The sequence below is a fragment of the Sphingobium sufflavum genome, from assembly GCF_021403115.1.
GTDB lineage: Bacteria > Pseudomonadota > Alphaproteobacteria > Sphingomonadales > Sphingomonadaceae > Sphingobium > Sphingobium sufflavum.
Genome location: NZ_JAJSSH010000006.1, coordinates 171,637 through 229,307 on the forward strand (window position 1 = coordinate 171,637; position 57,671 = coordinate 229,307).

The window sequence follows — 57,671 nt, forward strand, 5'->3', positions numbered from 1 at the left end:
GCCTATGCCAGCGAGGGAGAAGACGGACCCAAGCGCCAATCCATCACGCCCATTCAAAGCCCCTTACCGTCACCTTCACGCCCCTATCGTCCGCCCAGCGCCTAAAAGGCTCCCGGCGCAACACCTTCGCCAGCCCCTCGCCTGTCTTGATGCCCACAGAGGCCCGCACAGCGCCTTTCGACACTTGCCGGACTCCAGGCACCGACAAGGCTGTCTCAATGGCCTGGGCGACTCTCAGCGGGCTTCCTCGCAAGGTATCGCCTGCCGGGTGCCAATCATCAATCACGGCACCGGGAAAGGTGTCAGCCAGCAATTCCGAAGCGTGCGGCAGCTTCCCAACAAGCCAGACTTCGCAGTCCCCACAGACACCATTAGCCCCGTTCCGACCCTGCCAGATGCGTCAAGGATCAGGGCGGGCGCGAAGTCGGCGGGTAGGGACATTATGCACCCTGCGAGGCAAAGGCCCTTGCTCCCGTCCTTGACCAGCACAGCATCCTTGCCCGCCAAACCACGAACGGCGGCCCAGCGTTCGGCGCGGATAGCTCCATAATGCCCGTAGAGTCCCGCGTAGGCCTGTTCAGCGCACGGGGGCACCTTGACTACCTCTCCGGCCCTGTCGTCGCTGAGGGAGTCTGCAATCGACTCCAGCGAGGTTGCGGCTGTCGGATTGATCGGGCGGAGTTCCTCCAGCGGAGAGACGATGGTGTCCTTTCGGATCACGACCGGGCTAGACGGCATGAACGCCTCGTCCCAGACGCGGAAGGCTCGGGGCTTTCCGCGATAATGGAGGCTGGCGACCTCAGCGAATGTGCGGTCGTCGCACAGCCTTGGTTCTAACAATGCGCGTGTCGATCAGCGGGCCGTTGCCTGCGCATTGACGTAGGACAACATTGTGTCCTTCAATTCGACTATAGCGTTGTTGAACGTCTCGTCAGCGATAGTATCGACTGCCTGTTGCCCGTAATGCTCTACCCCCTGAGCCTGCAAAACATGCTCGGCGACTGGCTCCAGCGCCTTGCGAAAATCACGGGCGATAGGATCACAAATCGTTAGCGCCGCATCGAACGCCTGATCTGCCGCGAGTCCGGACTTCTGGGAGGCAGCAGCATATTTCGCGATGCACCCTATCAAGATCGACCGCGTGCCATCGGAGCGCATAGTGGCCACGTCCTTCGTCATGAGAAGAGAAGCAAGAAGGATGGAAATCATACGGTGGGCGTGCCCTGCTGTCTCAGCGCGGCTAGTTCTGCCTGCAACGCGACTACGCGCTCGGCAGCCAAAGCCGCCTGTTCTTCGGCATCGCGGACAGCACGGACCCTGACGGCCTCTTGCGGCTCCATCTGCGCTGTCCTTCCTGTGCGGATGACGTGGCGCAAATGCCGGGCCTCAGCCTCCTGTGCGGCTATGCGGGCTTCCCGCTCATCCTCCGCATGGCGTAGCTGGGCGTCGACCTCATCGACCAATGCCTGATGGTCACGATCATGTGCCTCCCGCCCCCGCGTCTGCTCTGCTATACGCCGCTCAAGCGCAATTTGGGTCGAGTCTTTGGGCTGTGCCGCTTTCAAAGCATGCTCGGCCTGCAGCAACAGCCCGTCAGTGCGGACAGTTTCAATCGCTACCAGTCTCTTTGCCGCGTCTCGGTCTTTCACCTTGAGCGAAAACATCCACTCTCGCTGGCCGATGATAGGGCGGAGATGCTCGGGGATCGGTCTGCGGAAATAGTAGACGCCATTGCGATGCGGGGTCAGAAATCGGCAAATTACCAAGGCTTCCTCATGCTACGATTGTAGCACACGACCGTAGAAAACCCATATTTATCAACGTTTTCATAGCTTTGCTACGAATGGTGCCGGCTACAGGATTCGAACCCGTGGCCCCCTGATTACAAATCAGGTGCTCTACCAACTGAGCTAAGCCGGCGCTCCATTGCCGCCCTTTGCCTCAAACCACGCCGAAGGTCCAGCCTTCGGTGCGCGCGATTAGGTCGGTGAGGGCATCGGGCGACCACAGGGCGACGTCCCCCGCCCGATGACGCAGCCAGGCCGCGGTCAGGATCGCGTCGGTGGCATGGTCGGCATAGCGGGCGAGCGGGCTGTGGGGCCGGGAGCCGAACGCCGCCAGCGCCGCGTCCAGCGGCGCGCCATCACGGATCTTGCTGCGCCCCTTGGGCCGTCCGGCAGCGCGCGCGGCGAGGCTGGTGTAGATTTCGACGATCCGCGATCCACCGGCCGGAGGCCCCCGCCCGTCGAACGGCCACACCGGCACCCTGCCGCGCAGATGGTGCAGCATCCGCATCCCCGCAAAGCTAGCCTTGGCCACCTGCGCCGCGCCGATGGCGTCATAAACGGTCGAGGGCTTGCCCCCACCCCGCGCATTATAGAGCGCCTCGCATCGACGCAGGTGCATATAGCCGGCTTTCACCCCATCCGCCGCGCCGAAATAGAAATGACGGCGGTGATGCTGTTCGAGGAAGCTGGCCGCGCACAGGTCCGGCTCCTTCGTGCACAGGCGATCAACATAGGCCCAGAAGGCAGGCGCGCTGTCCGGAACGCCCGCCTCACCGGGGAGATAGGCCCCGCGTTCCACCAGCGGCGGGGCGAAACTGAAATCGAAACCGAGGAGCGTGGGTTCTTTCGCCGCCTGCCCCGCCAGCCAATCGGCGACGCCCTGACGCGACCATATCGTTCCCCCATCGGGCAAAATCAGGGTCGGCGCCGCCTCCCCCGTGCGGCAGAGAGCGACCGCGATCCCCGCGTGCCGCACGCCCTTCGCGCCCGACCAGTCGATGGCCGCGAAAGCCGTGAAAGGCGTCATCCGCCCCGCTCGCGCCGCATCTGGTCCCACCAGGCCATGCGTTCGGACACGCGCTTCTCATGGCCACGCTCGGTCGGCTGGTAGAAGGTCTGTGGGACCATCTCCTCCGGCCAGTAGTTCGCGCCGGAAAAGCCGTCCTGCGCATCATGGTCATAGGCATAGTTCGCGCCATAGCCGATCGCCTTCATCAGCTTCGTCGGCGCGTTCAATATGTTGGCGGGCGGCATTAGCGATCCCGTCTCCTTCGCGCTGCGCCACGCCGCCTTCATCGCGACATAGGCGGCATTGCTCTTGGGCGCGGTGGCGCAATAGAGGCAGGCCTGCACGATGGGCAGTTCTCCTTCCGGCGAGCCAAGAAAATCATAGGCTTCCTTGGCCGCCAGGCATTGCACCAGCGCCTGCGGATCGGCGAGGCCGATGTCCTCCGCCGCGAAGCGAACGAGGCGGCGCAGCACATAGAGCGGCTCTTCCCCCGCCACCAGCATCCGCGCCATATAGTAGAGCGCAGCCTGCGGATCGGAGCCGCGCAGCGCCTTGTGCAGGGCGGAGATGAGGTTGTAATGCCCCTCCCGATCCTTGTCATAGACGGCCATGCGGCGGTGAAGCAGCGCGGCGAGGCCCGCCGGGTCCAGCGGTTCCGGCAGGTCGATGGCATAGAGCGTCTCGATCTGGTTGAGCAGGAAGCGCCCGTCCCCGTCCGCGCTGGCGATCAGGGCGGCCCGCGCATCGGCGTTCATCGGCGCGGGGCGGCCGGTCAGTTCCTCCGCACGGCCGATCAGCCGGTCCAGCGCCGCCTCGTCCAGCCGCCGCAGGATCAGCACCTGCGTGCGCGAGAGCAGCGCGGAGTTTAGCTCGAAGCTCGGATTCTCCGTCGTTGCGCCAACCAGCGTGACCGTGCCATCCTCGACATAGGGCAGGAAACCATCCTGCTGCGCCCGGTTGAAGCGGTGGATCTCGTCCACGAACAACAGGGTGCGCTGGCCCAGTTTCGCATGTTCGCGCGCGGCGGCGAATACTTTCTTGAGGTCCGCCACGCCGGAGAAGACGGCGGAGATCGGTTCGAAGCACAGGCCGACGGCGGCGGCAAGCAGGCGCGCGATGCTGGTCTTGCCCGTGCCCGGTGGTCCCCACAGGATCATGGAGGACAGGCGTCCCGCCGCGACCATCCGCCCGATGGCCCCGTCCGGGCCGGTCAGATGCTCCTGCCCCACCACATCGTCGAGGGTCTGTGGGCGCAACCGGTCGGCCAGCGGCGCATCGCGGGGCGGCGGGGGTGCCTTGCTATCGGAAGGGGCAGTGCCGAACAGATCGTCCATCGCCCCGATTTGGGCGTGGCGAGGCCGGAAGGCAAGTCGCTCTTCTCAAAGGGCGCTCTTCCCAACGGCCCTGCGCGACCCATATCGGGGGGATGAAAAGGACCAGCGCACAATGGGACGCGGCGATCATCGTCTGCCGGAAATGCTCGAAGAAGCTGGGCGGCGGCTTTGGCGAGAAGGGCAAGACCTCTCTCGCCAAGGCCCTGCGCGCGCAGGCGGACGGCGGCAAGGGGCGCAAAGCCGGGATCGGCGTGGTGGAGACGGGATGCCTGAAAATCTGCCCTGAAAATGCCGTGGTGACGATCAACGGCGCGCGGCCCAAAGACTGGCTGATCGTGCCGAAGGGAAGCGACATCGACGTGGTGGCGCAACGGCTGGGACTGGGTAGCAAGCGGGACTGACGGAGTTACAAATCCGCCAGGCTCATCGCCAGCTCATCCTTGCGGAAGGGCTTGGTCAGGCGGGGCAGGTCCGCCGCTATCCCCTCTATCTCCGCATAGCCCGACACCAGCAACACGGGCAGTTCTGGCCGGGCGATACGCACCCGCTTCGCCAGTTCGGTCCCCGTCATGCCGGGCATCAAATGGTCGGTTAGCAATATATCGAACCGCGCGCCCTTTTCGACCAGCAGCATCGCCTCCTCCGCCGACGCCGCCTCGACCACGGCATAGCCCAAATCGCCCAGCATGTCCGCCGTGCTCATCCGCACATATTCCTCGTCATCGACCAGCAGCGCGGTGCCGCGCTTGAGCGCCCGTGGCTGCGGCATGACGGCGGGACCAGCGTCGATTTCGGATGCGCTCTGCGGCAGCCATAGTTCGATATTGGTGCCCACGCCCGGCCTGCTGCTGATGGTCAGCGCCCCGCCCAGTTGCGACGCCAGCCCATGGACCATCGACAGGCCCAGTCCCGTGCCCCGGCCAATGCCCTTGGTGGAGAAAAACGGCTCGATGGCGCGGGCCATGGTCGCATCGTCCATGCCGATGCCCGTGTCCGCAACGGACAGGCAGACATAGTCCCCCGCCTTCAGCGCGCCCCGGTCGGCGCCCAGATGCTCCGCGCGCGCGGTGATGCGCAACGTCCCGCCATCCGGCATGGCGTCGCGCGCGTTCACGCTGAGGTTGAGCAACGCCATTTCGAGCTGGTTCACATCGGCGCGCGCGTGCGGCAGGTCGTCCGCCGCGTCCACGCTCACCCGGATTTGCGGCCCGGTCGTGCTGGCGACGAGGTCGGCCATGCCCGCTACCAGCTTGCCCACCTCCACCGGCACCGCCTGCAACGGCTGGCGCCGCGCAAAGGCGAGCAGGCGCTGGACCAGCACTTTCGCCCGGTCCGCCGACTGGAACGCGCCCGCGATCAACCGTTGCTCCCGCTCCGTCCCCACGCCGCGCCTCTGGAGCATGTCCAGCGCGCCGAGGATCGGGGTCAGCAGATTGTTGAAATCATGCGCCACACCGCCGGTCAACTGGCCCATCGCTTCCATCTTCTGGCTCTGGCGCAATGCCTCCTGCGCGCTCTCCAGATCGCGCTGCGCCTGCACACGGGCCGACACGTCATAGGCGGTCAGGAAAGCGCCGATGATCCGTGCGGACGCATCGCGCATGGGGTGAAAATGCACCTCATAATGCGCCTGCACATAGGCCACGTCGCCGAATTCGTCGACGATGACGAATGTCTCACCGTCCAGCGCGCGCAGCCATTGGGCATGAATCTTGTTGCGGTGCCGGGGATCGGCGCTGAGCAGTTCGAGGAGATTTTCGCCGATCCGGCAGGGCCGCCCGTAAATCCGCTGGAATTCCTGCTGCTGCGTCCGGTTCAGCGCGACGATGTTCAGGTCGGGGTCGCACACCATCACGGATGCGGAGGTATTGTCGACCACCGCCGCCAGCACCTCCCGCTCCGCCACCGCCTCGCGCACCCGCTGCTCCAGCGTCTCGTTGAGCTGGCGCAGCTTCGTCTCCGCATCGGCGCGCGCGATGATCTGGCGGGTGCGTTCGGCGATTTCCTCCACGAACATCACCTCGTCACTGGTCCAGTGGCGAGGGTTGCGGCTGTTGAGGTAGAGGACGGATTGCAGTCGCCCGTCATGCACGAAGGGCACGATCAGGATCGCCTGCGTGTCGATACCGGAGAAATTGCGGGGCGGATGCAGGCCGTCGCTCATCGCGTCGGCCAGCAGGTCCGCCACCACCACGGTTTCGCCGCTGGTCAGCAAGGCGACGATCCTGCCTCCGAAATTGCTCAGCGGATAATGGCCCAGAACGATGGGCACACTGCCATCCGTCCAGCATATCCGATAGTCGAACTGTCCCTGCGTGGCGTCCAGTTCGCCATAGCCGACCCGTTCGACGCCGAAATGCTGTCCCAGCAACGCCGCCGTCTCGCGCAGGGCTTTCTCCGGCGTCGCATCGCGGATGGCTTCGGCAAGGCGCAGGCGCAGCGCGACCCGCGCCTCTCGCCGGGCCGCTGCCGCCAGCCGCCGGTCGATGGTCGCCGCGCCCAGCGCCAGCACGAGGATCAGCAGCGTCAGGGCGGATACCCAGGCGGCGAGGATGGACGGGCTGACGCTGCTCTGGGCCAACGCCGCATCGGCGTGATCGTGCATTATGAAGATGACGCCGCGCATCCCCACATAATGCATGCCGGAAATCGCCGCGCCCATCAGCAGCGCGGCGGTCAACTGCCTGCCGCTATATTGCTCGCGCGAGGTGAGCGACAGGGCCGCCACCGCCGCGCCGATGGCGATGGCGCCGGACAGGGCGACCCAGAGCGGATCGTAAAGAATATCGGCGTCCATCATCATCGCCGCCATGCCGACATGATGCATGGCCACCATGCCCAGACCCATCAGCAGGCCCGCGCCGCCCAGCCGGACTGCGCCGCCGCCGCGATTCATGATGCTGAAGCCGACGCCCGTGCACAGCACGGCGAGGAACAGCGACAACAGGGTGAGGCCGAGGTCGTAACTCATCGCCATGCCCGGCATGACAAAGGCCAGCATCGCGACGAAATGCATCGACCATATGCCGCCGCCCAGCGTGATCGCCGCCGCCGTCAGCCACAGGCGTCGCACCGGTCCCTTCGCCGCCCGCATCCGGCTGGCGAGATCGAGCGCGGCGAAGGACGCGAGCACGGCGATGACGATGGACAATCCGACGAGGATCGCATCATGGGAGCCGGTCATAATCATCAACGCCTCCCCCTTTGGTCCGACACGAGTGTAGGCGCGCCGCCGACACACGTCGAGAGGCTTGTCAGGGCAAAAGGTTCAGCAGGGAGAGGAACTTAGCGTAGAGACGCCATGGGCCGGGGATCAGCCGACGAGCGCCGGTGGGATAGTGCCGGAGGTCGGCTCAAGGCCGCGAAAGCCGCAAAGCCATGCCGATCGCCAGCTTCCGGGCTTCCTGCCCGTTCCCCGCGTCAGGCCGAGCGGGCGCTGGGCAAGGTCCGGGACTCGCCGCCATGGCTGGATGGCCAGCGGCGGATCAGGTCCGGGATTTGCGCGGCGGGGGTGGGCACGCCGAAATAATAGCCCTGCGCATATTCGCAGCCGAAGGAGCGCAGCACGTCCGCCTGCGCCAGCGTCTCGATCCCCTCCGCAATCACCTTGATGCCCAGGTTGCGGCCCAGGTTGACGATGGCGGACACGATCGCCGCGTCGCCATTCGCCTCGTCGATGTGGGAGACGAAGGAACGGTCGATCTTCAGCATGTCGACGGGCAGCGCACGCAGGTGCGAGAGCGAGGCAAAGCCGGTCCCGAAATCGTCCAGCACGATGGAGGTGCCGTTTTCCGACAAGCGATAAATGGCATCCTTGGCATGGTCTGCGCCCCGGCCCAGGAACACGCCTTCGGTGATCTCCACCTCTATATCGCGCGGATGCAGGCCCGCCTCGCGCATGCTTGCGATCAGGCGCGGGGCGAAATTATTCTGGCGGAACTCGGCCGGCGCGGCGTTGATCGCGACATGGCCATAGGCCAGCCCCATGCGCTTCCACTTCGCAATGTCGGCGATGACATGGGCCAGCATCGTCTGGCCCAGCAGGTCGGCGACTTCCGCCTCCTCGAACGCGGCCATGATCGACGCGGGCGCATGGATATTGCCCATGCTGTCGCGCCAACGCAGCAGCGCCTCGAACCCGGTCAGTTCACCCGTCACCAGCGAAACCTTGGGCTGGTAGAAGGCCAGTATGTCGCCGCTCTTGGCCGCCGTGCGCGCCCGCGCGACCATCGCCGCCCGCTCGCGCACCTCGTCCTGCATGCGGCTTTCGAAGATCAGCATCTTGCCCCGCCCGCCATCCTTGGCGGCGTAGAGCGCGATGTCGGCGTGGCGCAGCAGTTCGGACGATTGCTGGCCATGGTCGGGGAACAACGCCGCACCGATGCTGGCCCGGCAATCGACCGGCCCGCTGTCCAGCGAGAAGTCCTGCCGCCTGTTGAGGATCTCCTCGCCCCAGCGGACCAGTTCCTCGCGATTTTCCAGATGGGTGAACAGGATGGCGAACTCATCGCCGCCCAGCCGCGCGACCAGCACGTCCTGCGGCAGGATCGAGCGCAGTTCGTCCGCATAATGTTGCAGCAGCGCATCGCCGGCATGATGGCCCAGCAGGTCGTTCACTTCCTTGAAGTGATCGAGGTCGATCAGCAGCACGCCGACCCGGTGCAGGCATTGCACCGCCGCCGCCAGCGCCTTCTCCAGGCTGGTGTTGAACAGCAACCGGTTGGCGAGGCCGGTCAGCGGGTCATGCTCCGCGTTCCAGCGTATCTGGTTCTCGACCAGCACCTGCTCGTGAATATCCTCGGTATAGCCATACCAGCGGATGATTTCGCCCCGGTCGTCGCGGCGCGGATAGCCCTGCGCGCGCATCCAGCGATAATGGCCGTCAACGCACAGCCGCATGCGCACATCGAACGGATTGCCCGTGGTCAGCGCCAGCACGATCTGCTCGTTGACATGGGCCAGGTCGCCGGGGTGGGTGACGCTGCCCCATCCCTCGCCCAGCGCGGTTTCCCGCGTCATGCCCGTCGCCGCCAGCCAGCGATCGGTGACGTCGATGATCCGGCCCATCGGATCGGCGATCCACGGCAGTTGCGGATTATATTCGACGGTGTAGCGAAGATGCTCCTCGCTCTGGCGCAGGGCGTCGATGGCGTTGCGGTCGGCGGTGACGTCGATCAGCGTGACGATGCCGCAATCGCCCTCGCAATGCTCCGTCATCCGGCGGACGATGGCGCGAACCCAGTGCACCGCTCCGCCCGGCGTTTCGACCCGGAATTCGGTGGATCGCTGCTGCGGCAGGCCCCTGATGGCGCGGACCAGTTCCACGATGTCGCGGCGATGTTCCCGCCCGACATGCGCGATGACCTCTGCGAAATCGGCGGTATGCGGCAAGCCGAACTTGGCGGCGCTGGCATCGTCGAAGGAAAAGCGACCCGTCGAATCGACATTGCACAGCCCCACGCCCGCCGCCGCCAGAGCGTCGTCCACCAGGCCATGATTATGGCCGATGCCGCTATGGGCGGTCATCGGACAATGGCCCCTTTCCGGGCAAAAGGTCGATTGTGCGAATACATTCTTGGCGGCCTCGACGCCCCCCTTTTGCATCATGGGAAGCGAATTTGGATCGCTTTTAGAGGGGATTAGCGAACTATTCCTTAATGCTGCGAACGGAATGTAAGGCGGTCGGCCAAATTTCTCCGCCCCCTCTCAACCGGACATTAACCGCAAGGGTGCAAGGCTGGACGACGGTCGAGCAAGAGGAAGATATGTCGCAGGCACTGCACAGCGGGTTTGACCGTATCGCGCCCGATCCCGCGGGCACCTTCGTGCGTGTCGCGCCCCTGCTGCTGGACCTGCCCGCGCTGGTGGCCGCCTTTGACGCGGCGCTGGCGCTGGAGGATGCGCGCGGCCATCGCTGCTTCGTCCTCGACGGCGACGAGCGGCTGCCGCTCACCCAAAGCCCGGACAGGATTGTCGGGGAAGCGGCCAGCGACACGACATTCCGCATCGCCGCGCCGGATGGCGAGACTCTTCTCCTCATCATCGACTGCGCCGAATCACCCGACCGTTCGCGCCGCGCCCGGCTGCACCTGCTCGCGACCGTCTATGCCGCCCATGTCGTGCCGCTGATCGAGGTGGAGGAGACGGATGGCCCCACGCAGGACGATGCCCTTACCGCACGGGAACGCGAATGTCTGCGCCTGCTCCTGACCGGCCTGTCCCATCTCGACATCGGCGATGCGCTGGACCTGTCGGCCCCTGCGGTCGGCATCCACCTGCGCCGCGCCGCCGCCCGGCTGGGCGCGGGGTCGCCCCTCGACGCCTGCGCCATCGCCCTGGCGCGCGGTCTGCTGACCTGATCCGCAGCTTCCCTCGCAAGCCCCTTCGGTCCTTTCCCGACCGGACATATAATTAAGTTTTCATTAGACATTTTGCCGATTGGTGACGGGCCGGACCTGATGTAGTTTGCCGCCAAAAGGTCGCACACGTGCTACATCTGATAACGGGTCGAAATCGCCATCTCTATGAGCCGGAGCTGGATGCGCTGCATCGGGCGCGCAAGGCCGTGTTCGTGGACGAACTGGGCTGGCAACTGACCGTCCGTGACGGGATGGAGCGGGACGAATATGACGACGAGCGCGCCATGCACCTCGTCGGCTTCGACGCGGCGCAGGATGTCGCCATGTCCATCCGCGTCCGTCCCGCCGACGACCGGTCGATGCTGGTCGATCATTTCTCCCACCATCTGCCGTGCGGCATGCGCGCCGTGGACGACGGGCGGACATGGGAGGTCAGCCGGGGCTTCAGCCGCGAGCGCGGCCTGAAACGCGCCGTCCTGCGGCGCAAGGCCGCCTGCATGATCGCACCGCTGGAAATGGCGCTGGAGGCGGGCATCGACCGCTATGTCGGCTTCACCGACGTCCGCCTGCTCGGCATCTATTATCATATCGGCTGGAAGCTGGACCTGCTCGGCGATCCCCAGCCCTATGGCGAGGGGGACGGCGTGGCCTATGAGGCGCAGGTGTCCAGCGCCATCGTCCGCGACATTCGCCAGACATGGGGACTGCCCGCGCCCGCCTACAGGGAACTGGACGGGTTGGGCGATGCGCCGAGCGTCCATGCCGCCGCCGCCGCGCTGGTGGGTGACGACCCCGCCCGCGCCGAACTGATGGCGCCTGCCCCCGCCCCCCTGCTGGTTCCGCCCGGTCGGGGCAGGCTCGCCGCGCTGGCCCGCGCCCGCGCGCCGTCCCTGCCGGAAACCGGGCCTGACCCCGCGCCGGACGCCATCGTTTCACGACCGGAAAAACGTCGGACAGCCGTTACGAAATTGTAAATTTTCGGGGGATACGTCCTCCGCAAACCCATCCCCGGATTTTTGGAGAAGCAGAGTGACGGCAACGGATTCGCACCCCCATGGCGCGGGCGAGATAGAGACATGGTTCAGGGATTATATCGCGAAGTTGGTCGGCTTGCCCGTGGAGCAGGTCGCGGGCAGCGCCGATTTCGATAGTTTCGGCATCGATTCCGTGCAGGGCGTCGACATGGTGACGGCGCTGGAGACGTGGCTGGGCCTGACCGAAGACCTCCCGCTGGAATATGTGTTCGAGGCGGACAGCATTACCGAGGCGGCGCAGCGCATTTCCCTCGCCCTCCCCACCGGCCCGTCGCCCGCATGACGGAGGCTTTCCCCCTGCAACCGGGCGGCTCCGCCGATGCCATCCGCCACCATTATGACGTGGGCAATGATTTCTACGCGGCCTGGCTCGACCCCACCATGGTCTATTCCTGCGCGCTGTGGGACGGGCCGGAGGATCAGGCCCCGCTGGAGGAAGCCCAGCGGCGCAAGCTGATCCACCACGCCCGCGCCATCAAGGCCGCGCCAGGCATGAATATCCTCGACATCGGCTGCGGCTGGGGCGGCCAGTTGCGTATGCTGGTGGAGGAGTTCGGCGTCACCGCCTGCACCGGCCTGACGCTGAGCGAGGAGCAGGCCGCGCATGTCCGCGCACTGGGGCTGGACGGCGCGAGCGTCGAACTGGTCAACTGGCACGACTATGCGCCCGCGAAGCCGTTCGACGGCATCATCTCCGTCGGCGCGTTCGAGCATTTCGCCCATCCGACCCAGAGCGAGGACGAACGCCGCGCCACCTATCGCCGCTTCTTCCAGTCCTGCCATGACTGGACGGCGGGGCGCGGGCGGCTGTCGCTCCAGACCATCGCCTATGGCACCATGCAGGCGGCGCAGGCCAATCCCTTCATCACCGGCGACATCTTCCCCGCCGCCGAACTGCCGACGGTGGAGGACATCGTGGTCGCCAGCCGCGGGCTGTTCCGCATCCTGCTGCTGCGTGACGACGGGCTGGACTATGCCCGGACCTGCACCCTCTGGGCGCAGCGGCTGCGCACCGCGATGGCGGAGAGCCGGGCGGGCGACGATGCGGAGCTTGCCCAACGCTATCACCGCTATCTGCGCCTCTCGGCGGCGGGTTTTGCGATGGGGCGTATCGGGCTGCTGCGGATCGTCTTCGATCCCATCGCCCCGGCACGGGGAGCGGCATGACGCCTGACGCGGCCATGGTCCCACCCAACACGATCCTCGACGTGCTGCGCGCCCATGCGGCGGAGCGGCCCGGCCATCCCGCGCTGATCTTCGACGATGGCAACGGGCCGACCGCCCGGCTCAGCTATGGCGAACTGGCGGAGGCTGTGCGCGGCCTTGCGGGCACCCTCGCCGCGCAGGGACTGGGAAACAGGCCGGTCGGCCTGTTGTTCGGTCCGGGCATCGACTTCATCGTCACCTTCCTCGCCTGCCTCACCATCGGCAGCATCGCCGTGCCGCTGGCCCCCGTCGGGCGCCGGCGCGAGCGGGTGCCCAACCTGCTGCCCGTGGTGCGCGACTGTATGCCCGCCGCCATGATCCTGGATGCGGGTATGGCCGTGCAATATGGCGGGCTGGCGGAGGCGCTGGCGAAGATGGACGTGGCCTATCTGGAACATGAGGCGCTGGCCCCCGCGCCACCCTCCACCATCCTGCCTTCGCCGCCCGGTTCCGACGATGTGGCGGTCCTGCAATATACCTCCGGTTCGACCAGCGCGCCCAAGGGCGTGATGATCACCCATGGCAATATCATCGCCAACCAGCGGATGATCCGCCGCACCTTCGGCCATGACGACCGGTCGAACTTCGTGGGATGGGCACCGCATTTCCACGATCAGGGCCTGTTCGGGAACATCCTCCAGCCGCTCTACCTCGGCGCGACCTGCGTGCTGACCGCACCCGCCACCTTCGTTCGGCGACCGCTCGTCTGGCTGGAACTGATCGACCGTTACCGCGCCCACACAAGCGGCGGCCCCAATTTCGCGTTCGAGCTGTGCATTGAGCACGCCACGCTGCGCGGCCTGCCCGCCGTGAACCTGAGTTGCTGGAAGGTCGCCTTCAACGGCGCAGAGCCGATCCGTGCGCGCAGCGTGGAACGGTTCGCGGAGAGTTTCGCGCCCGTCGGCTTCGCGCCGGAGGCGTTCTTTCCCTGCTATGGGCTGGCGGAATCCACGGTGGTGACCGCCTGCGGCCCGCGCGACAAGGGACCGGTGCTGCGCCGGGTGGATGTCCAGACGCTGGGCGACGGCCATGTGCTGCCCGCCGACCCGCGCAAGCCCGTCCTCGCGGAAATATGCTGTGGCCCCGCGATGGAGGAAAGCGAGCTATGGGTCGTCGACCCTGAACGGCATGTCGTCGCCGCGCCCGGCGATGTCGGCGAAATCTGGGTCGCCGGGCCCCATATCGGCCGGGGCTACTGGAACCGGACGGAGGAAAGCCGGGCGACCTTCGGCGCGCTGATGCTCGACGGGCGCGGCCCCTATCTGCGCACTGGCGACGTGGGGTTCATGATGCCGGAGGGGCTGTATGTCGTCGGCCGGATCAAGGATCTGCTGATCGTGCGCGGTCGCAACTTCGCGCCCAATGACATAGAGCAGATCTGGACCGACGTGACCGGCCATGCGGGACAGGCGACCGCCGCCGCCTTTCAGGTGGCGCACGGTGAAACCTCCCATGTCGTGCTGGTCGCGGAGATTGAGCGTGGCCTGCGCACGGCGGAGGGGCTGGATGGCCTGATCGCCGATTATGGCGCGCAGGTGCGGCGGATGGGGCTGGACCGGCTGGACCTTGCCATCACCGATCTGATCGTCGTGTCACCCGGCGGCATTCCGCGCACGACCAGCGGCAAGGTGCGCCGCGCCGCGACCCGGACGATGCTGGAGAAGGACGAACTGCCCGTGATCGGCACGTCCGGCCCCCTGATGGCCCGGCGGACGGAGGAAGCCTAAACCCGGAAAGCCGTCAGAACTGCCGCGTCACCGTCACGCCATAGGTGCGCGGCGGGCCATAGGCGGTGGTCCGCAGCACACCCATAGCCGTGCGGTCATCGCGATAGGTTTCATAGCTCTGGTCGGTCAGATTCTCGACCCAGACGGCGGCGGTCCAGCCAGTCCAGCGGGCGCTGAGTCGCGCGTTCAGCAGGGTGCGCGCGCGGCCCCGGAACCGCTCCGAATTGGTCGGGTCGAAATAGACGGAGGACTGGTGATTGGCCTCCACCCGGCCTGTCACGCTGCCGAAACCGGTGCGATGGGCATATTCGGCGGCGCCATGGGCGGTAAAGCGCGGCGCCCCGGTCAGCGCCTTGCCCGCGCAGTCACTGGCCCCGCCTCCTTCCGAAAGCGGCACCGCGCACTGGGCGAAGCGATCATATTTCGCATCGGCATAGCCCGCCGCGCCTTCCAGCCGCACACCGTCCAGCGGACGCGCCGTCACCTCCACCTCGAATCCGTCGATCGACGCCCGCCCCGCATTGCTCAGTGCGGTGCCCGCCCCGGTGATCTGCGCGACCTGCAAATCGGCATAGTCGGTGTGGAATCTAGTCAGCGCCAGGGTCAGGCGACGATCCAGCAGGTCCGCCTTCACCCCGCCCTCATAGGTGGTGGCATGTTCCGGCCCGGCGGTCAGCCCGTTGGCGGACGCGGCCAGATCGACGTTGAACGCCGCACTCTTGAACCCGCGCGCGACCCGGCCATAGAGGCGCACGCCTGGCGCGGCGGCATAGGTCAGCGAAACCGTGGGCGACACGTCATGGTCGACGCTGCGCCCGGCAAAGGCAATGTCGGGCAGGTCCAGCATGGCGAAGATACCGGTCTCGTCATCCTGCACGAAACGGGCGCTCTTGCGCTCATAGGTATAGCGCAGCCCGGCGGACAGGGTCAGCCGCTCGGCGAGGCGCCAGTCGACGGAGCCGAACGCGGCATAGCTGCGCGTCGCCACCCGGCCGCGCGTGGTCAGCTGGGGTGCGCCGGGGATGCCCAGCCCCATGCCGATCGCCAGCGTTCGGTCGGTATGGGTAATCTGGTCGAGCAGATAGACTCCCGCCAACCAGTTCAGCCGATCCCCGGCCTTGCCATTCAGGCGCAATTCCTGGCTCCACAATTCACTGCGGTCGCCAAACAGGTCGGCGGTCAGCAGGTCGGCCTGCCGTTGGTCATCGTCGAGCGATGCGGCATAGCGCGACTGGCGATACGCGCTGATGCTGGTCAGCACCATCTCGCCCAGCGTGGCGACGGCGGTCAGCGAGACACCGGCAATGTCACGGCGCAAGGCGTTAGGCCGGTTATTGTCGATCTGGCGCGGCGGCAACGCGCCGGGCGCGCCCGGCAGGCCGATGTCGGTGGCGGAGAAGAAGCCCGGCGTACCCCGGTCGCGCAACCCATCCGTGCGCAGCGTGACAGTCAGGCGGTCGGACGGCGCGAAGGCCAGCGCTCCGCGCCACGAAAACAGGTCGAGACCGTCTGCATCCCGCCCCCCGGACACATGCCGGTAAAAACCGTCGCGGCTGGCATAGCCCAGCGCGATCCGCCCGGTCAGCGCATCGCCCGCCAGCGGCCCGGACAGGGTCGCCTGCGTGCGGACGAGGCCGAAATTGCCGGCCTCCACGCGCGCGCTGCCCGTCAGGTCGCGGGTCGGCGCGGCGCTGCTCAGCGTCAGCACGCCCGCAATCGTGTTCTTGCCGAAAATCGTGCCCTGCGGCCCGCGCAGCACCTCGACCTGGGCAATGTCGAGCAATTCCTGATTATAGGCTTCGGGCCGCCCCACATAGACGCCGTCGACATAGACGCCGACGCCGCTTTCCACACCGATGTTGCGGACCAGCGTGGCGATACCGCGGATCGCGATCTGCCCTTGTAACTGTCCGCCGATGCCGCCGCTGAACGCCACATTGGGCACGCTGCCGGTCACATCGGCAAAGCTGGTGATGCGCTCGTCCTCCAGTCCGCGCGCGGTGAGGATCGACAGGGAGGCCGGCACGTCGAGCGCCGACTCCGGCACCTTGCGCGCCGTCACGATGATGGCGTCGGGTTCCGCGATACGATCCGGCGCGGCGTCCGCCGCCAGTACCGGCGTGGCGAAGGCCCCGGACCAGACAGTCGCCAGGACAACCGCATGGAGGGCCGGGATGCGGGACAGCGCCTGAAATCGGGGCAGGGAAAGGGTCATGGTGCCGGACGCTAGGCCGATATGGTTAATATCTGGTTAAGGCCTTCGCCCGGCCATACAGCGGCGAAGCCTCGCCATGCCGCACCGGGCTTGCGCGCCATCGCGACCTGTGACCTACTGCGTCCCATGACCGACGAGTCCCCGCTCGACCCCATCAGCCAGATGGTGGCAAAGCTGCCCGACTGGCTCCGGCACGATCTGGCCGCCAAGGACAAGAAATCACGCGAACGCGCGGAGGAGGCGCTCAGCGCGATGATCGCGGCAACCATCGCGGGAACGTCCGGCTAAGTCGATCCGGGCGGCCGACTATACAGGGATAGCTCACGCAGGGAAAGCAACGCGGACAAGTCTCCTGCCTCGTCGCCCTTACCCACTATCGCAACGCTGAAGCATGAGGGTTCGAACCTCTGGCGGCACGCAATTGGCTTCGGGTCTTCGTGGAGATGACGAACAGCCCACCGACAAGTGCGAGACGAAAGAAGTCTCGCCACCCCGATCCGCCCCTCACGCCTTGAGGATCAGCAACGCCTCCACCTCGCTCACCATTTCCAGAAAGCGATAAGGCTTGGGCAGGAACGCCTCCCCTTCCGACAATATGTCCCTGTCGACATGCAGGTGGCCGGAGGTCAGCAGGAAGCGCGTCCGGGGCCAGCGGCGATGCACTTCCTCGCGCAGCGCCATGCCGTCCACCGCGCCGGGCATCCGCACGTCGCTGACGATCGCGGTCACGGCCAACCCGTCCTCCAGCATGGCCAGCGCCTGATCGCCGGTTTCTGCCTCGCTGACCGCAAAACCCGCCTCCTCGAACACATCGACGCACAGCGCGCGGATCAGCGCCTCGTCCTCCACGATCAAAACCGACTTTTCCACTGGCACCATCATCGACCCTCTCCGTCCGATATGGGCCAACGCGGTCAACGCCGCGCTGTTCCCGTCGCAGGCGCTGGACGGTGCGGGAAACGCCCCGACCTTCCCTTCCCGCCGTCTGGAGCCAGTTCCGATCCGATTGCATCGGCACCGCTGCTCCAGTCCCTTGATTTGCCGCATTTTCCGATTCGGCAGATGATGCCATCTGCCTCGAAAACGCTCCAGCCCCATTCCGCCTATGGCCGGGCTACGCAGGCGCCGGGCGCTATCCCGCCACGCCCATCGTCGCCCTCATCGCCCGCCCCCGATCAGCACCTCCAGTTCCGCCGACAATTGCTGGATCGTGTAGGGCTTGACCAGCAACGGTATCCCCTCGCTCGCCGCCGATGCCGCCGCCGCGCTATAGCCGGTCATCAGCATCGCGGGCAGGCGGGGCCAGCGTTCCGCGACCCGATGGACCAGATCGATGCCGTTCAGCGTACCGGGCATGACCATGTCGGACAGGAGCATCTCGAAATCCGCTTTCTCCTCCAGCCGGACCAGCGCCGCATCGGCGGTCTCCGCCCGCTCGCTTTCATAGCCCAGTTCGCCCAGCATCTCGCCCACCATCTCCGCGACGGTGTCGTCATCCTCGACCAGCAGGATGCGGCGGTTCGCCCCGGCCTTCAGCGGCACGGCGGGGTCGACCGCCAGCGGCACGGCCACGCCGGTCGCGCGCGGGATAACCAGCGAAATGGTCGTGCCCTCGCCCGGCGTGCTCTCCACCTCGATCTCGCCGCCCGACGACTTGGCGAAACCATAGACCTGGCTGAGGCCCAGCCCGGTTCCCCGGCCCACCCCCTTGGTGGTGAAGAATGGCTCGAAAATCTGGCTCAGCATTTCCGGCGCGATGCCGGTGCCATTGTCGGCGATAGAGAGGCGCACCTTCTCCCGCTCCGTCTTGGAGCCGGGCAGGCCCTTGGCGCGGATTCGGATGAAGCCGCCCTTGGGCATGGCGTCGCGGGCGTTGAGCGCGATGTTCAGCACTGCCACCTCCAACTGCGACGGATCGACCTCCACCCACAGTTCGGCGGGGATATGGACGTCGACCGTCACCCCCTCGCCCAGCGACCGTTCCAGCAGGGCGTCCATCCCCGTCAACCGCTCGCGCAGGTTGATGACCTCCGGGTGGAGCGGCGACCGACGTGCAAAGGTCAGCAATTGCTGGGTCAGCTTCGCCCCACGATCCACCGCCTGCCGTATGCCCGCCTTTAGCCGCTCGATCTTTTCCGGGTCGGTCGTGCGTTCCATCAGGTCCAGCCCGCTGGTCGCGACCATCAGCAGATTGTTGAAATCATGCGCGACGCCGCCGGTCAACTGGCCCATCGCCTCCAGCTTCTGCGACTGGCGCAGCGCCTCCTCCACCTTCTCCCGGCTGGCGATCTCCTCGCGCAGGCTGGTATGGGCGGTGCGCAGCGAGGCGTAGGATATGCCCAGCACCGCGACCAGCAGGCAGGCCATGATGATGAGCGCCGCCACGCCCAGATAGCGCGCCGCGCGCCGCGGCCAGCTTTCCAGCGAAACGCGCAGATAGACGATGCCGACGGCGGTGTCCCCCTGCGTCACCCGCGCCGTCACGGTCAGGTCGCGCCCCGCGATAACCGGCGCGAACGGGCGGACACGGTCGGGCAGGTTGGTGCCGACCAGCGTATAGCCCGCCACGAACCGACCCTGCGCATCATAGGCGCCCGCCGCCAGTATCTCCGGGTTGGCGCGCAGCGCGTTCAGATATTCCTGAAGGGCGACACTATCGTCAAAGGCCAGCGGCGCGACCACGCTGCTCGCCAGTATCTGCGCCTGCACGCTGGCCTGCCGCACCTTCTCCGCCTTGACCGTGCGATCATTGTGGAGCGCGAGGGCAAGGCCGGAGACGAGCAGGCACAGCGCGACCAGCACCATGGTCAGCGGCGTCGCGATACGCGCCAGCGCACCCGGCAACAGCGGCCCGGTCTCGCCGGATATGGGAGAAGGAGTGGACGGCGCGATCTTCATTGTCTGCCTACCGAAACGGCCAAGCCCAGCAGCTTGGAACTGATGACAAGTCCATTGGCGCGGGCGGCGCCGTCGTCGATCTGGAAACGAATCCGGCCCGCCTGCGTAACGAAACGGATCATCCCGCCCGGCGGCCCCGCCCCGGCGTCGGTGACGGTCAGCACCGGCTGCCCGTCAAGGTCGGCAAAGGGCGCATAGTCGCCCGCCTGCGGTCCGCGCCCGGCGAACAGCATCTGGCAACTGATCCGGCCCGCGCCCCCCGCCGCGATCCCGCCCGTCGCGGCTCCCAACCGCCGCACGACGATGGGCAGCCGGGCGATCCGCTGGCCGCGCACCACATCGTCCAGCACCGCGCCGAACGGGTCATCGCCCGACAGGCAGATAGTGAAGACTTTCGACCCCGCCAGCGCCCGGTCGGGCCAGGTGATGAAGGGCGCGAACTTGAACAGATAGCTCGCCTTGACCGCCTGTTCGAGCGACGGCGTGCTCGCGCTGGCAGGGGCGCCCACCAGAACCGTCGCCAGCGCCGCTCCGGCCCATACCAGCCCGCCGCCGCTCCATCGGAGCCGCCCGGGCTTGGGGGATCGTCGGGCTACATATGCCATTTGAGCGCCACGAAAACGGTGCGGGCGACCGCATTGGCCTGCGATGCGGGCAATTCCCGGTGTCGGTCGTGCAGCAGGTTGAACCCCGATACCGACAGTTCCGCCCGTTCGATGAACTGCCACCCCAGCCGCAATCCCATCTCCACATAGCTGGGCACATAGGGGTCGGGCAGCGGGCTGACATAGCGCAGGTCCGCATCCACGTTGATCCGCGCGCCAATGTCCATGGAGGAGCGCAACGTCGCCCGGTGACGCGGATCATTGCCCACCTGCGCCACGCCCAGCAGGCCGCTCGACCCCGGCTCGAACCGGAATTTCTGGATCAGCAGGCTATAGCCCGGCTTGAGCCGCCACCAGTCCGCCACCCGCACATCCGCCCATGCGTCGAGGCCATGGCTCTCGCCCCGGATGCCATTGCCCCAGCGCAGCGGCAGGATGCCGACCGGCGCGAACTCGATGCTGCGCAGGTCGTCATAGACATTGTAGAAGGCGGACACCGACAGCGACGCCTGCTTCGACAGGATCAGCCGGGTGCCCGCCTCATAGGCGATCAGCTTTTCCGACCGTATGTCCTGCGACCCGACGAGGAACAGCGACCCGCCCAGCGTCTCCGACACGTCATGGTCGAACGGCGCGGGCGCACGGATCGCGCGCGATACCGACGCCCACAGCAGCGATCCGCTCGACGGTTTCCACGCCAGCCGCGCATTGGGCAGCAACACTAGCCCCGAAAACGGATCCTGCTCCAGCTTCACGCCGACGATCCCGGTCAGCGACGGGGTCACCACGATGCTGTCCTGCGCAAAGATATTGCCGAGGAAGATCGTGCGCCTGTCGGGCACGAAGTCGAGGCCGTTCGCCCCGTCTATGTCGTATCGGCTGACCCGCGCCCCGCCGCCCCACACGATCCGATGCGCCGATCCCAGCGCAAAGCCCTGTTCGAAGGACAGGTCGAACGTGTCGATGCCGAACCGGCCCCCGCCCTGCTCCGTCTCCCGGCCGTTGCGGTCATAATAGCCCTGCAACTGGAACGTCGAACCGGACGCGCTGGTCCGGTTCCAGCGGGCCACCATATGCTGGCCATGGAAGGTCTCGTCCGGGGACAGGCGCTGCCCGCGCACCCCGTCATAGACATCCGCGAGCAGCATGACATCGTCGGAGGACGACGGACTCCAGTCGATGCGAAAGCCGCCCTGTATGCGGCGCGTGCCATCGTTCGCGCCCGCATTGCTTTCCAGCGTGCGCCGCGCCTTGCCATAGATACGATAGTTCAGATCGCCGCCCAGCCGCCCGCCATAGCGCAGCCCCGCATCATAGGTGCGATTGCCCGCGACGCCGGTCGCATACAGCCCCTGCGTCGTGCCGCTGCGGCGGGTGATGATGTTGATGACGCCGTTGACCGCATTGGCGCCCCACAGGGTCGCCCCCGGCCCGCTGACCACCTCGATCCGGTCGATATCTTCCGGCAGGACATCCTGCATGTCCCAATAGACACCGGAGAAGAGCGGCGAATAGACGCTGCGCCCGTCGATCAGGACCAGCAGCTTGTTGGCGAAATTCTGCGCGTCCGGGTTGCCGCTCTGGCCCCGGGCGGTGATGACGAAGCCATTGGCGGTGTTGCGCATGACCTGCAAATTGGGAGCCAGCCGCAATATGCCCGGCAGGGTGAGCGTGCCGGACCGGACGATGTCGTCATGGGTGATGACGTAAATGGCCCCCGGCGCATCCGCGAGAGCACCGGGCGACTTGGTGACGGACGACACGTCGAGATCGGACAAGGCCGTGATCGACATGTCGCGCAGTTCCTCGACGCTCTGCGCGTGCACCGGCGCAGACGCACCGGCGCTCAATAAAGCCATCCCCCACAACAGGGTGGACACTTCCGAAAGTCTTGTAATCGCCTGAGGCTTTGACCTCATGGACGCCCCCCCTGAACGCCGAAAAAAGCTGGCGCCAGAAGGCGTTACGCGCGACAACGGGAAATAGTTCCGCCCTCAGAACGGAAAATATCTCCAGAACCGGTCAAAGGCGTGGCGGGGGAGGCGTCAGCTCCGCACGGTCCGTGCATGGCGCGCCAGACCCACAGCGCCTGCGCCGACCGCCGCGAACAGCCCCAGCTTCAGCACAGACTTCACCGCGCCCGACGTCAGATAGCCCAGGATCGCGCCCTTGACGCCGCTGTCGCCATCCTTCCTGTCGATGGCCGCGCCGATCGCCGTACCCACCAGATTCTTCATGTCGTGTCTCCAACCAGTATGGACAGGGAGCGCGCGGCGGCAGCGAAGGTTCCCGGTCCCCCACTGTTGCGCCGGGGCCATGAGGTGGAGCGAGCACAAGCCCCGATAAAATGCGCTCAACCTCCAGACAGGCCCCTTCCGTCATCCCTGACCCGATCCCTGGCTTCCATCAGCCCACCTTATCCGTCCCGCCGCCGCATCAGATAGACATCCATGATCCACCCATGCCGCGCGCGCAGCGCGGCGCGGGTTTCCACGATAGCCGCCGCCACATCCCCCAGCGGCCCCTCGACCAGCGCCTCCTGCGCCATGCCCAGATAGGCGCCCCACCAGATATGCACGCCCTCCGCTGGCAACGACCCGAACGCGCAGCCGCCATCCAGCATCACGACCACTGTATCCGCACCCTCTGGCCAGCCTCCTTCCCGCAAGCGCCGCCCGGTAGTGATGACGACCGGCGCAGCGAGGCTGTTGAGCGGGATGGCATGGGCCGCCGTCAGCGCCTGTACGCTGGTGATGCCCGGCACGACATGCAGGCGCAGCGCCATGCCGTCCGCGCGCAGCCGTTCCGCGATCCGCAACGTGCTGTCGTAGAGCGACGGGTCGCCCCACACCAGCAACGCCAGCGCGCCGCCGCCCGGCAGGTGCACGGCAATCTGCTCCGCCCATGCCGCAGCAATGGCGTCATGCCAGTCGTGCACCGCCTCGATATAGGGGGGTGTCGGGGAACGGGTCGGCAGGTCGAACTCCACCACCCGCGTCGCCTCGCTGACATTCGCCGCGCACAGCGACCGGCGCAGGTCGATCAGGTCCGACTTCGCATCGCCCTTGCGCGGCAGCAGGATCAGGTCCGCGCCGCGCATCGCCCGAATCGCGGCCATGGTCAGATGGTCGGGATTGCCCGTACCGATACCGATCAGATGCAGGTCGATCATGCGGCCTCCGCCCCCCGCTGCGGCGCGACGAAGTGGAAGAAGGTGCCCGCCACCCTGCCGCGCCACGATCCCGTCTCCGCCTGCGTCACGCCGTCCGGGTCCATGACATGGGCCAGCGGTGCGTCGGGCTGCTCCACCACCGTCGAATAATGAAACTCATGGCCGCGCAGCACCGCGCCTGCCGCATGGCCCACCGCCGGGGCCAGCAGCCGCGCCTGCCGATAGCCCAGATGCAACCGTCGGTCGGCATGACTCGTCACCAGCCCCAGCAGCCCGGCCATGCGATGGCGCGCACCCTGCGCGTCGATCAGCCCCTCGCCCAGCGCCATATAGCCGCCACACTCGCCATAGACCGGGCGGTCCTCCGCATGGCGGCGCAGCCCCGCCCGGAAAGCCTCCGCCGCCGCCAGCCGCCCGGCATGCAATTCGGGATAGCCGCCGGGCAGCCAGACCAGATCGGCCTCCGCTGCGGGCGCCTCATCCGCCAGCGGCGAGAAAGGCAAGATTTCCGCCCCCGCCCGCCGCCACGCCGCCAACAGGTGCGGATAGGTAAAGGAGAAAGCCGCATCCTGTGCCCATGCGATACGCTGCGCCGGGGGCGCTATCGCCATCCCCTCCCCGACAGGCCGCGCACAGCCACCGGCCGCCGCCCGGATCGCCGCCAGATCGACATGGTCGCGCACAAAGGCGGCATAGCGCGTCAATATCGCGGCCAAATCCCCATGCTCACCCGCCTGCACCAGCCCCAGATGCCGTTCGGGCAGGCTGAGGTCGGGCCGCCGGGGCAGCGCGCCCAGCACCGTCAGCCCCGCCGCCGCCATGCCATCGCGCACCAGCCGCTCATGCCGGGGGCTGGCGACCCGGTTCAGGATCACGCCCGCAAAGGGCAGGTCGAGGCGCAGCCGCCGGAACCCTTCCGCCACCGCCGCCGCCGACTGCGCCTGTCCCGACACATCGACCACCAGCACCACCGGCCATCCCATGCGCCGGGCGATGTCCGCGCTGGCACCATTGCCGCTCGCCCCGTCCCGCGCCGCGCCGTCGAACAGGCCCATCGCCCCTTCCGCCAGCACCATGTCGGCGTCCTGTCCCTGTGCCGCGATGGCGTCCAGCAACGCACCGTCCATCGCCCAGCTATCGAGGTTGAACGACGCCCGCCCGCAGGCCGCGCGGTGAAAGGCGGGGTCGATATAGTCCGGCCCGCTCTTGAACGGCTGCACCGCCAGCCCATCCTCGACCAGCGCGCGGCACAGGCCCAGCATCACCGTCGTCTTGCCGCTGCCCGATGCGGGCGCGGAGATCAGCAGGCCCGGCGTCGGCCTCATTCGGTCCGCCCGATAAAGGGGGAGTCCGCCGACTGCGGACGGAAACGCCGGTCATAGCCCGCCGCATACAGGCTGCTCTCCGCGAAGTCGGCGCTGTCCAGCACCCGCCCGACCAGGATCAGCGCCGTCCGCTCCATGCTGCCCGCCACCGCATCCTCCACCGTGGAGAGTGTCGCGCGGACGATCCGCTGGTCCGGCCAGCTTGCCCGCCACACCACCGCGACCGGGCAATCCGCGCCATAATCGGGCGTCAGGTCCGCGACGACCGTGGCAAGATTATGCACCGACAGATGGATGGCCAGCGTCGCGCCGGTCGCGGCGAACCGGGTGAGCGTCTCCTTCTCCGGCATGGAACTGGCGCGCCCCGGCGTCCGGGTCAGGACCAGCGACTGGCCGATGGTCGGCAGCGTCAGTTCCGCTTCCAGCGCGGCGGCGGCGGCGGCAAAGGCGGGCACACCGGGCGTCACGGTAAAGGGGATGTCCAGCGCGCGCAGGCGGCGAAGCTGCTCCCCCATGGCGGACCAGACCGACAGGTCGCCGCTGTGCAACCGGGCGACATCCTGCCCGGCATCATGCGCCGCCGCGATGGCGGCGATGATGTCGTCCAGCGCCATCGACGCCGTGTTCACGATCCGCGCACCCGGCGGGCAATGGTCGAGGATGGCGGCGGGCACCAGCGACCCGGCATAGAGGCACACTGGGCTGGCGGCGATCAGGTCGCGGCCCCGCAGGGTCAACAGGTCGGGCGCGCCGGGTCCGGCGCCGATGAAATGCACGGTCATGACTGGGTTCCTTGGGCACTGGGTTGCGCGGCAGCCTGCGCAAGGGCGCAGGTCGCCATCCGGTCGGGCGCGATATGGCGGGTGGTGAGCAGGCGCGCGCCGGGTCCGGCGGCGGCCAGCGCCACCGCCTCCGCCACGCTGCCCGTATTCCGCGCGGCGAGGCTGGCGGCGGATCGGGTGGACGTCGCCACCCCCTCCAGCGCCGCCGCCTCCACGGCGATAAGGGGCAGGCCGAGCGTTTCGGCCAGCGACGCGACATGCACCGCCTTGTCGGCGGGCGCGGCCAGCGCGGACACGGCGGGATGCCCGGCCTGCGCCGCCTGCAGCGCATCGGCCAGCGACGCCTGCGCCGCCCCGGAACGAAAGCCGAAACCCGCCACGATCCGGCTCACAGCGTCACGCTCCACTGCACCAGCGGATAATGCGCCTTCCACCCGCGCCGCGTGCCGAGCGGCGCCGCCTCCGCCAGGTCGATACGCAACAGGCTGCCCCCCTTGTCGCCATGCCACTGCGCCAGCACCGCTTCCGACTCCAGCGTCACCGCGTTGGCGACCAGCCGCGTGCCGGGCCTGAGCACGGCCCACAGCGTCTCCAGTAGCGCGTCGTTCAGCCCGCCGCCGATGAACACCGCATCGGGCAGCGCCTGTCCCGCCAGCGCATCGGGCGCGCGTCCCTCGACCACCGCCAGCCGGTCGGCGCCCAGCGCCCTCGCATTGTCGCGCGCCCGCGCCGCCCGCGCCGCATCCGCCTCGAATCCCGTCGCCTGCATGGCGGGATGGGCCAGCAGCCACTCGATCGCGATCGACCCCGACCCTGTGCCAATGTCCCACAGGCGCTCGCCGGGGCGCGGGGCGAGGGCGGACAGGGTCAGCGCCCGCACCGGCCGCTTGCTGATCTGCCCGTCATGTTGGAACCACTCGTCAGGGCGGCCCGACGCCAGCTGTAGGATCGCCCCCTCCCCGGCACACTCGATCCCAACTGTCACGAGGTTGGTTATGTTGGTATGTTGCAGCCCCTCCGCCGTCCCGGAACGCACCCGTTCCCGCGGCCCGCCCAGCGCCTCCAGCACCGTCAGCGTGGACGCCCCGAACCCCTGCTCCACCAGATAGTGCGCCAGATCCGCCACCGCCGCCCCATCGCGCACCAGCACCAGCACCCGCCGCCCCAGCGCGAGATGAGGCCGCAGGCGAGAGAGCGGCGCGGCATGCAGGCCTAGGCAGACCGTATCTTCCAGTGACCAGCCCAACCGCGACGCCGCAAGGCCAAAGGTCGATGGCGCGGGATGGGCGATCCATTCGTCCCGGTCCAGATAGCGAGTGACACTGCTCCCCGCCCCGAACCAGAAGGGATCGCCCGACGCCAGCAGCACGACCCTGCGCCCCCGTTCCGCCAGCAGCGGGGCGATGCCCGCGTCGAACGGCACTGGCCATGCCCGGCTATCGCCTTTAAGGGGCGGGAGCAGGCCGAGGTGCCGGGTCGCGCCGATCACCAGCTCGGCGCGGTCCAGCGCATCGCGCGCCGCAGCGGACAGCCCGTCGAGGCCGTCCTCGCCAATGCCGATGATACTGAGCCAGGGAGGTGCGGGAGTTTCAGTCATGGCCCAGATCCCCAATATCCTGATTTTGGGCGGCACGACGGAGGCAAGCGCACTGGCCACAGCGCTGGCCGGACGGCGCCTGCACGCGACGCTCAGCTATGCGGGCCGCACCGCGCAGCCACGGGCGCAGCCGGTGCCGATCCGCATCGGCGGCTTTGGCGGGGTGGAGGGACTGGCCGACTATCTGCGTCGCGAAGCCATCACCCATCTGGTCGATGCCACCCATCCCTTTGCCGCGACGATGAGCGCCCATGCCGTGGCCGCGGCGGCGCAGGGCGGCACGCCCCTCATCGCCCTCACCCGGCCCGCATGGGCGGCGCAGCCCGGTGACCGATGGGCGTCGGTGGCGGACATGGACGCGGCGGTCGCGGCGCTGGCCGGTCCCGCCCGCCGCGTGATGCTCGCGCTGGGCCGCATGCATGTCGACCGCTTCGCCGTCCAGCCGCAGCATCATTACCTGCTGCGCTTCGTGGACCGCGCCGACACGCCGCCCGCCCTGCCCGATCATCATGTCATCGTGGATCGCGGCCCCTTCACCGTCGACGGCGACATCGCCCTGATGCGGGCGCATCGCATCGACCTGATCCTCGCCAAAAACGCCGGGGGCACGGGCGCTGAGGCGAAGCTGCTGGCCGCCCGCACGCTCGGCCTGCCAGTCCTGCTGATCGACCGGCCCATCCCGCCCGACCGCCCGACCGTCCATGATGTGGCGGCGGTTCTCGACTGGATCGATCATGGCGCGGATCGCGGCGTATAGAGGATCGGCGCGCCGGGCCGTGCGATCAGGCGCGTCTGGCTGGACCCGACGATCACCATCGTCCGCATGTCCGCCATCTCCAGCACCGCCTCGCCCAGCGTGACGATGCGAAGCTGCTCCTGCGCCGTCGCCACCGCGCGGGCGAACAGGATCAGCCGCTCGTCGCCGCAGGTCTCGCGCAATATCTCCAGCACCCGGCCAAACCCCTCCGGCCGCGCCTTCGACCGGGGGTTGTAGAAGGCCATGGCGAAATCGGCCTCCGCCGCCAGCCGCAACCGCCGCTCGATCAACGCCCAGGGCTTCAGATTGTCCGACAGGTTGATCGCGCAGAAATCATGGCCCAGCGGCGCGCCCGCCCGCGCGCTGGCGGCCAGCATCGCGGTGATGCCGGGCAGCACGCGAATGTCGAGGGCACGCCACTCCACCGGTCCGGCCTCCAGCGCCTCGAACACGGCCGACGCCATGGCGAAGACACCCGGATCGCCCGACGACACCACCACCACGCGTCCGCCCGCCGCCGCGAGGGACAGGGCATGGGCCGCCCGGTCCAGTTCCACCCGATTGTCCGACGCATGCAACGCCAGCCCGGTGCGCGGCGCGATCCGCGCGACATAGGGGATATAGCCGATGACGTCCGTCGCCTCGGCCAGAGCCGCCGTCACCTCCGGCGTCACCAGCCCCTCGTCGCCCGGCCCCAGTCCCGCGACCGCGATCCAGCCCGCGCTCTGGCCAACGGTCATGGCCGCCGCCCCTTGCCATGGATCAGCAGGATGGAGAAATAGGGCGTCACCGCCTCCGCCTGCATCAGGGGGGTGATGCGCTGGTCGGCCATGGCGGCATATTCGACCAGCCAGGCCTCCCCCTCCCGCCCAGCGGCGGCCACCGCGCTGCGCAGCTTGGCCAGGTTGCGACCGATCTTCATCACCACCAGCGCGTCCGTATCGGCGATGCGCCGCGCCAGATCCGCCTCCGGCAGCGTCGCCATCAACACCGTCAGCACATCGTCGCCCCATGTCATCGGTGCGCCGCTGGCGGTCCAGGCGCCGGACATGCCCGTGATCCCCGGCACCACGACCACCGGCACATGGCCGGACAGCCGAGTGTAGAGGTGCATGAAGGAACCGTAGAAGAAGGGATCGCCCTCGCACAGCACCACCACATCCTCACCCGACGCGGCCAGCGCGGCGAGATGCCGGGTGCAGTCGGCGTAGAAGGCGGCAAGGCGTTCATTGTAGCGTGGGTCGGACAGGGGAATTTCGGTCGTGACCGGATATTCCATCGGGAATTCCACCACGTCCGCGCGCAACATGCCCTCCACGATGCGCCGCGCCTGCCCCGGTCGCCCGGCCTTGCGGAAATAGGCGACATGGCGCGCACCGCGCACCAGCCGGTCCGCCCGGACGCTCAGCAAATCCTGCGCGCCCGGCCCCAGTCCGACGCCATGGATGGTTCCCGTCGTCATTCGACCGGGCTCGCTAGCGCGTTGATGGCCGCGACAGTGATCGCACTGCCGCCCATCCGTCCCTCCACGATGCAGCAGGGAACGGGCTGCACCGCCCACAGCGCATCCTTGGACTCCACCGCGCCGACAAAGCCGACCGGGCAGCCGATGATCGCGGCGGGGCGCGGGCAGGCTGGGTCTTCCAGCATGTTGAGCAGGTGGAACAGCGCCGTCGGCGCATTGCCGATGGCCACCACCGCGCCCGCCAGATGCGGCCGCCACAGTTCCAGCGCCGCCGCCGAGCGAGTGTTGGCCATGGCCCGCGCCATGTATGGCACGGCCGGGTCGTGCAGCGTGCAGATCACCGGGTTGGCGGCGGACAGGCGGGGCCGGGTGATCCCCTCCGTCACCATCCGCGCATCGCACAGGATCGGCGCGCCTTTTACCAGCGCCCCCGCCGCCGCGACGGCAAAGCCAGGGGAAAAGCGGATATGGGCCGCCAGTTCGACCAGCCCGGCGGCATGGATCATGCGGACGGCCACCCGTTCCTCCTCCACCGAAAAGCGGGCAAGGTCCGCCTCCGCCCGGATCGTCGCAAAGGACTGGCGGTAAATGGCTGCACCGTCAGTTTCATAGCTATGCGGCATTCAGTCGGCTCCGAAATGGGCGAGAAGTTGCTGAGGGGTCAGGCCGGATAGCGACGGGGGATCGCCCGCCCGCGCGCCCAGGCCCAGATCGAACAGGCCGTCGCGCCCGGTCGCCACGACATCGACCGGGCCGGCATGGGCGCAGCCTTTGGCGCAGCCGGATATATGCAGGCGACCCTGGAGATGCCGGGCAAGGCGCAGCGCCAGCGGCCGCGTCGCTACCGTCGCCTGCGGGCACAGTGGCGCGCCAGGGCAGGCATCCGCGCGCAACAGCGGATGCCCCGCCTCCGCGATAAACCCTTCGGGCATAGGCGACAGCGCGCGCGCGCCTTCCAGCAACAGCATGCGCCATGGCGTCAGCCGCACCGCCTGCGCTCCGCTATCCTCCACCAGCGTCGCGAGCGCCCCGGCCGCCATGCTGCCGAACGCCACGCCGCAAGTAACGCCCAATGCATGTCGTCCCGGCTGGAGAGGCGCGCGGGCGGGCGCAGGCGCCACCTCTCCCCGCGCCCAGTCGGGCAAAGGCGCGGCATGGCGCGCCATCCGGCCCGCCACCACGCCGCCGCTCTCAACGAACCAATGGGCCAGCGCAACCAGCGCCTCCGCCGCCGCATCCACCGCAACCGGAACGCCGGTTGCCCGCCCCTCCGCGCGCAGGATCGGGCCACCATCCGCGCCCCGCTCTATCCGAAAATCCGCAAGGCCCGCGCCCAGCACCGGCGCATCCCCCGCATCAATGCCAAAGCCGACCTTGGCGGGCAGGTCAGGCAGATCGCCCAGACGCGCCGTCAACTGGCCCGCGATCCGCGCGCTGTCATCACCCTCGGTCCAGTCGGGCGCGACCAGTATCGCCCGCCGTTCCTCCATCCACCGGTCCGCATCGACCAGATCGAGCGCGACGAGCCGGTCGAGCAGTGTGGGCAAGTTCCCCTCCGCCACACCCCGGATTTGCAGGTTTGCCCGGCTGGTCGCGTCAATCATACCATTGCCATGGACGTTCGCGATCTCGCACAGGCCCAGTATTTGTGCGCGGCTCAACTGGCCTAGCCGGGGACGGACGCGCACGATCAGCCCGTCGCCCGCCAGCATGGGGCGCCATGCGGTCGGGCACCAGCCGCGAACAGCAAAACCGGTCATGCTGGGCATCCCTGACGGGCGGAATAAGGGCGGATCGCCATCGGGTCAGGCCCGCGCCCGCCGCAAGGGGCAGCGCCGGTCCGCCACCAACCAGCCCGACACGAACCGAACGGCAAACGGACAGGAGCCGCCATGGGCGGAAGATGACGACAGGGGCATTTTTCCGCTTCCACGCACGCAACACGACGATGGCGGGGGCTTGCCGACGGTCGTCGGTCGGCGCGCGATACGGGCAGGCGCGAGCTACACCCGTCTAACGCACCGATGCAGCCCCAGCCGCACAGGGTCGTCGCTCACGCGGAGGTCCGAGCCTTGGCCTATCCCTGGGCCAGGGCAAGAGCGACCGACGCGCTGGCAGGTCTCCTGGCTCACGGGTCAACGCACGGATGCACGGCCTTCCCAAATCCCGACGCCATCCGCCTGGGGTCCAGTGGCTGATTCCCCCCCCTCCCGGCGGGAACCTTGTGCATCGCACTCACCGCTTACAGTTGCAGGGACAGCCGCGGATCGGGACGTCCCCGGACATCGAGGATCATTCCGTACCGCATTCCCATTCAAGCCCTCGCGGGCACCGACGCGATCGTAGGACCGGCACAAGGCCGCTCCTTGCGCGTCGCCTAGACGAAAACAGCCACGCTGCCAATCCGTCGCGCGCGCGACGGCGATGGAAGACTGCGGACAAGCCACTGCGTGATGCGCCGCCCCACGACATCGGCGACCATGATGTTGACCGGGATTGGTAAACAGCCTCTCCCATCCCGCATCCCGACCGCTCCGGGATCAGGAAATGGCCTGCCTCCCTATCGGCCTGCCGCTCTGTCTATCCGAAAGACCTACCAGGCAAGCCGCGGTCCTTTCCGCCTGCAGCTCAACCTTGATGCAAAGCGTTGCAGATCTGCAACGCTTTGCAGTAGCAAATACAGTGTAATAATGATAATGATTTGCAACATTAGCGTTCCCCGATATGGGTGCGGCAAATCTGTATCGAGGGATCGCCTTTCCATGTCCGCCATTTTCGCCCTGATCGCCGCGACCACCGCTGCACCCCTGCCCGCCGCCGATGCCGACACCACAGCCGCGCGTCCCGCCGGCGACGAGATCATCGTGACTGGCCAGCGTACCGACCGGCAGGACGACTACGCCGTCAAGAAGCAGACAACCACGATGCGCTTCCCCCTCTCGCAGCGCGAAACGCCCCAGTCGGTCAGCATCGTGACCCGCGCGCAAATCGAGGATTTCAAGCTCAACGACATCAACGACCTGCTGAAGGCCGTACCGGGCGTTCAGGTCCAACCGAACGACACCGACCGCATATCCTATTCGGCGCGCGGCTTCGACATCCAGACCTTCCAGATCGACGGTATCGGTCTGCCATTCGCCTTCGGTATCCAGACCGGCTCGATCGACACCGCCATCTATGACCATATCGACGTGGTGAAGGGCGCGCCCGGCCTCCTCTCCTCCACCGGCAACCCGTCCGCCGTGGTCAACTTCGTCCGCAAGCGCCCGACCAAGGATCTGCGGGCATCGGCCAATGTCCAATATGGCAGCTACAACGACCTGCGCCTCGACGCCGACGTCTCCGTTCCGATCACCAGCGACGGGTCGGTGCGCGCCCGCGCGGTGGGCGTATTCGACGATTCCGACAGCTATCTGGACCGCTATCACCTGCGTCGCTGGACCGGTTATGGCATTGTCGAGGCCGACCTTGGCCCGGACACCACGCTGACCGTTGGCTATGGCCATCAGGATCATCAGAGCCGGGGCGCCATGTGGGGTTCGCTGCCGCTCTATTACACTGACGGCACCCGCATCGACCTGCCCGTCTCCGCCAACACCGGGCCGAGCTGGGCCGGCTGGGGCGTGATCGACCGGCAGATCTTCGGCGACATCGTCCATCATTTCAACGAGGACTGGCACGCGAAGCTGACCGTCATCCGCCGCGCCGTGAACGAGCGGAACACGCTGTTTTACCTCTATGGTAACCCGGACCGGGCATCACTACCCAGCGGCATCAACCCCGTCACCTTTGCGGGCGTCTATACCTATCCCGGCAAGTTCACCGCAAAGACGCGCAACCTGACCGTCGATGCCTATATCGCGGGCAAGGTGTCGCTCTTCGGTCGCCAGCATGACGTGATGTTCGGCGTCAACCGCAGCGCGCAGGAATATAAGCAATATTCCAGTTATGATTTCAGCACGGTCGGCATCGCCCTGCCGCTGCCCAACGTCTATGACGGCAGCTTCCCCCTGCCCAACTTCCCGACCAGTTTCGACCTCAGCCTCGACCAGAACAGCCGCCGCGAGTCGGTCTATGGCCTCGTCCGCCTGCATCTCGTCGAACCGTTGAAGGTCATGCTGGGCGCCAACTACACCCATGCCCGCGCCGACGGCTATTCCTATGGCACGCCGACCAGCTTCAACCGCAGCCGCTTCCTGCCCTTCGTCGGTGCGACGCTGGACTTGAACGACAATTTCAGCGCCTACGCCAGCTATGCGACCATCTTCAACCCGCAGACGGAAGTGGACTCCAACAACCAGATATTGAAGCCTATCGAGGGCAATAACTGGGAAGGTGGCGTGAAGGGCGAATGGTATGGCGGTCGCCTCCACGCCAGCCTCGCGCTGTTCCAGACGCGGCAGAACAACACCGCGCAGGCCGGTCCCTTCATCGGCGGGCGCACCATCTATACGCCGGTCAATTCGAAATCGCAGGGCATCGAACTGGACTTTGGCGGCGAGATACTGCCCGGCCTCCAGGCCACCGGCGGCTATACGCTGATGCGGATTCGCGGCGACGACAACCTGCCCACGCGCACCTTCGTGCCCCGTCATCAGGGCAAGCTGAACGTCACCTACTCGCCGACCGCCCTGCCCGCGATAAAGGTCGGCGCGGCGATCCAGTATCAGAGCCAGATCTACGTCAAGCCACGAACGAGCGACAACAGCGACTTCATCCGCTCCTCGACCACCGGCGCGCCGATCAAGCTGGTCCAGCCCGACTATGTGTTGATCGACCTGATGGCGAAGTACAGCTTCACCGACAATCTGTCGGTCAGCGCCAACCTCAAGAATCTGACGAACGTCAAATATCTGGGCGCGCTGAATTATGACCAGGCCTATCATGGCGCGCCGCGCACGGTGCTGGGCACGATCAGCCTGAAATATTAAGGTGCCATCCGGCCCGTCGGCAAAGGCTGGCGGGCCAGACATGCAGGCACATGGACGGGCAGGCAGGAAATCATCATGGGACGACCGATGTCAGACCGATCGCGTAAGTGGATACGCATCCTCTTCGCCGGGCCGGGCGCGGTCATCATCGCCATCGTGGTGATGGCCGGCATGGCGTTGTGGCTACCGCGAGGCGCGGCGGGCATCGACAATCTCGTCCTGCCCCTCATTCTGGTGCCGCTGATCTGGGCCGCGCTCTTCTTCCACGCCTGTCTCGACCAGCGGCTGGCTCGGGTGGCCGGCGTTGCCCTTGTCTTGCTCGTCGTGCATGGTGGACTGGTCGCGCACAAGTTTCTGGACCGCAAACCGGCCAGCGTGGAGCCCCATCCATGATCCATCTGCCCAAGCATGAGACCAAGCTGATGGTCGCCGTCCATGGCTGGTCGGGAATCCTGCTCGGTCTGCTGCTCTATGCTGTGGTCACCACCGGCATGGCGGCGGTGTTCGCAGAAGAGATCGGCACATGGTCTGCGGGCCATGTCAGCTATCAATCGGCCTTCGAGCGCCCTTTTGCCGACGATCTGCGGCGGCTGAGCGCGCAAACCCCGGCAAAATATCATGAGGGCGCCGACCTGTTCGAGATGGGCGACCATGACATGGGCGTCTTCTTCCACCGGCACGAGACGGAGCCGGACGGCGAACTGGTCAGTCGAGGCGTCTATTACCAGCTCGGCAAGGACGGGCAGGTCACCGACCGACAGTTCGGCACCGGGGAGGAGATTTTCGGCCCGCGCAACGACACCGCGCTCAGCAGCTTCCTGGTCGACACCCATGTCCGGCTGCACGTCCCCAATCCATGGGGGCTGCTGCTCACCGGCATCCTCGGCCTTTCCATGCTGGTCGCGGCCATATCTGGCTTGCTGATCCACCGCCATCTTTTCAAGGATGTGTTCACGCTGCGACGCAAGGCCAATCCGGTGCTGTTCAACCGCGACCGGCACAGCGTCGCGGGCACATGGAGCCTGCCCTTCGCCTTCATCCTCGCCTTTACCGGCAGCTTCTTCTCCTTCTTCGGCACCATCGGCGTGCCCATCGTCGCGATGGCGGCGTTCGGCGGCGATGTGCAGGCGCTGAACGAGGCGGTGTTCGGCACTCCCGGTAAACCCGACCCACGACCCGTCGCGATCGGCAACCTCGACCGGGTGGCAACCGACAGCATCCGCCGCGCTGGCGATGTCCCGACCTTCATGACCATCGAGAATTTCGGCCGCGCCGATGCGAAGGTCACGACATTCCACGCCCCCACCAACGGCGGCCTCGCGCCCGTCAGCCTGCTCTATGACGGGGCGAAGGCCAGCTTCATCGCCACCAAGCCGCTGATCGGGCCAAAGCCGTCCGCCGGGGGCACATTGGCCGCGATCATGTCGCCCCTCCATTTCGGCAATTTCGCGGGGCTGTTGTCCAAGGCGGTGTGGTTCGGCCTCGGCTTCGCCATGTGCTATGTCACCTTCACCGGCCTGAAGCTGTGGCTCGTCCGGCGGGCGGCTCAGGCGCGCTCGCTCGACTGGCTGGACCGGACCGTCACCATCGTCGGCCTTGGCCTGCCCTTCGCGCTGGTCGTATGCGCCGCCGCCTTCCTGATCGCCCTGCCGCTGGGCAGCACGGTCTATTGGACCCCCACCGCTTTCCTGATCGCCTCCACCACCGTCATCGCCGGCGGTTTTCTCTGGCCGACCAGCGCAGGGTTCAGCCGCCTGTTGCAACTGGCCACCGCCGGACTGATGATCGCCCTGCCGCCGCTGCGCCTGCTGACCGGCGGCCCCGGCTGGGCGACGGCGCTGGCGGCGGGACAGCCGATCATCCCCGCACTCGACGTCGCCTTTCTTCTGGCGGGCGGCTGGATGATATGGCGGGTGCGGGACAGCCGTCCGCATCGTGACAGCGACACCCTGCCCAGCTTGCAGGCCGCCGAATGACCATCCTGCTGATGCTGGCCGCCATCGCCTTCTCCACCGCGCTGCTCGTCCTGCTGTGCCGGGGCGATCCCAAGCGCCGCCGCACACTGCGCCAGAGCGGAAAGGGCCATGGCCCGGCGCTGCGCCGCCTGCTCGTCGCGCTCAGCCTGTTGCCGGGCGTCGGCTATGCGGTGGCGGGCGATGCCGCCGCCGTGCTGATCTGGTTCGGTGGCTATGCGGTAGTGGGCTGGTTCGTCACCCTCTCCGCCGCGCAATGGCAGGACGGCTGACCTTCCCCGGCTGAAACGCCACCGGACAAGCTCCGCCCTTTTCCTGAAAAGACGCGGGCCACAGCACCCGCTCCAACCCGCCTTACTCCGACCCGTAAACCCGCGCATGCCGCCGGGGCGGGCAGGACATCGCCCCGCCCGCCCGGATGCATCACGCCTCCTTGCCGTGGACCAGCCGGTATAGCGCGGGGAGGATCAGCAGCGTCAGGAAGGTGGACGACACGATACCGCCAATCACCACCGTCGCCAGCGGCCGCTGCACCTCCGCCCCCGCGCCCACGTTAAACGCCATCGGCACAAAGCCCAGGCTGGCCACCAGCGCGGTCATCAGCACCGGTCGTAACCGGGTGAGCGCACCGGCCCGGATCGCGTCCTCGACGCCCTGTCCTTCCGCCCGCAACTGGCGGATGAAGGTCAGCATCACCACGCCGTTCAGGACCGCCACGCCTGACAAGGCGATAAAGCCGACCCCCGCCGAGATGGACAGCGGCAGTCCGCGCAGCAACAGCGCGGCCACACCCCCGGTCAGCGCCAGCGGCACGCCGGAGAAGACGATGGCGGCGTCCTTCGCCGACCGGAACAGCCAGTAGAGCAGGCCAAGGATCAGCAGCAACGCCGCCGGCACAACCAACCGCAACCGCTCCGCCGCGGAGATCAGCTGCTCGAACGTGCCGCCATAGCTGATCCAGTATCCGGGGGGCGGCTGCACCCCCTCGCCCACTTTCTCGCGCACGTCATTGACGAAGGAGCCGAGGTCGCGCCCCCGGACATTGGCGGTCACTACGACCCGGCGCTTGCCATCCTCACGACTGATCTGGTTGGGTCCGATCACCACTTCCACCCTCGCCACGTCAACCAGCGGCACAAAGCCGCGCACGCCCTCACCATTGGGCGGCAGGGGGATGCGCAACCGCCCGATGTCGTCGGCGCGACGGCGAATATCCTCCGGCAGGCGGACGATGATCGGGAAGCGCCTGTCACCCTCGAACACCTGCCCCGCCTCCTCGCCGCCGATGGAGATGGAGACGACCTCCTGCACGTCGGAAATGTTGAGGCCCAGCCGGGCGAGCGCCGCCCGGTCCGGAGTGATCTGTAGCACGGGCAGGCCAGTCACCTGTTCCACGCTCACGTCCGCCGCGCCGGGGATGCCCTCCATCACCGCCTCCACCGACTTGCCGATGGACTGGAGTTGGGCCAGATCGTCCCCGAAGATCTTAACCGCCACATCCGCCCGCACGCCGGACAACAGTTCGTTGAACCGCATCTGGATCGGCTGGGTGAACTCATAATTATTGCCGGGGACGGCGGCGACCGCCTCCTGCATCTCCCGCACCAGTTCCACCTTGGGCTTGCGCGGGTCCGGCCAGTCGGCGCGGTCCTTGAGCATGACGAAGGTGTCCGCAACCGACGGCGGCATCGGGTCGGTGGCGACCTCTGCGGTGCCCAGCTTGGCGACGATGCGCTTCACCTCCGGGAACTTCTTCAGCCGCGCCTCCAGCACCTTCTGCATCCCCACAGCCTGGGTGAGACTGGTGCCGGGGATGCGCAATGCGTGGAGCGCGACATCGCCCTCGTCCAGATTGGGGATGAACTCCGACCCCATGCGCGTCGTCGCAAAGCCCGCCAGCGCGAACAGGGCAACCGCTGCGCCGATCACCACCGTGCGGCGGCGCAGCGCGAAATCGAGCGCGGGGCCATAAAGGTCATGCACCCGCAGCATGATCGCGCTTTCCTTCTCCTCCACGCGCCCCGTCACGAACAGCGCGATAGCCGCCGGGACGAGGGTGAGCGACAGGATCAGCGCGCCGGTCAGCGCCATGACCACGGTGATCGCCATCGGATGGAACATCTTGCCCTCCACCCCCGTCAGCGCAAAGATCGGCACATAGACCAGCGCGATGATGAGGACGCCGAACAGCGATGGCCGGATCACTTCCGACGTCGCCTCCGCCGCCAGAGCGAAGCGTTCATCGCGGTCCAGCAGGCCGCCCTTGGCATGCTGCGCCTCGGCAAAGCGCCGCAGGCAATTTTCCACGATGATGACCGCCCCATCGACGATCAGGCCGAAATCGAGCGCGCCGAGGCTCATGAGGTTGCCGGAGACACCCGCCTCCACCATGCCGGTGATCGTCATCAACATGGTGACGGGAATGACCGCCGCTGTGATGAGCGCGGCGCGGACATTGCCCAGCAGCAGGAACAGGATGACGATGACGAGGAGCGCGCCCTCCAGCAAGTTCTTCTCCACCGTCCAGATCGCCCGCTCGACCAGCGCCGTGCGATCATAGACGGCGACCGCCTTCACGCCGGGCGGCAGCGCCTTTGCCGCCACCTCCAGCCGTTCCGCCGCCGCGCGCGCCACCACCCGGCTATTCTCGCCCGCCAGCATGAAGACGGTGCCCAGCACCACCTCCCGCCCGCTTTCGGTCGCCGCGCCGGTGCGCAGTTCCTCGCCCATGCCCAAGTCGGCCACATCCGCGATACGGATGGGCACACCGCCGCGGTTGGTGACGATGATGCCTTTCAGGTCGTCCAGTCCATTGGCCTGCCCCGGCACACGGACCAGATATTGCTCGCCATAGCGTTCGATATAGCCACCGCCGACATTGGCGTTGTTACGGCGCAGCGCATCCACCACATCGGTCAGCGTCAGGCCATAAGCGGACAGGCGGTCGGGCAGCGGAGTGACATGATATTGCCGCTCGAACCCGCCGATGCTGTTCACTTCCGTCACGCCGGGCGTGTTCCGCAATTGCGGACGGATCACCCAATCCTGTAAGGTGCGCAGGTCTTCGGGCGTATAGGCCTTGCCCTCCTTGTTCCGCGCGCCCGGCTCCGCCTCCACCGTGTACATGAAGATTTCGCCGAGGCCGGTGGCGATCGGTCCCATCTCCGGCGCAACATTGGCCGGGAGCTGCGACCGGGCATTCTGGATGCGCTCGTTGATGAGCTGTCGGGCGAAGTAGATGTCGGTGCCATCCTTGAAGACGACGGTGACCTGACTCAGCCCATAGCGGGAGATGGAGCGGGTATATTCCAGGCCGGGCAGGCCCGCGATGGCCGTCTCCACGGGAAAAGTGACGCGCTGCTCCGCCTCCAGCGGAGAGAATCCCGGTGCCTCGCTGTTAATCTGTACCTGAACGTTGGTGATGTCCGGCGTCGCGTCGATACGCAGCCGCTGGAAGCTCCAGATACCCAGCGCGCAGAGGAACAGGGTCGCAGCCAGCACAGCCCAGCGCAGCCGGATCGACCCGCTGATGATCCGCTCCAACAGGGGCGCACGGGCCGGATAAGCGGGAACGCGATGGGGGGGGGCTGCCTCAATGGTCATGGCTGGCCCCCGACTTCTCGATGTCCGCCCGGATCAGGAAGGCGCCGTCGGTGACATAATCCGTCCCCGGCTCCAGCCCGCCCAGCACTTCGGTCCATTCCGGCGTGCGCTGGCCGATCTCCAGCATGCGCACTTCATAGGTGTTGCCAACGCGGGCGAACACCACCTCGAAATCGCGGAACCGCTGGATCGCGCGGGTCCGCACCGCCAGCGGCACGGGTTTGCGCGCGATTTCGAAATCGCCCTCCACACCCATCCCGGCGCGCAGGCTGTCCGCCGCCGTCGCGGGCAGGTGGACATGCGCCAGCAATGTCTGGCTGGCAAGGTCGGCGGTCGGCACGATCGCCTCCACCTCAGCGTTCAGCTTATACTGGCCGGACAGGCTGCGGACCTGCACCGTCTGCCCCACCCGCACCCGTTCCGCATCGCGCGGATAGACGAAGAATTCGGCGTGCAACTGCTTGGGATCGGCCACGACCAGCAACGGGGTATCGCCGGTCACCCCGCCGACATTGGCGTTCTTCTCGATGACGATGCCGCTGATCGGGGATGTGATGCTGTAGGTCTGGAGCGAATGTTGCGATTCCACCCGCGCCAGCACCTGTCCCTTGCGGACCGGCTGGCCCAGTTCGCCATGCAGCGCCATGATGACGCCGGGCAGGCGGGCACGGATCTCCGCCCGGCCCTCAGGCGTGATCTCGACCCGACCGGCCATCTGGATCAGTTCGCTGATGCTCGCCGCGGCCGCCTTCTCCACCTTGACGCCGCCCGCCCGTGCGGCGTCCGCCGCGATGGTGGTGCGCCCTTCATAGGAGGCATAGGACCAGTTGTGGGTGCGCCCGCCCTCGACCGCGCTGACCTTCACGTCGAAGCTGTGCGGTTCATGCACCACGCCATTGCCGCGCAGATAATCATCCTTGGGCGCAAAACTGAACCGGTCGATGCGGTTGCCTAGGCGGCGCAGTTCGACGGTCAGCCGCGCCTCGGATGGCGCGACCGGCTTGTCATCGCGATAGAGATAGGCGTGGAATTCCGGTTCGACGCCCTCCTCGAAGATGGTCATCTCCACCGCGAAATCGCCGTCGCGCAACATACGGCCGCGATGGGGGCCACGCTCGAACTCCTCCGCAGCGGCGGCGCCATGCTCGTCGGCATGCTCCCCGGTCGGGGCGGAACCGCCGCCACAGGCAGACAGCAGGGCAAGGGCGGCGATCATCGTGCCGCGCCGAAAGGTCATGGGGGTCATCAGCGGTTCTCCGCTCGGATAAGAAGGGGGGCGTGGCGTCCGGTCAGCCGGTCGATGCGCGCGCCGTCGAGGTGGAAGCGGCGGAGCAGTTCCACCCGCCGCAGCCGCGCCTGATGCACGGCCTGCTGCGCGGCGGACGCTTCCAGATAGGTGAAGGCCAGGCCGCCCCTGGCAAGGCCGTCCTGCACCAGCGCCACCACGCGGCGGGCGCTGGGCAGCACCTCCCGCTCGATGCGCCGGATCTCGGAGGCTAGCCGGGTGCGGTTGGCCTCCAGAATGGCGACTTCCCGGTCCCGCTCGATGCGCTTTACCGCCAGTTCGGCATCAGCCGCGCCCTGTTCGGCGCGGGCGCGCTCCACATTGGCGCGGTTCGCCCGGCCCGCGCCCAGCGGGATGGACGCGCCGAACACCACGGCAATGTCATTGGTCTGGGAGAAATGGCGCACGCCTGCGCGGACGGTGGGATCGGAGACGCTTTTCGCCTCCTCCACCCGCACCCGCCGTTCCGCCGCCTCCCGCTCGGCGGCAAGCAGGGCAAGGTCGGGCGTCTCGCCCTCCGGCCCGGCCACGCCGTCCAGCCGGTCGAAGGGACTGAGGTCGAGGCGATAATCCTCCCCTCCACCCCAATAGCGGGCAAGGGTCGCACGGGCGATGCGGGCGGCGTCCACCGCCTGATCGCGCGCGATGCGGGCCTGCGCCACGTCGGTCCGCGCACGCTGCGCCGCGAAGAGCGGATCGACCGCCGCGCCGACCCGCCGCTCCACCTGGCCCAGCACGCCGCTGACGATGCGCAGATATTCCTCCGCACCCGCGATGGCGGCCTCGGCGGCCAACGCCTCGACCCATGCCTGCTCGACCTTCTCCAGATAGTCGAGCGAGCGGATCCGGCCCCGTTCGGCCATAACGCCCACGTCCGCGCGAGCCGCGTCGATGCGCGCCGCCCGCTTGCCACCCCGTTCCCAGCTCCGCTCGTACCAGGCGGTGGATTCCGACATGTTGACCGGGCCATATTGGCCGGTGCCTGCGAAATTCTCCAGATCGACGGCGATGCCCGGCAGCGGGCGCACACCCGCCTGCCGCACGCTGGCCTCCGCTGCCTCCACATGGGCGGCGGTCGCAGCCATGCTCGGATCGCCCGTCGCGGCCCGCGTCAATATATCGTCCAGCCGCAGCGCCCCGGTCTGGGCCTGGCTTTGGGCTTGAGTCTGGCTCTGCGCCTGCCCCCCCGCTGCCAGCAGCATCAGGGCAACGGCGGCACTCCCTGCCAGTCCGGGCCTTAACAGTCCGGGCGAACGTCTGGCGCGCCGCAATGCGCGCCCCTCGAATGAAAATTTCATGATGCTACCCCCACAGGAAAGCATGGAACGGCCCACGCTTTCGACAGGCGCGGGGATCAGGCGGCTGCGGGCAGGCCCTTGGGCGGTCGCTCCAACGCGGCCGCTGGCGATCCTATGTCCGCGCGCGCATGGGGAATCGCGACCCGCACGGATGATGGCGAAGCCGCCCCCACCTGCGCCATATGGGGCGATGGCAGGCCGGAACCATGATCGGCATTATGATGATGGTGATGCGGCGTCGCGGGCAGATCGTCCCGCTCCCCCACGTCCGACAGGTCGAGGTGGGGCGCTTCCTGCGCGCTGCCTGCCTCTGCCAGCGTCAGCAGGCTCGGCGCCTCATGCACATGCTCCGCGCCCTCCTGCGTCAGGCCATGCTGGAGGCGGTCGAGCGCATTGCCCCCCTGAACCCCCGCGAACAGCAGGGCCAGCAGGATGGAAAGCATCGCGCAAAAACGCCGCATGGAAGGATATGCCGCCATCGTCACGGCAACGAAGCTAACCGGCTTTGCGATCCGCAGCAACCCGCCAGATGCGAACGCCTCTCAGGCGGCAGATGATGCGGCGGCGCAATTCTCCCGAAAAACAGGGCCACGCGGACGATCATGCCGGGCGGCGCGCGCCCGTGGAAGGATTCACCGGATCGCCGCCCGTCTTCGGCATAAAGTCGAAACCCTGGCGGATAGGCTGGTGCCATCGACTTTCGACATCGTCCCCTCTCGTCATTCGAAAATATTGCGCGTTCCCTGGCCTCTCACCCGCCATCCTCACCATGCCGCCGGGGCAACATCGCAATCTGACTGTCGGGACGGACCGCTGCCGGGCGCATCGAGCCAGCAACAGGGAGTTTCGGGCATGAGCATCCTTCACCGTCGCAATTTCATCACCGGCACCGGACTGGCACTCGCCGCCCTGCCGCTCACCGCCGGGCGGGCCGCGGTGCAGACACTGGCGGACGGCAGCTTCGCAGACCCGCGCACCCTGCCCGGTCCCGACTATGCGCAACGCGGTCCGCTCGCACCGGTCAAGGCATCGCTCGACCGGCTCATCTCGCTGGAGGTCTGCACGCGCCCCTTCCGTCCGCTGGGCCCGCGCATCGAGCGGGAGGATATGGGCCGCAAGGCGGTCATCCATAATTATGGCCATGGCGGAAGCGGCTGGTCTCTTTCCTGGGGGGCTGCCCGCCGCGCCGTCGCCCTCGCAAAGGCGACGGGGGAGAGCAGCATCGCCATCATCGGCTGCGGCGCCATCGGCCTGACCACGGCGGTCGAGGCGCAGCGCGCGGGCCTGAAGGTGCGTATCTATACCAAGGAATTTTTTCCCTACGTCCGCTCCTTCCGGGCCACCGGCGTCTGGTCGCCCAGCGCCCGCATCGTCGCGCTGCCGCACGCCACGCTGGAATTTCGCCGCATCTGGGAGGAAATGGCCCGCTACAGCTATTTCCGCTATTCCTCGCTGCTCGGCCTGCCCAGCAATCCGGTCGAATGGAGCGAGACCTATAAACTGTCCGACACGCCCTTTGCGGCGGGCAGTTCGCTCTACACCCACAGCCCCTATCCGGGCGAGCCGGACTATCCGCATCTGGAGGATGAGCACACCCCCGACCTGATGACCCGGCCGCAGGATCTGCTCAAGGGCCAGCACCCTTTTCCCGTCGCCCATGCCCGGCGCATGAACACGCTGATGTTTAACATCTCCGCCTATACGCAGATGTTAATGGAGAGCTTCGTCGCACGCGGCGGCACGCTGGTCGAGCGGGAGTTCGAAAGCCCTCGCCAGTTTGCGGACCTGCCAGAAAAGACGATCATCCACTGCACCGGCTATGCCGCGCGGGCGCTGCTGAAAGACGACAGCCTCGTCCCCGTGCGCGGCCAGACCGCCCGCCTGATCCCGCAGCCGGAGGTGAATTACGGCATCAGCTATGACAGCAAGAATTGCTACACCGTGTCCCGGCGCGACGGTATGATCGTGCAGGCATGGGATCCCGGCGACTATGGCAGTGAGGGGACAACCCCCAATCTCGCGACCACCATCGCCGCCATAGAGAAAATCGCCGCCCTGTTCCCGCCCGTTCGGGGATAGCGGGGCGTCAGTTCCGGCGGGGGACATGTGCTGACTGAGGCTGCGGTCCGACGTATGCCGCCGGTCCTGCCATCTCCCTCCTGCGACGGGTGGCTCTTTCTTGTCCCGATGACCGACAGCCTGTAGGGACCGGATGGGACGGCGCGGTGTCAACCGGCGGCGCGCCGATGTCCCGGACCATGGACCGAGTTCAGCCGATGATGCCCCCTCCCGCATACTTCTCTGGCAGCCCCTCCTCGCCTCGAAACGCATCCTCCTATCCACATTTATTTCTGTTTCTTGCGATGGCAGCGCCTTGACCAGCCCTCACAGGGCCGGCGGCTAATGCGCGGGTTACCCCTACTCCTGCAGCGCGCACTCGCCTTCATCACTGCGCTTGCAATTGCGGCGTATCTGCTCGCCACCGTCAACGGGATAGTGAGCGGGCTGTTCCTGACCCTGTGTGCCATCGTCAGCCTGTGGGCGGCACGGATCAGCCGGACGGGACGGCGCGCCGAGGCGAATGCCGGGACCACCTCCAGCGAAAGCGAACGCCCTGCCGGGCAGCAAGCGGCTCCAGCCACCACTCTGGCGGAGGAATTGAACCTGCTGATCGACGGGCTTCCGCACCATGCCCTCTACATGGTGGATGCGCAGGGTATGGTGACGATTTGGAATCGGGGAGCGGAGCGGCTGAAGGGCTGGACGGAAGCGGAGATCGTCGGCCAGTCCTTGAGCCGCTTCTATCCGGCGGAGGCCGTCGCGGCGGGCAAGCCGGTCGCCGACCTCGCCCGGGCCGCGCGCGACGGGCGGCTGGAGGAGGAGGACTGGCGACTGCGCCGGGACGGCTCCGAATTCCTCGCCGCCGTGACCATCACCGCGCTGCGCCATGCGGATGGCAGCCTGCGCGGCTTTGCCAAGATCGTGTCCGACATCACGGAGCAACGTGCCGCCGAGGACCTGTTGCGCTCCCGCGAAAGCCATTTGCGCTCGATCCTCTCCACCGTGCCCGATGCGATGGTGGTGATCGACGCCGGCGGCATCATCGTCTCGTTCAGCGCGGCGGCGGGCGTCCTGTTCGGCTATGCGGAGGAGGAAGTGATCGGCCGGAACGTCGACATGCTGATGCCCTCGCCCGACCGGGAACGGCATGACGGCTATATCCGCCGCTATCTGTCGACGCAGGAACGGCGGATCATCGGCATCGGCCGTGTCGTCTTCGCACGGCGGCGGGACGGCACTACCTTTCCGGTGGAACTGTCCATCGGGGAGACGACGGAGGGGTCAGAGCGGCTCTTCACCGGCTTCATGCGCGACCTCACGGAACGACTGCGGACGGAGGCGCGGCTGGAGGCGCTCCAGTCCGAACTCATCCATGTCTCTCGGATCAGCGCGATGGGCACCATGGCCTCCACGCTGGCGCATGAACTGAACCAGCCGATCACCGCCATCGTCAATTATGCGGAGGCGGTGCGGGACCAACTGGCAGTCCCGAACCCGGACCCGGCGGAACTGCCGATGATCCGCGAGGCGCTGGACGAAACGGCGCGCGAAGCCTTGCGGGCAGGGCATATCGTCCGGCGGCTGCGGGATTTCGTGGCGCGGCGCGATGTGGAGAAGACGCTGGAGGGCCTGCCCCAGCTCATCAACGAGGCTGCCGTCCTCGGCCTGATGGGCACCAGGGAACAGGGCATCGAACCGCGCTTCGACCTTGATCCCTACGCCTCCCCCGTTCTGGTGGATAAAGTCCAGATCCAGCAAGTGCTCATCAACCTTATCCGCAACGCGGCGGAAGCGATGGCCGCCAGCGATGGCGGCGACCGCATGCTCACCATTTCCAGCCATGCCGACGACCATCCCGGCTTCGTGCGGGTCAGCGTTGCGGACACCGGTCCCGGCGTCGACCCGGCGGTCGCGGACCGGCTGTTCACCGCCTTCGTCAGCACGAAGACGGACGGCATGGGCCTCGGCCTCTCCATCTGCCGGACCATCGTGGAAACCAATGGCGGGCGGATATGGATGGAGACGGGGAATACGGGCACGACATTTCATTTCACCCTGATACGGGCGCAGGTGGAGCGGGAGCATGACTGACAAGAAGCTGGTCCATATCGTCGATGATGAGGAATCCGTGCGCCGGTCCATCGGCTATATGCTCAGGACGTCCGGTTATCGGGTGGAGAACTGGCCGTCGGGCGCGGCCCTGCTCAAGGATGTCCGCACGGTCGAGCCGGGGTGCATCCTCCTCGACATCCGGATGCCGGAGATGGACGGGCTGGCGGTGCAGGATGCGCTGGCGCAGCGGGGCGTGACCCTGCCCATCGTCATCATGACCGGCCATGGCGATATTTCCACCGCGGTCCGCGCGATGAAGGCGGGAGCCGTCGACTTCCTCGAAAAGCCGTTTGAGAAGGCCAGCCTGATCGGGGCGCTGGAAGCCGCTTTCGATCATATCGCGGCGGCCAGCGGCGCTGCGACCCGCGCAGCCCACGCCGAACAGAAATTGGCCGCCCTCACCCCGCGCGAACGCGATGTGCTGGAGGGGCTGGCGAAGGGCCTGCCGAACAAGACCATCGCCTATGACCTCGGCATCTCCGCCCGGACGGTGGAGGTGCATCGGGCGAACCTGATGACCAAGCTCCATGTTCGCGCGCTCTCCGACGCGCTGCGCATCGCCTTTGCGGCGGGGATGGGAGAAGATGTCGAGGCCGGTCCGGGTGACGAGGGATTACAGGATATACAACCAAACAGGGTGTAAGGACCGGGTCAGCCAGTGACGGCGGCCGGCGGTCCCATGGGCATGGCTCATGGCGGGGCGGCTATCATGAGGACGGAGCGGCGGGGTGCAGGACCGCGCGGGTCGTAACAGGCGGCACGGCCTGCCGTACCGGAGGGGCGCGCCAGATCATGATCCAATCCGCCTGAAATAGAAAAATCCGCATTTATTCTTTATTTTCTGAATGTTGCAAGGCAGAAGATAATGCCATCCAACAACATCCCTGCCAACGGCAGGAAGGTTGCCCTGTCTTTCCACTGGTCGCGCGGTTCCCGTCCGGCATGGCCGCCTGCCCGTCTGCCCGGCCGGAGCGATGAAGGCGGTGCTGGCGGTGCCTGTCTCGCCAGTTGGGCAGTCGGCCCTCTCACGTCCGCCCGAAGCCCTCCACCGCCGACACCCCGCCCATGGCCCCACCCGTGGTCCGCGCCCGTGTCCCCGCGATGGTCGCGATCAGGGCGAGCGCAGGGGTGACGCACAGCGGCACCGCAGACCGCCCTCCGCTTGTGCCGGCCGCCAAGCCGTTCCATAGGCGGTGGCGAGGGGCGCGGGCGGGAACGGAGCCTGTCCCATGCGGCGCACAGGAGGCCTGATCCCATGTATAATCAGGCGAGCCAGAATCTGGAGCAGGCGCGGGCGATGCGTGCGGCGGGTCGTTCCTATCGGGAGATTGCCCGCCAACTGGACCTGACGACCAGCCAGATCGGCCTGATCCGCCGGACGCTGAAGCGGGAGAAGGCCGCGCGAACACGGATGCGTGGCCGCGATCCGGGCGCCACGGATCGCGACATTCCGGTCCGCCAGTCCGGCCTGCCATCGGGCCTGCGGCTGTCCCTCTCCACGCTGGGCTTTCGCACCATCGGCGATCTGGCCGACAGGCTGGCCGACCCGCTGTTCCCCGGCCTGACGACGCTGGCGGGGATCGGGCCGCACCGGGCGCGGCTGGTCGAGGGACTGCTGGACCATTATGGCCTGCTGCCCGGTCCCGACGACCTGCGTTCGGCGGTGGAGGATATTTTCCCGGAGCTGCGGCACGGGCCGACGCCGGATTAGAGCCTGTTCGGAACGTACGGAAAACAGATGACAAAGAGAGCATGGTCCGACCCCTGAAGAAATCCGGGCCGCCGGATTCCTCAACCGGCGCGCCCAAAATGGGCTAGAGCAGGTTCCGATCGCATCGGCTCGGCTACTCCAAGTTTTTTGATTTTCCGCCTTTTCCGAGTCAGCGGATGATTCCATCGGCTTCGAAAACGCCCTAGTCGCCCGATTCCGCAATTCGCCGCATGACCTCCGCCACCCCGGATCAGGTCCGGGGCGACCACGAGGGACTCATTTTCGATCCCGCCACAACAGGGCCGACACCATGCAGAATGACGCACTTGTGAAGGAACTGGCCGTTTGCGCGTCGGCGGAAACGTTGCTGGCCGTCATGCTGAAGCATCATCCCGACCTCAGCATCCCCGTGGCGGTGGAGGCGATCGCCCGCAGCGCGGGGATCGTCGCGATCGAGGATGCCGAGCCGGAAGGGGCCGCCTGCGCCATGACGGCGGACCTGCACAAGACGCGCGGCACCATCAGCTGCGCGCCGGGCATGACGGCGCAACGCCGCCGCTTTGCCATCGCCCATCAGCTGGGCCATTTCCTGCTGAAGGCGCAGCGCGGCGACCGGCGCTGCACCAACCGCGACCTGGGCGAGAGCCGCCGCGACACCCCGCATCGCAAGGAAGAGATGCAGGCCAATCGCTTCGCCGCCGGGCTGCTGATGCCCAAGCCCTTGTTCGTCCCCTTCGTCGACGGGCTGGGCAAGCCGACGGTCACGCACCTGCCCACCATCGCCGCCGCCTATGACGTGACGCTGGAGGTGGCGGCCAGCCGCTATGTCGACCTGACGCACGCGACCTGTGCGCTGGTGTTCTGCAAGGATGGCGTGGTGCGCTTCTCCCGCCCGTCCCGCTCCTTTCCGCCGCTGTCCATCGGGACCGGTGACACGGTGCCGCCGGCGGTGCGCGCGGCCACGCCGGACGACAAGATCGCCTGGCAGGAGACGGAGGTTCGCGACTGGATCGAGATGTCGCGCAACGTCCGGGCGCCCAAGATCCTGATGCAGATCCTCAGCAAGGCGAACGGCTTTCAACTCGTCCTGCTGTTCGTCAACGCCGCCGCGGAACGGCGCGCGGACGAGGAGGCGGAGAAGATGGCGACCCAAAGCCCCAAATTCGGACGATGAAACCGGGCACCCCTCATTTTTGTCTGGCGATTGCGCCGTGCGCCTCTAGAGCGTCCTTCCAGTGCGGGAGACCATAGCTGTCTTTCGATGACGCATTTTCCGGGCCACCGGCGGGGGTGGCCTTATTTCGGGCAAGGAATTCCATGAACGGTTATGTGCAGTTCGAGACGCCCGAAGGTGACATCGTCACCGTCAACGCCGACCGGGTGAACTTCGTACGGCGCTACCGGGGCGGGAACGAGGCGAGCGCGATCAATTTCGAAAAGGGCAATTATGTCGTGGTCGCCGGGACCATCGACGAGGTGACGCGGGCGCTGGCGGAGGGCTGAGGCCAGCCCGATCCGCTGAGGCGGGGATCATAGGTCGTCCGGCAAGGCGATGGCGATATGCAGGCAGCGCATCGCCCCGTTTTGGGCCGTTGACGGCATCGCCGCTTACGGCAGGATGGCCCTGTTCGACAGGCCCCGCCTGAGCGCCGCGATCGACAGTTGATGCGCCTGTTTGGTGACAGCCGCCTCGGCCGCCAGTTCGAAGCCATGATAGCCGCCGGGATAGACATGCAGTTCGGTCGGCACGCCCGCCCGCATCAGTCGCCGGGCATACTCCATGTCCTCCTCCGCAAAAAGGTCGATAGCGCCGACCGCGATGAAGGCAGGTGGCAGCCCGGCGAGATCCTCCGCACGCGCGGGCGCGGCATGACCGGGCACGGCACCGCCCGACAGATCGCCCAACATGCAGGACCAGCCCAATTGATTCTGCTCCGGCGTCCAGACGAATTCCCCGGCATAGGGGCTGGCCGTGGCACGGCATGTCCGGTCGTCCAGCATCGGATAGATGAGATGCTGGTGAATCACCGCCACCTCCCCCCGGTCCCGCGCCAGCAACGCAAGCGCCGCCGCGAGGCCCCCGCCCGCGCTTTCCCCCGCGACCGCGATCCGCCGCGCATCCACGCCCAGCGCGGCCGCATTGTCATGGACCCACTTCAACACGGTGTAGCAATCCTCCAGCGGCCCCGGATAGGGCACTTCGGGCGGCAGGCGGTAATCCACCGACAGCAGGAGGCAGCCGGCCTCCAGCGCCATGGTCTGATTGGCGGTCCGCACCATGTCGACGGAACCGAGCAGGAAACCGCCGCCATGGGCATAGACCAGCGCAGGCGCATCCGGGGCCAGCCCATCCGGTCGATGGAGGAGGACGCGCACCGCATGGCCGTCCGGGGAGGCGATCCACTCCTCCGTCGTCGTCACCCCGGCCATGGACGCGCCGCCCCGCGATTGCGCGAAGTCCAGCATCTGTTGGCGGATATGGGGCAGCGCCTCCAGCGTCAGGTCGATCGACGGGATGAGGTCGAGGCCGGGGATCAGTTCGGGGTCGACCAGATGATGCGACACGCTCACGGGGCGTCATTCCCGCTGTCGGCGGTGGCGGCAAGGCTGCACGGTGCGGATGCCGCGTCCGGCCGAATTGTCCCCATTGGATCGCTCACCCTTGTATCTCCCGAATTGCGGAGGCGCACGCAAGTGCCGCGATGGCGGCGACCGATTGCGCTTTATCTTGCAACGCGCCTGCCATAACGGCAGGATTTACAAACCCCCATATGGGGTGAAATCACGGAGAGGATCGAGCGTGAAGAGCGGCACCGCCAATGAGGAACTGATCGCCGCCATCTTGAACGGCGCGTTCGAGACGCCGTTATGGTCGACATTCCTGACGCAGCTTCGCGCGACGACGAACGCCGATTTCTGCACCCTGATCTTCAGCGCGCCGGGCCGACCGCTCGGCGAGGCGGTCCACCTGTTCGCAGGGGAGGAGAGCATCGAGAATGTCGATTTCGTGTATCATAAATATCATGCCAGCCTGGACTTCCTCGGTGATCTGGAGATGCAGGAGGGCCGGGTCTATGGCTTTGACGAGCTATATCCGCCCAAGCCCCAATATAGCGCCTTCTACAATGAAATCGTGGTGGCGGCGGGCATCACCGAATGTCTGATGGCCAAGGTGGTGGAGCCGAGCGGGATCGGCGCATGGCTCTGCGTTTCGCGGCGCACCGGCACGTTCACGCCGCGCGACGAGATGCTGATGAAACAGATCGTGCCCCTGCTGCGCGGCGCGTTGCGCGGCTATGTGGCGCTGGAACAGCAGAGATTTACCGCCACCATCACCGGCGACGCCATGCGGCGGCTGCATTTCGCGTGGATGACGCTCGACGGACAGGGCCGGATCATCGACCATGACATAGAGGCGGGCCGCGTCCTGACCCTCTCCAACGTCCTGGCCAAGGGGGTGAACGGGATGCTGGCGATCCGCCCCAACCCGTTGAAGAGCGACATATTGGCGGGAATCCGAGACATATCGCAGAACCCACAGGCGAGAGCGCGCGCCTTCACGCTCAACCGCGACCCATGGCTGGACATGCTGTTGCTGCCGATGACGGCCAATCGCCTGTCCGCCAATCCAAAGGCGACCGTGATCGCCTATATCCACGGCGATAGCTGGCACGCCACCGACCGGTGCGAACAATTGAGCCAATTGTTCGGCCTGTCGCGCAGCGAGGCGAAACTGGCCCTTGCCGTCAGCCGGGGCATGACCATCGCGCAGGCCGCCGAGAGCCTGGGCATCAAGATCGAAACCGCGCGGAAATGCTCGAAGATCATCTATGCCAAGACGGGCGCGGGCGGGATGCCGGACCTTGTCCGCATCGTCATGCGCAGCGTGCTGGCCCTCGCGCACAAGGATTGACGCGCGACCCCGTCGCGACAGCGGCGACGGCCATCCGGCAGACCGGACGTGCCCGGCAGAGGAGTGAACCGGGCACGTCACGATCCCTCGCGACATCCGGCCATGGATGCCGCAAGAACTGCTTTAACGCCGGGCTTTGCCCTGAGCGATAAAGCCCCCCTATTGCGTTGACACCCCGCTGGCGCCGGGGCGTCCGATCGTGCGGCGGACAGGCCGCACGATCTCAAGGCCAGGCCCTGACAGGTGACGCCTTAGAAATTAAAGCGCGTCGTCACACCGAACTCACGTGGCGGCGTCGACGTGATCTTGTTGTACGGGCTGGTATAGATCGCAGCCGTGCGCCCGATATTATAGCCCGACGTGGCCGGGAATTCGCGGGTCAGCGTCTTCGTCACTTCGAATATATTCTTGGCGAAGACCGTCACTTCCCACTTGCCCTTCGCATCGCTGATGCCGGTGAACAGGTTCAACAGGCCATAGGCACCGATATTGTCGAAGGCATAGGTCGGGTCGCCCTGCGACGAACCATAGTAGGAGAACAGCCCGCGCACGAACCCGTCCACCTTCTCCGACACACCCCGGCGATATTCGGCCTGCACCGTCGCGGTGAACGGCGACTGGTAGGACGAACGCTGCGTCACGCGGCAGGCGTCGATATTGTTGGCGCCCACGGCGCCCTGCAACACCGCCAGCGTCGGCGCGACGGTGACGCTGTCCGGCACGCCGTCGCCGTTGAGATCGGTACAGGCGACATTGCCGTCCTTGATCTTGCCCAAGGCATAGCTGCCCTGCACGCCAAAATTGAATTCCGGTGTGACGGAGAAGCTCAGTTCACCCTCGATGCCGTTCACCTCGACCGGCACCGGCGAGACGAAGTTGAAGCTCTTCACCTCCTGCACGGGCGGCGTGCCTGCGGGCGAACCGACTGGCGGCTGCGCATAGTTGACATAATAGACGCCCGACGAGCTGCGGAACGGATAGTTTTTGAAGGTCTGGTGGAACGCCGTGACGTTCAGCTTCAACCGCCGGTCGAACCATGCGCTCTTGAAACCAATTTCGTACGACCGCGAGGTTTCGGAGGGCAGGAACTGGAAGGATTCCTGCAAGGCTGACTTGGTGAGGCTGAAATCGCCCGTGACGTTCGGACCCGCGCGGCGCGACGTGCCGGTCATGGCATAGACCATCAGATCGGGCGTGAAATTATGCTTGGCCGACGCGACATAGACGACACCGGAATCCCGCGTGCCCGGCGTCTGCCGCAGGTCGCCGCCGATGTTCAGGACGCCGCCCGGATCACGGAACTTGATATAGCGCAGGCCGCCCGAAACCTCCGTCGCGTCGCCGATATGGACGGTCAGGTTGCCGAAGACCGAATCCTGACGGAGATTGCCGTTCTGCGTCTTGGCAATCGGCGTGCTGTTGACGAAAAACGGCGCGGCGCCGAGGGTCGGCGGGGCCAGATAGATAGGCGTCGGCGTGGTCAGGTTGGTCCGCGCCAACTGCGTCTGGGTATAATATCCCAGCACATAGTCGAAGATGCCGAAGAAACGCTCTTCGTTCTGGAGGCGCACTTCGTGCGTGGCCTGGACAGAATTGGTATTGGTGGTCTGGTAATAGTCCGCGCCGTTGACGAAGTTCGCATTGTCCTGATTGGCGCGATTGGCCACGGTCAGTTCGCTGCGCGAACCCTGATAGACCAGCAATTGGCCCGCCAGACGTGCCTCGCTGCGCCAGTTGTAGATTTCGAAGACCTGATCGACGAGGGTCGGCGTCTCCTGAATGGACTCGCGGCTGCCCGCCGTAATCAGGCGGGGGCTGGCGGGCGCGGTCGGATCGGCCTGCGAGAAGGATTCATATTGGGAGAAGAAGCGCGAGGTGCGCCACATCTTCTGATAGGTGCCCTCCACCCGCAGCCATTCCGCTGGCGTGAACAACAGGCTGGCCCGGCCGCTCTTGGTGCGGGCATAGGGATCGCGCCAGTCGCCGTCGCGCTCGAAAGTGCGGACGCGGTTGACCTCCTGCTGCTCCCAGATGCCGGCGGCGCGAACGGCGAGGATGCCCTCGACCAGCGGCACGCTGATCGCGCCATTGACGTTCAGCGTACCGATATTGTTCGCGGTCGTCGCGACATTGCCCTCGATCTTGTAGAGGTTGGGCTTGTTGGTGGTGATGGTGATCGCACCGGACGGGGCCGATACGCCGCGCAGCGTACCCTGCGGGCCGCGCTCGACACCGATCTGGCCGATGTCGTACATCGCCTGAAGCAGCATGCTCGCCTCCACGGGCGCGTCATTCTGATAGAAGGCGACCGTGGGTGCCGCACCGGCGTTCACATCATACTGGATGCCGCGCATCTGCGCGCTGCCGCCAATGCCGCCCGATTCATTGCGCAGTTGAAGGCCGGGGACGAGCGTCTGCACGTCGACGGCGTCGCGGATGTTGAGCTTTTGCGCCTGCGCGGAGGTGATGGCGTTGATGACGAGAGGGACATCCTGAATGTCTTCCTCACGGCGACGCGCGGTAACGATGATTTCGTTATCGGCGGCCTGCTCCTGCGCCATGGCGGGCACGGCGAGCGACGCCAGACTGACCCCGGCCAATACGAACATTCTGTAAGACATGGATATTCCTCCCCTGAAACCGTCGCAGCATTTATTGACTCCGACAATTTTCACGCCTCTATCAGCTTATCGTTGGGCGAAATCCCCCCAGATGGGGTGCATTTTCTTCACCGTTTTATGAGGCAAAGGGCGCGCCCCCACCCCATCCGGGGGTCGCTTTCCAGACCGGTTGCGCGTCAGGGTCCGACATGAGAATCGACGCAGACGCCGCAGATATTGACCCCTATGCTCCGCCGGGTAACAGCAGCATCGCGCACGATATTGGGGGAACAGGGGTGAGGGTCGCGTGAATACTATCCAATTTAGCGAAACGGAAAGACGCTATACGATCATCGGCATATTGATCGTCTTCCTGCTGTCCGCGCTCGACCAGACCATCGTGTCCACCGCCATGCCACGCATCGCCGCCGACCTGAACGGGCTCGAACTCTATTCCTGGGTGACGAGCGCCTATCTGCTGACATCCACGGTCATGGTGCCGATCTGGGGCAAGTTGTGCGACCTGATCGGCCGCAAGCCCGTGCTGCTCGCCTCCATCCTGTTCTTCGTCGCCGGGTCGTGGCTGTCGGGCCTTTCCGGGGAGTTCGGCGACCTGCCGCTGCTCGGCAACGGCATGACCCAGCTCGTCATATTCCGTGCGGTGCAGGGGATAGGCGGCGGGGGCCTGTTCACCACCGCCTTCACCATCATCGCGGACATTTACCCACCGGACCAGCGCGCCCGGATCGGCGGGATGCTGGGTGCGGTGTTCGGCCTTGCCAGCGCCATCGGCCCGCTGATCGGGGGATATTTCACCGACCATGGCACGGTCATATGGCTGGGATATGTCATCGCGGGCTGGCGCTGGGTCTTCTATGTCAACCTGCCGCTCAGCCTGCTGTCGCTGTTCATCATCCTGTTCCGAATGCCCCGCATCGGCCACCGCGCCGAGGGGCGGCTGGACATTCCCGGCGCGCTGCTGATCGTCGCGGCGGTGGTGCCGATGCTGCTGGCGCTGACATGGGGCGGCCAGAAATATGCGTGGGACTCCGCCGTGATCCTCGGCCTTGGCGCGGGATCGGCGGCCGCGCTGATCGCCTATGTCGTGGCGGAGCGTTATGCCGCCGACCCGATCGTTCCGGTCAGCCTGTTCCGAAACCCGGTCTTCTCGACCGCCAATCTGGCCGCCTTCCTCGTCTCCATGAGCTTCATGAGCGCCATCGCCTTCCTGCCGCTCTTCATGCAACTTGCGCAGGGTATCACGGCGACGGCCAGCGGCCTGCTGACCCTGCCCCTGATGGCGGGCCTGATGATCTCCGCCATCGCATCCGGACCGATCGTCGCGCGCACCGGCGCCTACAAGACCACATTGGTCGTCAGCCTGCTCATCATGGGCTGGGGCCTGTGGCTGCTGAGCCGCATGGCCCCCGACACCAGCCAGGCGGATCTGGCCTGGCGGATGCTGGTGCTGGGCGTCGGGCTGGGTCCGGCGCAAAGCCTGTTCGGCCTGATCGTCCAGAACGCCACCCCCGCCGCGCAGCGCGGCGTGGTGACATCCGCCAGCCAGTTCTTCCGCCAGATCGGGTCGACCATGGGCGTCGCCATCTTTGGCACCATCCTGACCGGCTATCTCAACAGCGGGTTGAGCCGGGTGATGCCGGGCATGGACTTCAACAAACTGCACGGCATGGGCGAAGGCGCGGGCCATGCGACCGGCACGCTGCCCGCCGCCCTGCGCGAGCCGATCGCCACCGCGCTGACCAACACTTTCGCGCTGGGCATCGTGGTGGTCGTGGCCGCGCTGGTGGTGACGCTGTTCATCCCGGTCGTCATCCTCGACGAACATGCCGGGGACGATGCGCTGGACAATCTCAACAATGCGATGGGAACCGCGGAGTAGCCTTTGCTGTCGGCGCGATGGGCCGGACGCCTCCCTCTCCGCTGGCGCAGGCTGCCCGGTTGAAGAGATTGCACCATGGCAGGCCTGCACCGCTGTGCGCCCGGACGGGGTGGACCTGTAAAGGCGGCGGCAATCGTCAGGCCGAAAGCGCCGCCCCGCCCCCTCAGTCCGTCCAGCGTTTGGCGGCAAGGCGCACCCGCACCGGCCGCTTGAGCGCCTCCGCATTATCGCCCAGCGCGAAACCATAGTCGCCGGCGGGCATCTGCCATGCGCCATCCTTCCAGTCGGCCAGCAGCCGCTGGTCGATCGTCACGCTCACCGATTGCGACGCGCCGGGTTCGAGCATGACCCGCTGGAACCCGACCAGCCGCTGTTTCGCATCGCCATTGCGGCTGATGAGATAGACTTGCCCCACCGTCGCACCGGCCCGCGCGCCACTGTTGCGGACCGTGAAGGTCGCCCGGTCGCCGCGCACCTGCAGGGCGGACACATCGAAGCTGGAGTAGCTGAGGCCGAAGCCGAAGGGGAACAGCGCCTTCTGCCTGCGCCGCTGGTTCCAGCGATAGCCGACGTCCGAACCCTCTATGTCATAGTTCACCGACAGCGTGCCACCCCTGCCCGTCATGACGTCGAAGCTCTCGACCGACTGGTCCGCGCCGTCCAGAACAGGGCGCGGCAACTGGTCGAGGCTGGCGGGAAAGGTCACGGGCAGGCGGCCGGAGGGATTGGTTTCGCCGAACAGCACGGACGCAATCGCCTCCCCGCCCCGCGCGCCGGGATACCAGGCGGAAAGAACGGCGGCAGTCCTGTCGAGCCACGGCATCAGCACAGGGCCGCCCGTCTCCAGCACGACGATGGTGCGCGGATTGGCCGCCGCCACCGCCCCAATCAGCGCGTCCTGACCGTTGGGCAGGGACAAGTCAGGCTGATCGATGCCCTCGGTCGCCCATTGGGTGGCGAAGATGACGACGACATCGGCCAGCTTCGCATGGGCCACCGCCTCCGAAATATA

The 57,671-nt window shown here is 66.8% G+C and carries 49 protein-coding genes, 1 tRNA gene and 1 riboswitch (1 of these 51 running past the window's edge); of the genes, 20 read left to right on the forward strand and 30 right to left on the reverse strand.

Translation table 11 applies throughout. The features are described 5' to 3' along the window. Window positions 1-852 precede the first annotated feature (852 nt). The 5 genes from LWE61_RS11035 to LWE61_RS11055 form a co-directional block, all read right to left on the reverse strand. Window positions 853-1,209: a hypothetical protein gene (locus LWE61_RS11035; protein ID WP_234150113.1), complete on the reverse strand. Its 357-nt coding sequence runs from the start codon at window positions 1,207-1,209 to the stop codon at window positions 853-855. Further along, complete coding sequence (locus tag LWE61_RS11040; protein WP_326490633.1) at window positions 1,206-1,766, reverse strand: DUF6538 domain-containing protein; 561 nt, start codon at window positions 1,764-1,766, stop codon at window positions 1,206-1,208. Before LWE61_RS11040 ends, LWE61_RS11035 begins: the two co-directional genes overlap by 4 nt. Window positions 1,767-1,844: 78 nt before the next feature. Continuing rightward, a tRNA-Thr gene (locus tag LWE61_RS11045) sits at window positions 1,845-1,920 on the reverse strand. Window positions 1,921-1,941: 21 nt separating this feature from the next. Beyond that, a complete protein-coding gene (locus tag LWE61_RS11050; protein WP_234150115.1) occupies window positions 1,942-2,814 on the reverse strand; it encodes a hypothetical protein in 873 nt (290 codons plus the stop codon). Beyond that, window positions 2,811-4,130: a replication-associated recombination protein A gene (locus LWE61_RS11055; protein WP_234150116.1), complete on the reverse strand. Its 1,320-nt coding sequence runs from the start codon at window positions 4,128-4,130 to the stop codon at window positions 2,811-2,813. The genes LWE61_RS11050 and LWE61_RS11055 overlap by 4 nt, the downstream gene beginning before the upstream one ends. 92 nt (window positions 4,131-4,222) lie before the next feature. Here LWE61_RS11055 and LWE61_RS11060 point away from each other — a divergent pair, with 92 nt between their 5' ends. Beyond that, entirely contained in the window at window positions 4,223-4,531 is a 309-nt protein-coding gene (locus LWE61_RS11060; protein WP_234150117.1) for a (2Fe-2S) ferredoxin domain-containing protein, read from the forward strand. Between the two features lie 5 nt (window positions 4,532-4,536). On the opposite strand, the gene LWE61_RS11065 is transcribed toward LWE61_RS11060, so the two are convergent. Together LWE61_RS11065 and LWE61_RS11070 are read right to left on the reverse strand one after the other, a co-directional pair. After that, the gene (locus LWE61_RS11065) at window positions 4,537-7,314 is read right to left on the reverse strand and encodes an MHYT domain-containing protein (protein ID WP_234150118.1); all 2,778 of its coding nucleotides are present in this window, start codon (window positions 7,312-7,314) and stop codon (window positions 4,537-4,539) included. Between the two features lie 236 nt (window positions 7,315-7,550). Continuing rightward, complete coding sequence (locus tag LWE61_RS11070; protein ID WP_234150119.1) at window positions 7,551-9,656, reverse strand: putative bifunctional diguanylate cyclase/phosphodiesterase; 2,106 nt, start codon at window positions 9,654-9,656, stop codon at window positions 7,551-7,553. A 239-nt stretch (window positions 9,657-9,895) separates the two neighbouring features. Between LWE61_RS11070 and LWE61_RS11075 the strand changes: the two genes are divergently transcribed. The 5 genes from LWE61_RS11075 (at window position 9,896) to LWE61_RS11095 (ending at window position 14,456) form a co-directional block, all read left to right on the forward strand. Then, complete coding sequence (locus LWE61_RS11075; protein WP_234150120.1) at window positions 9,896-10,489, forward strand: helix-turn-helix transcriptional regulator; 594 nt, start codon at window positions 9,896-9,898, stop codon at window positions 10,487-10,489. 128 nt (window positions 10,490-10,617) lie between these two features. Beyond that, window positions 10,618-11,463 carry an acyl-homoserine-lactone synthase gene (locus LWE61_RS11080; RefSeq protein WP_234150121.1) on the forward strand — a complete coding sequence of 282 codons (846 nt, stop codon included), beginning with the start codon at window positions 10,618-10,620 and terminating at the stop codon, window positions 11,461-11,463. Window positions 11,464-11,518: 55 nt separating this feature from the next. Further along, entirely contained in the window at window positions 11,519-11,806 is a 288-nt protein-coding gene (locus LWE61_RS11085) for an acyl carrier protein (protein WP_234150122.1), read from the forward strand. Further along, window positions 11,803-12,690, forward strand: coding sequence for an SAM-dependent methyltransferase (locus LWE61_RS11090; protein ID WP_234150123.1), 888 nt, complete (start codon window positions 11,803-11,805; stop codon window positions 12,688-12,690). The genes LWE61_RS11085 and LWE61_RS11090 overlap by 4 nt, the downstream gene beginning before the upstream one ends. Further along, window positions 12,687-14,456, forward strand: coding sequence for a fatty acyl-AMP ligase (locus LWE61_RS11095; RefSeq protein ID WP_234150124.1), 1,770 nt, complete (start codon window positions 12,687-12,689; stop codon window positions 14,454-14,456). Before LWE61_RS11090 ends, LWE61_RS11095 begins: the two co-directional genes overlap by 4 nt. A gap of 13 nt (window positions 14,457-14,469) precedes the next feature. On the opposite strand, the gene LWE61_RS11100 is transcribed toward LWE61_RS11095, so the two are convergent. Next, window positions 14,470-16,671: a TonB-dependent receptor gene (locus LWE61_RS11100; RefSeq protein ID WP_234150125.1), complete on the reverse strand. Its 2,202-nt coding sequence runs from the start codon at window positions 16,669-16,671 to the stop codon at window positions 14,470-14,472. A gap of 126 nt (window positions 16,672-16,797) precedes the next feature. Here LWE61_RS11100 and LWE61_RS11105 point away from each other — a divergent pair, with 126 nt between their 5' ends. Continuing rightward, window positions 16,798-16,959: a hypothetical protein gene (locus tag LWE61_RS11105; protein WP_234150126.1), complete on the forward strand. Its 162-nt coding sequence runs from the start codon at window positions 16,798-16,800 to the stop codon at window positions 16,957-16,959. A gap of 216 nt (window positions 16,960-17,175) precedes the next feature. Here LWE61_RS11105 and LWE61_RS11110 read toward each other — a convergent pair whose 3' ends face one another. The 10 genes from LWE61_RS11110 to cbiE all read right to left on the reverse strand — a co-directional run bounded on the left by LWE61_RS11110 (window position 17,176) and on the right by cbiE (window position 27,050). Further along, window positions 17,176-17,541 (reverse strand): response regulator, encoded by a 366-nt coding sequence (locus LWE61_RS11110; RefSeq protein ID WP_234150127.1) that lies wholly within the window; start codon window positions 17,539-17,541, stop codon window positions 17,176-17,178. 288 nt (window positions 17,542-17,829) lie between these two features. Then, the gene (locus tag LWE61_RS11115) at window positions 17,830-19,569 is read right to left on the reverse strand and encodes an ATP-binding protein (RefSeq protein WP_234150128.1); all 1,740 of its coding nucleotides are present in this window, start codon (window positions 19,567-19,569) and stop codon (window positions 17,830-17,832) included. Further along, the gene (locus LWE61_RS11120; protein ID WP_234150129.1) at window positions 19,566-20,174 is read right to left on the reverse strand and encodes a YfiR family protein; all 609 of its coding nucleotides are present in this window, start codon (window positions 20,172-20,174) and stop codon (window positions 19,566-19,568) included. The genes LWE61_RS11115 and LWE61_RS11120 overlap by 4 nt, the downstream gene beginning before the upstream one ends. Further along, window positions 20,162-22,033, reverse strand: coding sequence for a TonB-dependent receptor plug domain-containing protein (locus tag LWE61_RS11125; protein WP_407696225.1), 1,872 nt, complete (start codon window positions 22,031-22,033; stop codon window positions 20,162-20,164). Before LWE61_RS11125 ends, LWE61_RS11120 begins: the two co-directional genes overlap by 13 nt. 186 nt (window positions 22,034-22,219) lie before the next feature. Beyond that, on the reverse strand, window positions 22,220-22,411 hold the full coding sequence (locus LWE61_RS11130) for a hypothetical protein (RefSeq protein ID WP_234150131.1): 192 nt from the start codon (window positions 22,409-22,411) through the stop codon (window positions 22,220-22,222). Window positions 22,412-22,590: 179 nt separating this feature from the next. After that, a complete protein-coding gene (gene cobF, locus LWE61_RS11135; RefSeq protein WP_234150132.1) occupies window positions 22,591-23,346 on the reverse strand; it encodes a precorrin-6A synthase (deacetylating) in 756 nt (251 codons plus the stop codon). Then, entirely contained in the window at window positions 23,343-24,671 is a 1,329-nt protein-coding gene (locus LWE61_RS11140) for a cobyrinate a,c-diamide synthase (protein WP_234150133.1), read from the reverse strand. The genes cobF and LWE61_RS11140 overlap by 4 nt, the downstream gene beginning before the upstream one ends. After that, the gene (cobM, locus tag LWE61_RS11145) at window positions 24,668-25,453 is read right to left on the reverse strand and encodes a precorrin-4 C(11)-methyltransferase (protein WP_234150134.1); all 786 of its coding nucleotides are present in this window, start codon (window positions 25,451-25,453) and stop codon (window positions 24,668-24,670) included. Before cobM ends, LWE61_RS11140 begins: the two co-directional genes overlap by 4 nt. Beyond that, a complete protein-coding gene (locus LWE61_RS11150; protein WP_234150135.1) occupies window positions 25,450-25,845 on the reverse strand; it encodes a cobalamin biosynthesis protein in 396 nt (131 codons plus the stop codon). Before LWE61_RS11150 ends, cobM begins: the two co-directional genes overlap by 4 nt. Then, window positions 25,842-27,050 carry a precorrin-6y C5,15-methyltransferase (decarboxylating) subunit CbiE gene (cbiE, locus tag LWE61_RS11155; protein WP_234150136.1) on the reverse strand — a complete coding sequence of 403 codons (1,209 nt, stop codon included), beginning with the start codon at window positions 27,048-27,050 and terminating at the stop codon, window positions 25,842-25,844. The genes LWE61_RS11150 and cbiE overlap by 4 nt, the downstream gene beginning before the upstream one ends. Window positions 27,051-27,057: 7 nt before the next feature. Between cbiE and LWE61_RS11160 the strand changes: the two genes are divergently transcribed. Then, on the forward strand, window positions 27,058-27,807 hold the full coding sequence (locus LWE61_RS11160; RefSeq protein ID WP_234150176.1) for a cobalt-precorrin-6A reductase: 750 nt from the start codon (window positions 27,058-27,060) through the stop codon (window positions 27,805-27,807). Here the strand turns inward: LWE61_RS11160 and cobJ are convergent. Genes cobJ through LWE61_RS11180 form a run of 4 tightly spaced genes read right to left on the reverse strand, consistent with a single transcriptional unit; the run spans window position 27,783 to window position 31,032 of the window. Further along, entirely contained in the window at window positions 27,783-28,547 is a 765-nt protein-coding gene (gene cobJ, locus LWE61_RS11165; protein ID WP_234150137.1) for a precorrin-3B C(17)-methyltransferase, read from the reverse strand. The two genes, LWE61_RS11160 and cobJ, sit on opposite strands and share 25 nt — an antisense overlap. Then, entirely contained in the window at window positions 28,544-29,269 is a 726-nt protein-coding gene (gene cobI / locus LWE61_RS11170; RefSeq protein ID WP_234150138.1) for a precorrin-2 C(20)-methyltransferase, read from the reverse strand. The genes cobJ and cobI overlap by 4 nt, the downstream gene beginning before the upstream one ends. Continuing rightward, window positions 29,266-29,895, reverse strand: a complete 630-nt coding sequence (locus LWE61_RS11175) for a precorrin-8X methylmutase (RefSeq protein ID WP_234150139.1) — start codon at window positions 29,893-29,895, stop codon at window positions 29,266-29,268. The genes cobI and LWE61_RS11175 overlap by 4 nt, the downstream gene beginning before the upstream one ends. Beyond that, window positions 29,896-31,032, reverse strand: a complete 1,137-nt coding sequence (locus tag LWE61_RS11180; RefSeq protein WP_234150140.1) for a cobalamin biosynthesis protein CobG — start codon at window positions 31,030-31,032, stop codon at window positions 29,896-29,898. A gap of 336 nt (window positions 31,033-31,368) precedes the next feature. After that, a riboswitch (cobalamin riboswitch) is annotated at window positions 31,369-31,623 on the reverse strand. A 411-nt stretch (window positions 31,624-32,034) separates the two neighbouring features. Between LWE61_RS11180 and LWE61_RS11185 the strand changes: the two genes are divergently transcribed. The 4 genes from LWE61_RS11185 to LWE61_RS11200 all read left to right on the forward strand — a co-directional run bounded on the left by LWE61_RS11185 (window position 32,035) and on the right by LWE61_RS11200 (window position 36,448). Beyond that, window positions 32,035-34,203, forward strand: a complete 2,169-nt coding sequence (locus LWE61_RS11185; protein ID WP_234150141.1) for a TonB-dependent siderophore receptor — start codon at window positions 32,035-32,037, stop codon at window positions 34,201-34,203. 87 nt (window positions 34,204-34,290) lie between these two features. After that, complete coding sequence (locus LWE61_RS11190) at window positions 34,291-34,596, forward strand: hypothetical protein (RefSeq protein ID WP_234150142.1); 306 nt, start codon at window positions 34,291-34,293, stop codon at window positions 34,594-34,596. Continuing rightward, window positions 34,593-36,179: a PepSY-associated TM helix domain-containing protein gene (locus LWE61_RS11195; protein ID WP_234150143.1), complete on the forward strand. Its 1,587-nt coding sequence runs from the start codon at window positions 34,593-34,595 to the stop codon at window positions 36,177-36,179. Before LWE61_RS11190 ends, LWE61_RS11195 begins: the two co-directional genes overlap by 4 nt. Beyond that, complete coding sequence (locus tag LWE61_RS11200; protein WP_234150144.1) at window positions 36,176-36,448, forward strand: hypothetical protein; 273 nt, start codon at window positions 36,176-36,178, stop codon at window positions 36,446-36,448. Before LWE61_RS11195 ends, LWE61_RS11200 begins: the two co-directional genes overlap by 4 nt. A 151-nt stretch (window positions 36,449-36,599) precedes the next feature. Here LWE61_RS11200 and LWE61_RS11205 read toward each other — a convergent pair whose 3' ends face one another. The 4 genes from LWE61_RS11205 to LWE61_RS11220 are packed head-to-tail and all read right to left on the reverse strand — an operon-like array spanning window position 36,600 to window position 42,823. After that, window positions 36,600-39,779: a CusA/CzcA family heavy metal efflux RND transporter gene (locus LWE61_RS11205; protein WP_326490634.1), complete on the reverse strand. Its 3,180-nt coding sequence runs from the start codon at window positions 39,777-39,779 to the stop codon at window positions 36,600-36,602. After that, the gene (locus LWE61_RS11210; RefSeq protein WP_234150145.1) at window positions 39,769-41,025 is read right to left on the reverse strand and encodes an efflux RND transporter periplasmic adaptor subunit; all 1,257 of its coding nucleotides are present in this window, start codon (window positions 41,023-41,025) and stop codon (window positions 39,769-39,771) included. The genes LWE61_RS11205 and LWE61_RS11210 overlap by 11 nt, the downstream gene beginning before the upstream one ends. Further along, window positions 41,025-42,362, reverse strand: a complete 1,338-nt coding sequence (locus tag LWE61_RS11215) for a TolC family protein (protein ID WP_234150146.1) — start codon at window positions 42,360-42,362, stop codon at window positions 41,025-41,027. Before LWE61_RS11215 ends, LWE61_RS11210 begins: the two co-directional genes overlap by 1 nt. Window positions 42,363-42,418: 56 nt before the next feature. Then, complete coding sequence (locus LWE61_RS11220; protein ID WP_234150147.1) at window positions 42,419-42,823, reverse strand: hypothetical protein; 405 nt, start codon at window positions 42,821-42,823, stop codon at window positions 42,419-42,421. Between the two features lie 391 nt (window positions 42,824-43,214). Here LWE61_RS11220 and LWE61_RS11225 point away from each other — a divergent pair, with 391 nt between their 5' ends. The 3 genes from LWE61_RS11225 to LWE61_RS11235 all read left to right on the forward strand — a co-directional run bounded on the left by LWE61_RS11225 (window position 43,215) and on the right by LWE61_RS11235 (window position 47,178). After that, a complete protein-coding gene (locus LWE61_RS11225; protein WP_234150148.1) occupies window positions 43,215-44,441 on the forward strand; it encodes an FAD-dependent oxidoreductase in 1,227 nt (408 codons plus the stop codon). A 324-nt stretch (window positions 44,442-44,765) separates the two neighbouring features. Continuing rightward, window positions 44,766-46,514, forward strand: a complete 1,749-nt coding sequence (locus LWE61_RS11230) for a PAS domain-containing sensor histidine kinase (RefSeq protein WP_234150149.1) — start codon at window positions 44,766-44,768, stop codon at window positions 46,512-46,514. Continuing rightward, entirely contained in the window at window positions 46,507-47,178 is a 672-nt protein-coding gene (locus LWE61_RS11235) for a response regulator transcription factor (RefSeq protein WP_234150150.1), read from the forward strand. Before LWE61_RS11230 ends, LWE61_RS11235 begins: the two co-directional genes overlap by 8 nt. A 382-nt stretch (window positions 47,179-47,560) precedes the next feature. Here LWE61_RS11235 and LWE61_RS11240 read toward each other — a convergent pair whose 3' ends face one another. Next, entirely contained in the window at window positions 47,561-47,713 is a 153-nt protein-coding gene (locus LWE61_RS11240) for a hypothetical protein (protein ID WP_234150151.1), read from the reverse strand. Window positions 47,714-47,790: 77 nt separating this feature from the next. Between LWE61_RS11240 and LWE61_RS11245 the strand changes: the two genes are divergently transcribed. From LWE61_RS11245 to LWE61_RS11255, 3 genes are all read left to right on the forward strand, one after another. Beyond that, on the forward strand, window positions 47,791-48,246 hold the full coding sequence (locus LWE61_RS11245) for a hypothetical protein (RefSeq protein WP_234150152.1): 456 nt from the start codon (window positions 47,791-47,793) through the stop codon (window positions 48,244-48,246). A gap of 310 nt (window positions 48,247-48,556) precedes the next feature. Then, on the forward strand, window positions 48,557-49,420 hold the full coding sequence (locus LWE61_RS11250; RefSeq protein ID WP_234150153.1) for an ImmA/IrrE family metallo-endopeptidase: 864 nt from the start codon (window positions 48,557-48,559) through the stop codon (window positions 49,418-49,420). A 143-nt stretch (window positions 49,421-49,563) separates the two neighbouring features. Continuing rightward, complete coding sequence (locus tag LWE61_RS11255) at window positions 49,564-49,749, forward strand: hypothetical protein (RefSeq protein WP_234150154.1); 186 nt, start codon at window positions 49,564-49,566, stop codon at window positions 49,747-49,749. A gap of 105 nt (window positions 49,750-49,854) precedes the next feature. Here the strand turns inward: LWE61_RS11255 and LWE61_RS11260 are convergent, their stop codons facing one another. Next, window positions 49,855-50,817, reverse strand: coding sequence for an alpha/beta hydrolase (locus tag LWE61_RS11260; protein WP_234150155.1), 963 nt, complete (start codon window positions 50,815-50,817; stop codon window positions 49,855-49,857). A 229-nt stretch (window positions 50,818-51,046) separates the two neighbouring features. On the opposite strand from LWE61_RS11260, the gene LWE61_RS11265 reads away from it, so the two are divergent. Continuing rightward, a complete protein-coding gene (locus LWE61_RS11265) occupies window positions 51,047-52,159 on the forward strand; it encodes a helix-turn-helix transcriptional regulator (RefSeq protein ID WP_234150156.1) in 1,113 nt (370 codons plus the stop codon). Window positions 52,160-52,410: 251 nt separating this feature from the next. Here LWE61_RS11265 and LWE61_RS11270 read toward each other — a convergent pair whose 3' ends face one another. Beyond that, on the reverse strand, window positions 52,411-54,780 hold the full coding sequence (locus tag LWE61_RS11270) for a TonB-dependent receptor (protein WP_234150157.1): 2,370 nt from the start codon (window positions 54,778-54,780) through the stop codon (window positions 52,411-52,413). Window positions 54,781-55,066: 286 nt separating this feature from the next. Between LWE61_RS11270 and LWE61_RS11275 the strand changes: the two genes are divergently transcribed. Then, a complete protein-coding gene (locus LWE61_RS11275; RefSeq protein WP_234150158.1) occupies window positions 55,067-56,659 on the forward strand; it encodes an MDR family MFS transporter in 1,593 nt (530 codons plus the stop codon). Window positions 56,660-56,822: 163 nt separating this feature from the next. Here the strand turns inward: LWE61_RS11275 and LWE61_RS11280 are convergent, their stop codons facing one another. Beyond that, window positions 56,823-57,671, reverse strand: the end of a protein-coding gene (locus LWE61_RS11280; RefSeq protein ID WP_326490635.1) for a beta-glucosidase. The gene runs 1,359 nt beyond the window's last position; 849 of the gene's 2,208 nt are visible here — the last part of the coding sequence; its start codon lies beyond the right edge, outside the window; the stop codon is at window positions 56,823-56,825.

Coding starts and splice junctions, on each gene's coding strand:
- LWE61_RS11055 (WP_234150116.1), bottom strand. CDS start 4,130: ATGGACGATCTGTTCGGCACTGCCCCTTCCGATAGCAAGGCACCCCCG.
- LWE61_RS11230 (WP_234150149.1), top strand. CDS start 44,766: ATGCGCGGGTTACCCCTACTCCTGCAGCGCGCACTCGCCTTCATCACT.
- cbiE (WP_234150136.1), bottom strand. CDS start 27,050: ATGACTGAAACTCCCGCACCTCCCTGGCTCAGTATCATCGGCATTGGC.
- LWE61_RS11250 (WP_234150153.1), top strand. CDS start 48,557: ATGCAGAATGACGCACTTGTGAAGGAACTGGCCGTTTGCGCGTCGGCG.
- cobJ (WP_234150137.1), bottom strand. CDS start 28,547: ATGACCGTTGGCCAGAGCGCGGGCTGGATCGCGGTCGCGGGACTGGGG.
- LWE61_RS11100 (WP_234150125.1), bottom strand. CDS start 16,671: ATGACCCTTTCCCTGCCCCGATTTCAGGCGCTGTCCCGCATCCCGGCC.
- LWE61_RS11115 (WP_234150128.1), bottom strand. CDS start 19,569: ATGAAGATCGCGCCGTCCACTCCTTCTCCCATATCCGGCGAGACCGGG.
- LWE61_RS11195 (WP_234150143.1), top strand. CDS start 34,593: ATGATCCATCTGCCCAAGCATGAGACCAAGCTGATGGTCGCCGTCCAT.
- LWE61_RS11200 (WP_234150144.1), top strand. CDS start 36,176: ATGACCATCCTGCTGATGCTGGCCGCCATCGCCTTCTCCACCGCGCTG.
- LWE61_RS11120 (WP_234150129.1), bottom strand. CDS start 20,174: ATGGCATATGTAGCCCGACGATCCCCCAAGCCCGGGCGGCTCCGATGG.
- LWE61_RS11175 (WP_234150139.1), bottom strand. CDS start 29,895: ATGCCGCATAGCTATGAAACTGACGGTGCAGCCATTTACCGCCAGTCC.
- cobM (WP_234150134.1), bottom strand. CDS start 25,453: ATGACCGTGCATTTCATCGGCGCCGGACCCGGCGCGCCCGACCTGTTG.
- cobF (WP_234150132.1), bottom strand. CDS start 23,346: ATGATCGACCTGCATCTGATCGGTATCGGTACGGGCAATCCCGACCAT.
- LWE61_RS11125 (WP_407696225.1), bottom strand. CDS start 22,033: ATGGCTTTATTGAGCGCCGGTGCGTCTGCGCCGGTGCACGCGCAGAGC.
- LWE61_RS11255 (WP_234150154.1), top strand. CDS start 49,564: ATGAACGGTTATGTGCAGTTCGAGACGCCCGAAGGTGACATCGTCACC.
- LWE61_RS11225 (WP_234150148.1), top strand. CDS start 43,215: ATGAGCATCCTTCACCGTCGCAATTTCATCACCGGCACCGGACTGGCA.
- LWE61_RS11035 (WP_234150113.1), bottom strand. CDS start 1,209: ATGATTTCCATCCTTCTTGCTTCTCTTCTCATGACGAAGGACGTGGCC.
- LWE61_RS11105 (WP_234150126.1), top strand. CDS start 16,798: ATGACCGACGAGTCCCCGCTCGACCCCATCAGCCAGATGGTGGCAAAG.
- LWE61_RS11130 (WP_234150131.1), bottom strand. CDS start 22,411: ATGAAGAATCTGGTGGGTACGGCGATCGGCGCGGCCATCGACAGGAAG.
- cobI (WP_234150138.1), bottom strand. CDS start 29,269: ATGACGACGGGAACCATCCATGGCGTCGGACTGGGGCCGGGCGCGCAG.
- LWE61_RS11075 (WP_234150120.1), top strand. CDS start 9,896: ATGTCGCAGGCACTGCACAGCGGGTTTGACCGTATCGCGCCCGATCCC.
- LWE61_RS11235 (WP_234150150.1), top strand. CDS start 46,507: ATGACTGACAAGAAGCTGGTCCATATCGTCGATGATGAGGAATCCGTG.
- LWE61_RS11140 (WP_234150133.1), bottom strand. CDS start 24,671: ATGAGGCCGACGCCGGGCCTGCTGATCTCCGCGCCCGCATCGGGCAGC.
- LWE61_RS11060 (WP_234150117.1), top strand. CDS start 4,223: ATGAAAAGGACCAGCGCACAATGGGACGCGGCGATCATCGTCTGCCGG.
- LWE61_RS11245 (WP_234150152.1), top strand. CDS start 47,791: ATGTATAATCAGGCGAGCCAGAATCTGGAGCAGGCGCGGGCGATGCGT.
- LWE61_RS11095 (WP_234150124.1), top strand. CDS start 12,687: ATGACGCCTGACGCGGCCATGGTCCCACCCAACACGATCCTCGACGTG.
- LWE61_RS11220 (WP_234150147.1), bottom strand. CDS start 42,823: ATGCGGCGTTTTTGCGCGATGCTTTCCATCCTGCTGGCCCTGCTGTTC.
- LWE61_RS11270 (WP_234150157.1), bottom strand. CDS start 54,780: ATGTCTTACAGAATGTTCGTATTGGCCGGGGTCAGTCTGGCGTCGCTC.
- LWE61_RS11180 (WP_234150140.1), bottom strand. CDS start 31,032: ATGACCGGTTTTGCTGTTCGCGGCTGGTGCCCGACCGCATGGCGCCCC.
- LWE61_RS11185 (WP_234150141.1), top strand. CDS start 32,035: ATGTCCGCCATTTTCGCCCTGATCGCCGCGACCACCGCTGCACCCCTG.
- LWE61_RS11070 (WP_234150119.1), bottom strand. CDS start 9,656: ATGACCGCCCATAGCGGCATCGGCCATAATCATGGCCTGGTGGACGAC.
- LWE61_RS11090 (WP_234150123.1), top strand. CDS start 11,803: ATGACGGAGGCTTTCCCCCTGCAACCGGGCGGCTCCGCCGATGCCATC.
- LWE61_RS11065 (WP_234150118.1), bottom strand. CDS start 7,314: ATGACCGGCTCCCATGATGCGATCCTCGTCGGATTGTCCATCGTCATC.
- LWE61_RS11190 (WP_234150142.1), top strand. CDS start 34,291: ATGTCAGACCGATCGCGTAAGTGGATACGCATCCTCTTCGCCGGGCCG.
- LWE61_RS11205 (WP_326490634.1), bottom strand. CDS start 39,779: ATGACCATTGAGGCAGCCCCCCCCCATCGCGTTCCCGCTTATCCGGCC.
- LWE61_RS11050 (WP_234150115.1), bottom strand. CDS start 2,814: ATGACGCCTTTCACGGCTTTCGCGGCCATCGACTGGTCGGGCGCGAAG.
- LWE61_RS11210 (WP_234150145.1), bottom strand. CDS start 41,025: ATGACCCCCATGACCTTTCGGCGCGGCACGATGATCGCCGCCCTTGCC.
- LWE61_RS11215 (WP_234150146.1), bottom strand. CDS start 42,362: ATGAAATTTTCATTCGAGGGGCGCGCATTGCGGCGCGCCAGACGTTCG.